At 34.7% G+C, this 57,671-nt stretch carries 45 protein-coding genes and 3 pseudogenes (1 of these 48 only partly in view); 22 read left to right on the top strand and 26 right to left on the bottom strand.

Annotated features, from left to right (window positions below; all coding sequences use genetic code 11):
- The 3 genes in view from EAG08_RS05920 to EAG08_RS05910 are tightly spaced (at most 9 nt apart) and all read right to left on the bottom strand, a layout consistent with a single transcriptional unit that may run on beyond the window.
- Window positions 1-2,931, bottom strand: the 5' portion of a protein-coding gene (locus EAG08_RS05920; RefSeq protein ID WP_129534657.1) for a DUF6443 domain-containing protein. 504 nt of this gene lie to the left of the window's left edge; 2,931 of the gene's 3,435 nt are visible here — the first part of the coding sequence; the start codon lies at window positions 2,929-2,931; its stop codon lies off the left edge, out of view.
- Between the two features lie 9 nt (window positions 2,932-2,940).
- Window positions 2,941-6,411: a hypothetical protein gene (locus tag EAG08_RS05915; protein ID WP_129534656.1), complete on the bottom strand. Its 3,471-nt coding sequence runs from the start codon at window positions 6,409-6,411 to the stop codon at window positions 2,941-2,943.
- On the bottom strand, window positions 6,368-7,969 hold the full coding sequence (locus tag EAG08_RS05910) for a T9SS type A sorting domain-containing protein (RefSeq protein WP_129534655.1): 1,602 nt from the start codon (window positions 7,967-7,969) through the stop codon (window positions 6,368-6,370). The genes EAG08_RS05915 and EAG08_RS05910 overlap by 44 nt, the downstream gene beginning before the upstream one ends.
- A gap of 598 nt (window positions 7,970-8,567) precedes the next feature.
- Here EAG08_RS05910 and sucD point away from each other — a divergent pair.
- Complete coding sequence (gene sucD, locus EAG08_RS05905; protein WP_129534654.1) at window positions 8,568-9,440, top strand: succinate--CoA ligase subunit alpha; 873 nt, start codon at window positions 8,568-8,570, stop codon at window positions 9,438-9,440.
- Between the two features lie 104 nt (window positions 9,441-9,544).
- Window positions 9,545-10,189: a porin family protein gene (locus EAG08_RS05900; RefSeq protein WP_129534653.1), complete on the top strand. Its 645-nt coding sequence runs from the start codon at window positions 9,545-9,547 to the stop codon at window positions 10,187-10,189.
- Window positions 10,190-10,288: 99 nt separating this feature from the next.
- Here the strand turns inward: EAG08_RS05900 and EAG08_RS05895 are convergent, their stop codons facing one another.
- The 4 genes from EAG08_RS05895 to EAG08_RS05880 all read right to left on the bottom strand — a co-directional run bounded on the left by EAG08_RS05895 (window position 10,289) and on the right by EAG08_RS05880 (window position 13,442).
- Window positions 10,289-10,738 (bottom strand): hypothetical protein, encoded by a 450-nt coding sequence (locus EAG08_RS05895; RefSeq protein ID WP_129534652.1) that lies wholly within the window; start codon window positions 10,736-10,738, stop codon window positions 10,289-10,291.
- 26 nt (window positions 10,739-10,764) lie between these two features.
- Window positions 10,765-12,075: an ABC transporter permease gene (locus EAG08_RS05890; protein WP_129534651.1), complete on the bottom strand. Its 1,311-nt coding sequence runs from the start codon at window positions 12,073-12,075 to the stop codon at window positions 10,765-10,767.
- A 4-nt stretch (window positions 12,076-12,079) separates the two neighbouring features.
- Complete coding sequence (locus EAG08_RS05885; RefSeq protein WP_129534650.1) at window positions 12,080-12,991, bottom strand: ABC transporter ATP-binding protein; 912 nt, start codon at window positions 12,989-12,991, stop codon at window positions 12,080-12,082.
- A gap of 100 nt (window positions 12,992-13,091) precedes the next feature.
- Window positions 13,092-13,442: a T9SS type A sorting domain-containing protein gene (locus tag EAG08_RS05880; protein ID WP_129534649.1), complete on the bottom strand. Its 351-nt coding sequence runs from the start codon at window positions 13,440-13,442 to the stop codon at window positions 13,092-13,094.
- 119 nt (window positions 13,443-13,561) lie between these two features.
- Between EAG08_RS05880 and hemB the strand changes: the two genes are divergently transcribed.
- Complete coding sequence (gene hemB, locus EAG08_RS05875; RefSeq protein WP_129534648.1) at window positions 13,562-14,551, top strand: porphobilinogen synthase; 990 nt, start codon at window positions 13,562-13,564, stop codon at window positions 14,549-14,551.
- An 84-nt stretch (window positions 14,552-14,635) separates the two neighbouring features.
- On the opposite strand, the gene EAG08_RS05870 is transcribed toward hemB, so the two are convergent.
- Window positions 14,636-15,364 (bottom strand): hypothetical protein, encoded by a 729-nt coding sequence (locus EAG08_RS05870; protein ID WP_129534647.1) that lies wholly within the window; start codon window positions 15,362-15,364, stop codon window positions 14,636-14,638.
- A gap of 82 nt (window positions 15,365-15,446) precedes the next feature.
- On the bottom strand, window positions 15,447-15,737 hold the full coding sequence (locus EAG08_RS05865) for a TM2 domain-containing protein (protein WP_129534646.1): 291 nt from the start codon (window positions 15,735-15,737) through the stop codon (window positions 15,447-15,449).
- Window positions 15,738-16,057: 320 nt separating this feature from the next.
- On the opposite strand from EAG08_RS05865, the pseudogene lptB reads away from it, so the two are divergent.
- The 4 genes and pseudogenes from lptB to EAG08_RS05845 all read left to right on the top strand — a co-directional run.
- Window positions 16,058-16,783 (top strand): annotated as a pseudogene (gene lptB, locus EAG08_RS05860) (LPS export ABC transporter ATP-binding protein); the annotation flags it as partial.
- Window positions 16,784-17,142: 359 nt separating this feature from the next.
- On the top strand, window positions 17,143-17,730 hold the full coding sequence (locus EAG08_RS05855) for a hypothetical protein (protein WP_129534644.1): 588 nt from the start codon (window positions 17,143-17,145) through the stop codon (window positions 17,728-17,730).
- Window positions 17,731-17,881: 151 nt separating this feature from the next.
- Entirely contained in the window at window positions 17,882-19,606 is a 1,725-nt protein-coding gene (locus EAG08_RS05850; protein ID WP_129537222.1) for an ABC transporter ATP-binding protein, read from the top strand.
- A 244-nt stretch (window positions 19,607-19,850) separates the two neighbouring features.
- Window positions 19,851-20,804, top strand: a complete 954-nt coding sequence (locus EAG08_RS05845) for a helix-turn-helix transcriptional regulator (RefSeq protein WP_129534643.1) — start codon at window positions 19,851-19,853, stop codon at window positions 20,802-20,804.
- Between the two features lie 310 nt (window positions 20,805-21,114).
- Here the strand turns inward: EAG08_RS05845 and EAG08_RS05840 are convergent, their stop codons facing one another.
- Window positions 21,115-21,606 (bottom strand): DinB family protein, encoded by a 492-nt coding sequence (locus tag EAG08_RS05840; protein WP_129534642.1) that lies wholly within the window; start codon window positions 21,604-21,606, stop codon window positions 21,115-21,117.
- Between the two features lie 450 nt (window positions 21,607-22,056).
- On the opposite strand from EAG08_RS05840, the gene EAG08_RS05835 reads away from it, so the two are divergent.
- The 4 genes and pseudogenes from EAG08_RS05835 to EAG08_RS05820 all read left to right on the top strand — a co-directional run bounded on the left by EAG08_RS05835 (window position 22,057) and on the right by EAG08_RS05820 (window position 25,398).
- On the top strand, window positions 22,057-22,626 hold the full coding sequence (locus EAG08_RS05835) for a cob(I)yrinic acid a,c-diamide adenosyltransferase (RefSeq protein ID WP_129534641.1): 570 nt from the start codon (window positions 22,057-22,059) through the stop codon (window positions 22,624-22,626).
- Between the two features lies 1 nt (window position 22,627).
- Complete coding sequence (locus EAG08_RS05830; protein WP_164998530.1) at window positions 22,628-23,266, top strand: tetratricopeptide repeat protein; 639 nt, start codon at window positions 22,628-22,630, stop codon at window positions 23,264-23,266.
- Window positions 23,266-23,888, top strand: a pseudogene (locus tag EAG08_RS05825) (thiamine diphosphokinase). Before EAG08_RS05830 ends, EAG08_RS05825 begins: the two are co-directional and overlap by 1 nt.
- Window positions 23,889-24,006: 118 nt before the next feature.
- Window positions 24,007-25,398 (top strand): decarboxylase, encoded by a 1,392-nt coding sequence (locus EAG08_RS05820; protein ID WP_047442472.1) that lies wholly within the window; start codon window positions 24,007-24,009, stop codon window positions 25,396-25,398.
- Between the two features lie 116 nt (window positions 25,399-25,514).
- Here the strand turns inward: EAG08_RS05820 and EAG08_RS05815 are convergent, their stop codons facing one another.
- From EAG08_RS05815 to EAG08_RS05805, 3 genes are all read right to left on the bottom strand, one after another.
- Entirely contained in the window at window positions 25,515-25,706 is a 192-nt protein-coding gene (locus tag EAG08_RS05815; RefSeq protein ID WP_164998529.1) for a tetratricopeptide repeat protein, read from the bottom strand.
- Window positions 25,697-26,326, bottom strand: a complete 630-nt coding sequence (locus EAG08_RS05810) for a tetratricopeptide repeat protein (protein ID WP_129534638.1) — start codon at window positions 26,324-26,326, stop codon at window positions 25,697-25,699. Before EAG08_RS05810 ends, EAG08_RS05815 begins: the two co-directional genes overlap by 10 nt.
- Before the next feature lie 90 nt (window positions 26,327-26,416).
- Window positions 26,417-27,076 (bottom strand): HAD family hydrolase, encoded by a 660-nt coding sequence (locus tag EAG08_RS05805; RefSeq protein WP_129534637.1) that lies wholly within the window; start codon window positions 27,074-27,076, stop codon window positions 26,417-26,419.
- Window positions 27,077-27,321: 245 nt separating this feature from the next.
- On the opposite strand from EAG08_RS05805, the gene speB reads away from it, so the two are divergent.
- From speB to EAG08_RS05790, 3 genes and pseudogenes are all read left to right on the top strand, one after another.
- On the top strand, window positions 27,322-28,173 hold the full coding sequence (gene speB, locus EAG08_RS05800; protein WP_129534636.1) for an agmatinase: 852 nt from the start codon (window positions 27,322-27,324) through the stop codon (window positions 28,171-28,173).
- A gap of 69 nt (window positions 28,174-28,242) precedes the next feature.
- Window positions 28,243-29,096: pseudogene (locus EAG08_RS05795) on the top strand (bifunctional helix-turn-helix domain-containing protein/methylated-DNA--[protein]-cysteine S-methyltransferase).
- A gap of 154 nt (window positions 29,097-29,250) precedes the next feature.
- Window positions 29,251-29,862 carry an alpha-ketoglutarate-dependent dioxygenase AlkB family protein gene (locus EAG08_RS05790; protein ID WP_129534635.1) on the top strand — a complete coding sequence of 204 codons (612 nt, stop codon included), beginning with the start codon at window positions 29,251-29,253 and terminating at the stop codon, window positions 29,860-29,862.
- Window positions 29,863-29,937: 75 nt separating this feature from the next.
- On the opposite strand, the gene EAG08_RS05785 is transcribed toward EAG08_RS05790, so the two are convergent.
- Window positions 29,938-31,797 (bottom strand): CocE/NonD family hydrolase, encoded by a 1,860-nt coding sequence (locus EAG08_RS05785; RefSeq protein WP_129534634.1) that lies wholly within the window; start codon window positions 31,795-31,797, stop codon window positions 29,938-29,940.
- Between the two features lie 64 nt (window positions 31,798-31,861).
- Between EAG08_RS05785 and EAG08_RS05780 the strand changes: the two genes are divergently transcribed.
- Entirely contained in the window at window positions 31,862-32,365 is a 504-nt protein-coding gene (locus tag EAG08_RS05780; protein WP_129534633.1) for a hypothetical protein, read from the top strand.
- Between the two features lie 71 nt (window positions 32,366-32,436).
- On the opposite strand, the gene EAG08_RS05775 is transcribed toward EAG08_RS05780, so the two are convergent.
- From EAG08_RS05775 to EAG08_RS05765, 3 genes are all read right to left on the bottom strand, one after another.
- On the bottom strand, window positions 32,437-34,923 hold the full coding sequence (locus tag EAG08_RS05775; protein WP_228446787.1) for an outer membrane beta-barrel protein: 2,487 nt from the start codon (window positions 34,921-34,923) through the stop codon (window positions 32,437-32,439).
- 382 nt (window positions 34,924-35,305) lie between these two features.
- Window positions 35,306-35,725: an SH3 domain-containing protein gene (locus EAG08_RS05770; RefSeq protein ID WP_129534632.1), complete on the bottom strand. Its 420-nt coding sequence runs from the start codon at window positions 35,723-35,725 to the stop codon at window positions 35,306-35,308.
- A 6-nt stretch (window positions 35,726-35,731) separates the two neighbouring features.
- Window positions 35,732-36,223: a BON domain-containing protein gene (locus tag EAG08_RS05765; RefSeq protein ID WP_129534631.1), complete on the bottom strand. Its 492-nt coding sequence runs from the start codon at window positions 36,221-36,223 to the stop codon at window positions 35,732-35,734.
- A 210-nt stretch (window positions 36,224-36,433) separates the two neighbouring features.
- Between EAG08_RS05765 and EAG08_RS05760 the strand changes: the two genes are divergently transcribed.
- The 4 genes from EAG08_RS05760 (at window position 36,434) to EAG08_RS05745 (ending at window position 40,163) form a co-directional block, all read left to right on the top strand.
- Window positions 36,434-37,684, top strand: a complete 1,251-nt coding sequence (locus EAG08_RS05760) for a dicarboxylate/amino acid:cation symporter (RefSeq protein ID WP_129534630.1) — start codon at window positions 36,434-36,436, stop codon at window positions 37,682-37,684.
- 71 nt (window positions 37,685-37,755) lie between these two features.
- Complete coding sequence (locus EAG08_RS05755; protein WP_129534629.1) at window positions 37,756-38,472, top strand: phytanoyl-CoA dioxygenase family protein; 717 nt, start codon at window positions 37,756-37,758, stop codon at window positions 38,470-38,472.
- 147 nt (window positions 38,473-38,619) lie between these two features.
- Entirely contained in the window at window positions 38,620-39,159 is a 540-nt protein-coding gene (gene pnuC / locus EAG08_RS05750; RefSeq protein ID WP_262696808.1) for a nicotinamide riboside transporter PnuC, read from the top strand.
- Complete coding sequence (locus EAG08_RS05745; RefSeq protein ID WP_129534628.1) at window positions 39,156-40,163, top strand: AAA family ATPase; 1,008 nt, start codon at window positions 39,156-39,158, stop codon at window positions 40,161-40,163. Before pnuC ends, EAG08_RS05745 begins: the two co-directional genes overlap by 4 nt.
- 69 nt (window positions 40,164-40,232) lie before the next feature.
- On the opposite strand, the gene EAG08_RS05740 is transcribed toward EAG08_RS05745, so the two are convergent.
- A complete protein-coding gene (locus EAG08_RS05740; RefSeq protein ID WP_129534627.1) occupies window positions 40,233-43,043 on the bottom strand; it encodes a GH92 family glycosyl hydrolase in 2,811 nt (936 codons plus the stop codon).
- Between the two features lie 126 nt (window positions 43,044-43,169).
- Here EAG08_RS05740 and EAG08_RS05735 point away from each other — a divergent pair, with 126 nt between their 5' ends.
- Together EAG08_RS05735 and EAG08_RS05730 are read left to right on the top strand one after the other, a co-directional pair.
- Window positions 43,170-44,273, top strand: coding sequence for an Mrp/NBP35 family ATP-binding protein (locus tag EAG08_RS05735; protein WP_129534626.1), 1,104 nt, complete (start codon window positions 43,170-43,172; stop codon window positions 44,271-44,273).
- Window positions 44,274-44,314: 41 nt separating this feature from the next.
- A complete protein-coding gene (locus EAG08_RS05730) occupies window positions 44,315-44,563 on the top strand; it encodes a NifU family protein (RefSeq protein ID WP_129534625.1) in 249 nt (82 codons plus the stop codon).
- Here EAG08_RS05730 and EAG08_RS05725 read toward each other — a convergent pair.
- From EAG08_RS05725 to ppk1, 8 genes are all read right to left on the bottom strand, one after another.
- Complete coding sequence (locus tag EAG08_RS05725; RefSeq protein ID WP_129534624.1) at window positions 44,498-45,325, bottom strand: barstar family protein; 828 nt, start codon at window positions 45,323-45,325, stop codon at window positions 44,498-44,500. The two genes, EAG08_RS05730 and EAG08_RS05725, sit on opposite strands and share 66 nt — an antisense overlap.
- A gap of 94 nt (window positions 45,326-45,419) precedes the next feature.
- The gene (locus EAG08_RS21505) at window positions 45,420-46,010 is read right to left on the bottom strand and encodes a T9SS type A sorting domain-containing protein (protein ID WP_185145179.1); all 591 of its coding nucleotides are present in this window, start codon (window positions 46,008-46,010) and stop codon (window positions 45,420-45,422) included.
- A gap of 401 nt (window positions 46,011-46,411) precedes the next feature.
- The gene (locus tag EAG08_RS05715; protein ID WP_129534623.1) at window positions 46,412-46,798 is read right to left on the bottom strand and encodes a hypothetical protein; all 387 of its coding nucleotides are present in this window, start codon (window positions 46,796-46,798) and stop codon (window positions 46,412-46,414) included.
- Window positions 46,799-47,020: 222 nt separating this feature from the next.
- Complete coding sequence (locus tag EAG08_RS05710; RefSeq protein ID WP_129534622.1) at window positions 47,021-50,074, bottom strand: choice-of-anchor I family protein; 3,054 nt, start codon at window positions 50,072-50,074, stop codon at window positions 47,021-47,023.
- 87 nt (window positions 50,075-50,161) lie between these two features.
- The gene (locus EAG08_RS05705) at window positions 50,162-50,818 is read right to left on the bottom strand and encodes an NAD-dependent epimerase/dehydratase family protein (RefSeq protein WP_129534621.1); all 657 of its coding nucleotides are present in this window, start codon (window positions 50,816-50,818) and stop codon (window positions 50,162-50,164) included.
- Between the two features lie 471 nt (window positions 50,819-51,289).
- Window positions 51,290-51,748 (bottom strand): hypothetical protein, encoded by a 459-nt coding sequence (locus EAG08_RS05700; protein ID WP_129534620.1) that lies wholly within the window; start codon window positions 51,746-51,748, stop codon window positions 51,290-51,292.
- A 59-nt stretch (window positions 51,749-51,807) separates the two neighbouring features.
- Window positions 51,808-52,692, bottom strand: a complete 885-nt coding sequence (locus tag EAG08_RS05695; protein WP_129534619.1) for an exopolyphosphatase — start codon at window positions 52,690-52,692, stop codon at window positions 51,808-51,810.
- Window positions 52,693-52,966: 274 nt separating this feature from the next.
- Window positions 52,967-55,039, bottom strand: coding sequence for a polyphosphate kinase 1 (ppk1, locus tag EAG08_RS05690; RefSeq protein ID WP_129534618.1), 2,073 nt, complete (start codon window positions 55,037-55,039; stop codon window positions 52,967-52,969).
- Window positions 55,040-55,509: 470 nt separating this feature from the next.
- On the opposite strand from ppk1, the gene dnaK reads away from it, so the two are divergent.
- Window positions 55,510-57,396 (top strand): molecular chaperone DnaK, encoded by a 1,887-nt coding sequence (gene dnaK / locus EAG08_RS05685; protein WP_129534617.1) that lies wholly within the window; start codon window positions 55,510-55,512, stop codon window positions 57,394-57,396.
- Window positions 57,397-57,671: the final 275 nt, after the last annotated feature.

Raw genomic sequence — 57,671 nt, 5'->3', positions numbered from 1 at the left:
TTTTACACCTCCCTGTTGATATCCATTAACAACCCTTTCTCCATAACCATATATACTTTTACTTTTATTATAGATTAATACAGTAGGGTTAGAATTTTCTACAAGAGTTGTAGCTGTACTTTGGGCTATTCCCATAGTTGTACTCAAAACTCCTTTTGCATAGCTTTTTAACCAACCACAACATTGTTCCGCTTCTCTACCATCAGGATCAACAAACATAATTGGATTATCTAAAGCATATGTGTATGTAGAAAATCTTGTTGATGTTTCAGCAAGTTCATCCACAACTCCCCATCTTCCAATGTCAGGCATATAAAATCTTGCTCCATAATCATACATCCCTGTTTCCGTTTGCAATTCTTTACCGTTATACTCATATTGATAATTTGGGTTTTTACCAGGATTATACCCGTCATGCTTTAATCCAAAAGGATAATAGATGTTTTCTTCAAGAACTCCTATGCTGCTGCCATTGTGTAGGTAGCTTAATCTTGTATTTCCTAAATGGTCTGTATAATTGTAAATATACTTATTTTTCACAAAATCAAAATACCCTTCTGAAGTGGGGACAAATTGAATTATATTGTCAGTATATTGAAACCCGTCGAGATAATCTGTCTTTTTGATGATTACAGCCTGTGTTTTTCCTGAAAAATAAGTGTGGGTTTTCTTTATTTTTGTGCCGTCTGCACGATAAGTGTAGAGCGTGTTTTTATAAATATCTTCCCAAAACCTTGTGATAAATTGATCGAATTTAATATAATTAGGAAGGTTCAAAAAGTTGTAATCAATCTGTAAGATACCTTTGTCAACATGATCTGTCATATTCCCATTAAAATCGTAGTTTATTAGATTACCAGAAGTATCAGGATAGCCTAAATAATTTGACGATGCATCTGCTACAGAATTAAGTCTGTTTCCTGTATAATTATACGTAAGATCGTCTATAAGCTCTGCTCCTACATAAGCTGCATTCCTGTTTCTTTTCAGTGTTCCAATATTACCATTAGGATCATAGCTCAATTCTTCGCTGAAGTATCCATTTTGGGGAACAGAGGTGTCAGGTTCAGCATATGAACCTTTTTTCAGCCTGTTTAATGCATCATACTGATATGAGTATCTTTTTAAGACACCATCATTCGCAGATTTCCAATCAACTTCTGCAATATTGCCATTATATCTACCTGTAGCATTGTTGGTATATACAGGGTTATGGTATTTTATTTGATATCCAAACAATTTTCCGTTTAGATTTGCAGGATCATTAATCTGCGTCATCCACCCACGGATATTGTAAGCATAATCAACTGTCTGAATTCCGCTTCCCAAACTCGTACCGCCTACTTTTTTGTTTTTCAACTGCGAAAGTTCATTGTAGTCGTTCTGGGCAAGGTATTCAAGAGGATTGCTATCAACCTGGTGGGTGTGGGTAAGCAGTCTGTTCTGATGATCGTAGGTGAAATTCTCAGTAATTACACGCTCTGTATCAGAATCTAATCGTTTATGTTTTGTAATTGCCTGTTTTAGTACTCCTGAAAAATCTAGTAAAGATTCGGTTTTGGTATATCCTCCCAGATGATTGACAGAATGGCTTGCAACAGGCCTTCCTTTGGTGTCGTACCAGCTGTAGTTCTTTGTCCAATTGTCGTCTTCAATGTTTTTCACATAAGAAGCAACGGGTAGTGTTTTTGTACTGATGTTGTATAGTTGTGCATTTTCGTGCAGGATATTCTGTCCCAAAACTTGGGTCGGTATTGCAGGGCTTCCTACAGGATAAATATCATAATAATTGACCGTCAATATAGTTTCTATCTGACTGTACAGATCATTTGTATAATAAATCTGCATACCATTTCTGGTAAATCCTGTATTGTTTCTTGATTCAGTGATGACATACTGATTGGTTATATTCTGTAATCCTGCACGAGTTTGATTTGGAAGTGGCATCAATCCTGTATAAATCACTCTTCCAAATGTATCATATTTTGTAACAAACCATTTTGAGGTTTGCCTTAGATTAGCATCTTGTGTTGCCACCAATCGGTCTGCCTTGTCATAGACCATATATTCCCATCCTTTACCGGGAAGTTTTTTTTCTACCAAACGGTTTCTGCCATCATAGCGATATTGATAAAATAAATTATCGATGGTTGTTTGATCTAAAGTACTCCATGTAGAAATTAATGGCGGAATAACAAATGCGAGTTGATTATATTCGTTATACACATAATAGGTATCTGCATTTTCTGTAGCACTCAAAACTTTTCTCACGAGAAGAGTCTGCCCTTGTCCGTTTTTAAATTCTATGGTTTTATTTCCGTCTTCATCAGTTATTGTGTTCTTGTATAATTGTGAGGAATCGAAATATTGAGGAAGCTCAATAGAAGTTTCTGTTCTGCCATCAACCCATGTCGTAGAGGTTTTATATTTTCTTACATAATCAGCTGTCCCAATATTAGCATCATAATCAAATTTGACGGGTTTATTAGTCCAGTCGTTTCCTACCTGGATCTGTTGTTGGATTCTGTCTAGTGGTGAGTTCTCTAAGATTTTTTCTGCATATATTTTCTCTGATCCGTAGATGTCGGTTTGTGCGGCATTGGCAAGGGGTGTCGGTACAATAGCTCCGTTCATTGTTCCACTCTGAGGTACGGGAAGATAATCTTTGATTTGTCTTCCAAAACCATCATACTCTATATGAGTAACGACATCTCTGCCTAATGGCGAGGCTTTTACATTAACTATCTGTTTAGGTCTTCCTAAACCGTCAAAATATTGTACAGTCTCAACAGTCTTGGGGTTAGCTACTGTAGGATCGGTTATATATGTTTTCGTATAGACATAGTTTTCTGTTGTACTAAGATTCGTCGTCTGTGCATGGGATATGCCCGCTACAAACAAAGTACTGATGGGGATGAGTATTTTTTTCATGGTGTGTTTTTATGGTTTGTAGTTGTATTTGAATTCTTTCAACAGTTTACCTGTCGAATTATCCTGTCTGATTTCTTTTAATCGATTAGCAGAATCGTACAAGTAAACTTCTCTGATTCCTGATGATGGAGTGATGCTGGTGACTCCGATTAATGGATCGTAAGTATATGTAGTAATTTGATAACCTGAAAGATTTGAGTCTTTTCTGAATGAATCTAAGATATTAATAAATGCAGGTTCGTTAGAAGGATTCGAAGCATCAAGATCTGAAGCGGCAATAATTGCTGTTGCTAAGTTGCTCACTTGTGCGTAAGTAGCTCCTGTCACTTTGGCTATCGGCTGGATAGCATTATATCCCCAGATAATGGATACAGGAATGCCGTCTTTCGTTGTGTACTGCAATAGATTTCCTTTGGAATCATATAGATCGTAAGTGACTTCGGTAGAACTATTGTTTTGCAAATCATAAGACAACACTGAACTTTGGAAAAGATTTGAAGGATTGTCGTATTTGGTTTCGGTTTTAGCAATTATTTTCCCTGCGTCTGCAACATTTTGTTTCTCAATCACAGATGTTTCTAATGGAATTCCAAGCATATTGGCAGTAATCAATCGTTGGTTAGCTTTTTCACGAGCATATTTATAAGTCGTTTCCTGAACCCTCATATCAGAGAATTGTGTTGTACTTTTTGAAAGTTGCTTGTCTATATTATCATACAGGTAATTGGTGATGGTCGTAATTTTTTTATAATTAGCATCATTCGGTGTATTGTAAGGAATATCTTCCAGGTATTCTTTAGAGATACTTCTGTCTAAAAAAACAGAATAGGAAGGCAGCATATATCCTGTGATGTACATATTACTGATGTAGGTATTGATATTTGATCCTGTAGGAATAAAGACTAGTGGGAATAGTGTCATTCCAGCAACACTTGATACAATACCCACTTGATCGAAACGGTAATCATTGTGTGTTGCTGTTTTTAAATACAGCTGTCCGTTTTTGTTTCCGAACACTTTGCTTGAAATAAGTTTTCCGCTGAGATTCCCTAAAGGAACATTCCAGAATAATGTATTTTGTGCTGATCCAGAAGCTTCATTTAATGCACTACCTATATTAGTGAACATACCATCATCTGTTGGCTGTCTGAATGTATAGCTATTATAGATGTTACTTATTGTAAATCTTTTTTCTTCACCTCCTTTCTCAAATTCATCTCCTCCGTAGCTGATGTTCACCACAGGATATATCGGATCATAAATATTGTCTAAATATTCATCCAATCCTTCGTCAGGATTGGATACCGAAGGTATTGACCTTGTTACCATATGCATCTGCAGTTCTGAGTGAAGTATGGTTTCAGAAATACTGCCGACATAACTGACACCTGCTCCAGGAAGTTGATTTGGACCAGAGTAACCAGAATATGGCTGCTGGTCAAACCTGTTAGATCTAAACTCCGGTGTGTATTCGAAGTCAAGACTGCCCGTGTTATTGATGCTTTGAAAATCAGAATAGTATATTCTTTTGTAGTTCACAGAACCGTTTTCAGAAACATCATATTGCTTTTTAAGCCTGATATTTCCGTTTGGTGTAAGCTCCCATTCGCCCTTCTTAGAATATTTTATTACACTTGTTGCACTGCATTTACGACAAATATTATTTACTAAGTTGTATTTAAAAAGATAGGTTTTATTGGGCTCTATCATAAAGTCATTGAAAGAGTCTATGTATTGCATGGTTTTAGGAAGAAATATTAATTCGCTAAATATAACCTGCCCAGTAGCACTATCGATGATTTCAAATTTAGCACGTCCTTTATCTGCATAGGTACCGACTTCGTTTGAGTGGAGTTTCAATTCTATCTGAACATTGTTTCCTTCGACTTCTGAAGACTGAAAACTGCCTGTGAGTTCTCCAGATAAAGGAAGATTTGAGGTCACAAGATTGTAATCAATTAATGAACCGTCCGCCCATAGAGCTTCAGTATTTCCTATTACCAGAGATTTTTCGCCCTGTACAGGTGTGCTTTTTCGGGCAAACGTGGGTTCATATTCAAAAACAGTTTTGCCTTTGGTGGGATAAGTGATGGAAGTCAACGTTCCATTTTTGGTAAAATTAAAATCAGGTGTACGGTCTGCATAATATCCTGAATTCTGATTAAAAACATTATACCGACTTCCAAATAAATTCAAATTAGGAAGCAGCGTTTGCAGATTACTTTTACCATTGCTATATCCTAAATAGTCCATGCTGAATGACAGCCTGTCAGGAAGACCTAAAGGATTATCATATTCAAGCTTGTATTCTTGTACAAAGTTTTCCTGTCCGTTTTTAAGTGTATATTCTTTTACCCTTTCAAGAAAAAAACGCTTTTTCTGGGGATCTGTTGCCAAATTATTGATATATTCAAATACAATTTTTTTAACATCAACATTATAGGAACTAATAACAATATTTCCTGCTTTCTGAAAAGTTTCGGAAGGGGTTGTTGCATAGTTAATAATCACCTTTTCATTTCCTGCTGTGATCTGCGTCAGAATTTTAGGATCATTGATGTTAATCTTTTTAATAGACTGACTGTAAGGAGTGGTTGAAGGACTTGCCTGTGTGCCTTCTGCGGGAGCCCCCATGTCAAATAATTTTTTGTCTAGAGACTTCTGCTCGTTCAACCCCAGCAAAGTAACATTTGGATTGACTTGTGTATAGGAAAACTCAATCTTGTTTCCTGCCATATCCTCTATTTTTGTTAAATAGAAACTGGTCACCCCGCTGAGAAAGACATTGGCTCTTACTTTCGTTTTTTCTGTAGCCCCTGCCCCTCCAAAAGTATATTTTGTTCCATCATTGGTGGTAATGATAAAACTATAGGTCTGTTTAAAAATACCTACGGTTTCAATTTTCAGATTATTGTCCTGAGTCAGAAGAACAGGTTTGAAATTATGGTCGAGATAAAAACTTCCACTATATCCTGGAAATGAAAAATTGAAAATATCAGGCTGATGGTCAAAATTAGTAGTAAGTTCTCGGGCATACGTTACCAATGTCGATTCTCCTTGTTGGCTGTACAAATAACTTAGATCATCAAGACTCAACAAAAGTCTGTTGCTTACTGTTTCGTCTGTTTTGTCATATATCGTTCTGTTAATAACTCCTCCTGCTTCCAGTATCCAGTTCATGCCCGCAGTATTAGGGGTGTCATTCACCTTAACACCTGCCTTGGTGTATAGTAAGGATAAAGGATGTTTAAGTTTATTTGATGATAGCGTATGGATCGGGATAACTACATTAGGATTCCCTTTAAATTCATTAAACTGTAAATTTCCATACTGTGTTCTGAAATATGATTCAGGAGAAGGTGGATTTACATTAGGCGACAATTCTTCGTCATTTTGACCGCCCCGCATTAAATTACTTAGTTCTTGTGCTGCAAAACTATTGGCAAGTATAAGACCTGCACAGATTACAATTTTTTTCATTTTTATTAGTGTTTTTTTTATTTTTAATAATTTTTGCGCTGGCGGTTTTCTCGGTATCTGTTTTAATCGTAATGAGATACGCTCCCTGAATCAGATTCTGCGTACTGATCTTAGTCACCTTATTCTTGGTTTTCAAGCTTTGCAGCTGTCTTCCGCCCATATCATACAACGTAATATCCGCTTCCTTGAATTCAAAACCAATCTCCACATAACAGTAATCAGATACAGGATTCGGATAAATCTTGATATCTAATTTCTCAATCAGCTGATCCAATTGCTTGTCACCCAACTTCACGATCTTCCAGTTCTCTTTTCCAAGTTCTTCAGCGCTCGTTCCTGCCAAAATGATCGAGCCATCTCTATTTAATTTAATATCAGATAACCTTTCTTCTTTTTTTCTCGATTCTCCTTTCACATGCTTTCTCCATTGTTCGTTACCATCCTGGTTCAGGTAGAGCATCCAAAATGTTTCATCATCTGCTTCTATTCTGCCTTCCGCCTGAGTATAACCGCCGAGTAAAATTCCTTTCGAGCTTTTATCGTCTCCGGTTTTCACCACATTCATCCCCATCAGAACATCTCTGTTCTTAAAATTGTAAGATTTCTGCCACAGTTCTTCACCTCTGTCATTTAGAGAAATCAACCAAATATCAGTACCTTCTTCAATGCCTATAGATTTATTTCCTGATCTCTCTGATCTCGATTCACCACCCACGATAAATCCTGTGGAAGTCATTGAAAGAGTTCTTAAGTGATCATCTCCTTTACCTCCAAAGTTCTTTTCCCATTCTACTTTTCCGTCTTTGCTCAACTTCACCACCCAAAAATCTCCTTCCCCGAAGTTCTCTGTCTTCTTTGATCCACCGGCATTACTTCTTGAATAAATTCCGAGCAATGCACCTCCATCAATAGTTGGAATCATCTTCTCCACTTCATCTAATCCTTTTCCTCCTAAAATAATCTGAGATAGTTCTTTTCCGTTCTTATCGAGTCTTGAAACCAAAACATCTTTGGAACCATATCCTTTTGAAGCATTCTGAACGTTTCCGGCAACAAAGAATCCGAAATCTGTAGTTTGAATCACCGCTCTGGCTTCCTCATCCTGTGAAGTTCCCAAAGTTTTCTGCCATAGCTCATCACCATATTCATTGATTCTGATCAGCCAGATATCCGATCCGCCTTTAGCATCATCTTTTTTGTCTAAACCTTTTCCTGAATACGATGTTCCAGCCAACAGAAAACCACCTTCCTGAGTAGCGACCGTTGCCGAGAGAAAATCATGGTTCTGTCCTGTGAAATGTTTTTCCCAGACTTCTTCACCTTGTTGATTCAATTTAACGAGATGAAAATCGTAACCGTTATTTTGTTTGTTTTCAGAAGTAAGCTTTTTCGATTGAATAGAACTTCCTGTAATGAGATACTGCTGGTCGATTGTTGTGGTGACTTGTGAGAGAAAATTCTGAGTAGAGGATTTAATGTCTTTCTGCCATACCACATCCTGAGCATACAATACGGCAGTTGTGCATAGTAGAACTGCACTCATGTAGAGTTTTTTCATGATTTGGGTTTTTATTTTATTGGCGCTAATTTAACTTTTTTTAATACATACCACAATAGTTTGATAAAAACTTGATGATGATGTGATGTTTATTTTGACAAAGCTAACTCAGTAAAGCGACAGAACTTGACGTGTTATAATTATCTGAGGGAAATATGGCATATCCATATTGTATTAAGAATTAGAAAGCTCATATTCATCAACTGCCAGACTATATTCAGCAATAAACAGAACACTTTCATACTATATAGATGTAGTTTAAAATCACATCAATCTTATTTCTGTTCATTTAAACAAAAAATCCACTTTCAGAATTGATATTATGAAAAATTCATGAGGTTCTTAACTGCACTCTGTCCTGAAAAAAATAAAATCAGTATGTTTGCAGAGAGATAATTTTACTTAAAAATTAAAATAAAATCACACGCTTAGAACAGATTATTCTATTCTTAATCGCTCAGCAGTGATTTGCCCGATTGTATTTCTTTTAATTTTTTTAATAAAGGTGATAAAGATTAGTCTGATGGTTTTATCTATAATCAAAGAAAAATAAGTAAATTTGTGAGCATTAATAAAAATAAATTAAAACAACAATAAAATGTCAATTTTAGTAAACAAAGATTCTAAAGTAATTGTACAAGGTTTTACAGGTAACGAAGGTACTTTCCACGCTGGTCAGATGATCGAATATGGAACCAACGTAGTAGGTGGTGTTACTCCAGGAAAAGGAGGAAGCGAGCACCTTGGGAAGCCGGTATTTAATACTGTTGCTGACGCTGTTGCAAAGGCTGGAGCTAATGTAAGTATCATTTTTGTACCACCTGCATTTGCTGCAGATGCTATCATGGAAGCTGCTGAAGCGGGTATTAAAGTAATCGTATGTATTACAGAAGGTATTCCTGTTGCAGACATGGTAAAAGTAAAATCTTATATCGCTGACAAAGAGTGCAGATTGATCGGGCCAAACTGTCCGGGAATCATCACTTCTGATGAAGCTAAAATTGGTATTATGCCAGGTTTCGTTTTCAAAAAAGGAAAAGTAGGGATCGTTTCAAAATCAGGAACTCTTACTTATGAAGCTGCTGACCAAGTTGTAAAAGCTGGTTACGGTGTTTCTACAGCAATCGGAATCGGTGGTGACCCAATAATTGGAACTACTACAAGAGAAGCTCTTGAATTGTTCATCAACGACCCAGAAACTGAAGCGGTTGTAATGATCGGTGAAATCGGTGGTGGTCTTGAGGCTGAAGCTGCAAGATGGTATAAAGCTAGTGGTTCTACAAAACCGGTTGTTGGTTTTATCGCTGGACAAACTGCTCCTAAAGGCAGAACAATGGGTCACGCAGGTGCTATTGTTGGAGGTGATGAAGATACAGCTCAGGCTAAAATGGAAATCATGAGAGAAAACGGTATCAATGTAGTAGATTCCCCTGCTGATATTGGTGTTACTGTTGCAAAAGTTTTAGGATAATTAAACAACAAAATGATATGAAATCGCTTTAACTGACTTAGAAAGCTAAACACTGATAAAGATAGGCGATAACATGTGACTATTAAAAACAATACAAACTACATATGAAAAAATTTTTATTAGCATCAGCTTTAGCATTTTCTACTTTATCATTCGCACAGATTGATTTTAGTAGTACAAGATTTGGTGTTACTGCTGGTGGAAACTATTCGAGAGTAAAAAATGCACACAATCCTTCAGGAGCTAGATTTGCTTTTCAGGGTGGTGTTTTAGCATTAATCCCAATGGGAGGTTCTAACCAGTTTTATCTTCAGCCGGAAGTCGTGTACTACGGTGCAGGAGAATCTGGAAAAGATAAGAATGCTAAAGGTGTAAAAGGTTATGATGCTGTTTATGCTAATAACTACATCAGTGTTCCTGTATCTTTCAAAGGATATTTTTCTGAAGCAGAATCAGAATTCTTTGGATTGATTGGTCCGAGATTTAATTTTTTAATTGATCAAAAAGTTAAAAATGAATCTCGTGAAATCTATAGAACAGATCAGTTGGGTAAGGCTAGCTCATTTAACTTCGCAATAGGCGCAGGTCTAGGGTACAGCTACAAAAGACAGCTCGAATTGGCTTTAAAGTATGACTTTGGTTTATCGAATACTTATCCAAATCTGGATGAAAGCAAGTTAGATCCAAATTCAGCTAAAAAGAAGTCTGAGCAGGTTATTAGTTTAAGCTTAAGCTATATCTTCGAATAAAAATTTTTCATTCAAAACATAAAAAATCCCGGGATATTTTATCTCGGGATTTTTATTATTGTATCTGTATTAAAAAAACACCAACTATTTTTGACCACATTACCTTTTAATTTTTGCTTCAATTTCATGTTTGTTAAGATAAGGGCTTGATTCACTCTTTCCATGTTGACTTAAACGTATTGTTTTTCCTATAAACTTACTGTTTTCCCAATCTGTAATATATATTCTTGTCTTTGTGATGTAGTTTGATGTTTCTTCTGTCCCATTTGAAACATAAGCTCGTATGAAGCTGAATTCTATTTGGTCAATAAGTACAGGTTTATTATTATACAAATAGACAATGGTATATTCGTCGATACAATTGTCATAATTTATTAGTTTACAATCTTTAATTATTATAATTTTTGACTGAGTCAACAGTCCTTTAATTTTTTCAATTTGTATATTCTCTTCTTGTGTCAAATTTTTAAAGGAAATATTTTCATTTAACGATTGAGCACTGAAAATATTGACAACACCTATCATCATAATCAGTAATATTCTTTTCATATTAAAAAATTTGAAATTATTCTAAATTAACTTCTAATCCACTTCCAAAGTTCCTTCAAAGTAGCCTTATTTCCATACATCAAAATTCCAACTCTGTAAATCTTTCCGGCTAAGAAAATCATAAAAATAGTCGTTGCTAATAATAAGAAAATTGATAAAGCAATTTCCCAAGCCGGAACGCCGTAAGGAATTCTCGCAATCATCGCAACAGGAGACGTAAAAGGAATTATTGATAACCAAAATCCTAGTGGCCCATCCGGATTATTCATTAAAGAAAAACTTCCGTACATCCCCAAAGTCAAAGGCAAAATGGCAAATAAAGTGAATTGCTGTGTTTCGGTTTCGTTATCAACAGCAGAACCAATTGCTGCGTAAATCGAACTGTAAAAAATGTATCCCAAAAGGAAAAATACAATAAATACGAAGATGATTAAAGGAAAATTAAGTTCCAATAAGCTATGAGAAATCTGTGTGAATATTTGTAAAATATCCAATTTGCTTAAAATACCTTCATCACCTCCCGGCATGTTTTTCTGCATAGAAGAAAATCCGGTGTTCAAAACTAATGCACCAATTACAGACATAGATATCCAGACGAGAAATTGTGTTAAAGCAACCATTGTAACCCCGAGAATTTTTCCCATCATCAGTTCAAAAGGTTTTACCGATGAAATGATAATTTCCACAACACGGTTGTTTTTTTCCTCAAGAACGCTTCTCATGACACGTACTCCATAAATGATGATAAACATAAAGGTAACATACATCAATCCTAAGCTTAGTGCCGTTTTTACGCCAAAAGCCAAGTCAGAATCCTCTTTATTATCTTCTGATACGTTGATTGTTTTCAGTTCAAAATTTTTATCAAGATTATCAAGCTGCGATTCTGCAATGCCTAATTGTTTGATTTTCTCTTTCTTAATTACATTGCTAATATCAGAGATGATGCGCTGTTTGGTATCAAGACCGATTTTAGTATTAACAACTAATCTTGTGTTTTTTTCCAAATCATCAAAATTCTGACTTGCTATTTGAGGTAAAATCAAAATACCATCTAAAGACTCGTTGCCTTTAAGGTTTTTAAGTTTAGATTTTTCATCTGCTACTGGAACAAAAATATATTCCAGCTTATCATTAGATTTTAGCTGACCTTTAAAAAGTCCGCTGTTGTCAACAACTTCAATCACATTGTGAGATTCGTTGGCTTTAAACATCAACCCAATCACAGCACCAAATCCTATGATCATTAATGGAGCTAATAAAGTCAGTAAAATGAAAGATTTTTTCTTAACCTGCGTAAGAAATTCTCTTTTTGTAATTAAATATATATTGTTCATAAATTTAAGAATGATTACCTACGGCATTAATAAAGACTTCATTCATGCTCGGAATTTTTTCGTCAAATGATCTTACTTTTCCTGCCTGTACAAGATCCAGTAAAATATCATTTTGATTCACCGTATTTTTCAGGTCAAACGAAATCAGATTATTTTGCTCAGACAAGTTGAAAATTTCATACTTATTCTGGAAGTTCTGAAGCTTCTCATTGTTGACATCAGAAAGCGTAATCCCAAAAATATTTTTCTTGAACTTTTCTCGTACATCAAAAACTCTTCCGTCGATTATTTTCTTAGAATTATCGATTAGTGCAACATAGTCACACATTTCTTCCACACTTTCCATTCTGTGGGTAGAAAGAATAATTGTAGTTCCGTTATTTTTAAGTTCAATGATTTGATCTTTAATTAAATTGGCATTCACAGGGTCAAAACCTGAGAACGGTTCGTCAAGAATCAACAAATGTGGTCTGTGAAGAACGGTCACTACGAACTGTATTTTCTGCGCCATTCCTTTGGATAGTTCAGAAAGTTTCTTCTTCCACCATTGATCGATATGCAGTTTTTCAAACCATTTTTTGGCTTCATTCAGCGCATCATTTTTTTTCATTCCCTTCAGTTCTCCGAAGTAAAGAATCTGATCTCCGACGCTCATGTTTTTATATAAACCTCGCTCTTCAGGCATATATCCGATGTCTTTGATGTGATTAGGATTGAGCTTTTCTCCATTGATGAAAACATCTCCGGAATCTGCTTGTGTAATTTGATTGATGATACGGATAAAAGAGGTTTTTCCTGCTCCGTTAGGTCCTAGAAGACCGTAGATACTTCCTTTCGGCACATGTATGCTAAAATCATCCAATGCTATTTTTTTTCCTGCATTGTAGGTTTTAGTAATATGTTCAGCTTTTAGCATTCAGTTGTTTTTTATAATGAGTATAAAAATAATCCGAAAGTTACGGAATTAAAAGAATTTTGCTAAAAGAAAAAATCCTGATGTTGATCAGGATTTAATATTATTGTTTTACTATTTGAGTAACCTTTTGCGTATTGTCGCTGAGAATGTAGCGAATCAGATACTTTCCGGGCTTTAATTTTTCAATATTAATTTCAGCTTTGTTTGTATTGACATTATAGTTGGCAACCTGTGTTCCCAATATCGAATAAAATATCACTGATTTAATTTTTAAAGAAGAATCTTTGGCTTTTACTACCAAAAAGTCTTTCGCAGGGTTTGGGTATGCAGTAAGAACACCATCATCAGACTTTTGTGAAGTAGAAGAAGGCTCTTTGATTTGTGCTTTAACATTGTCGGAAAAACCAACAAAAGCGCCCATAAATATAATTAAAAGTAAAAGTTTTTTCATCTAACGTATAATTTGCATAATTATTACTAACAAAAGTAATAAATTCTATAATCATCTGCAATAGTTTTTTATAGAACTTATATTAAATTTGCAATAAATTATTCAAAAAGTATTCCAAAATGATATATTCAAGAAACAGAAGATTGAGAGTAAATGAATCTATGAGAGGTTTGGTAAGAGAATGTAGCCTTTCTACAGACGATTTTGTAATGCCGATCTTCGTAATGGAAGGTGAAAATAAAGAAGAAGCAATCTCATCAATGCCCGGAATTTTCAGAAGAAGTATTGATTTAACGGTTAAAGAATGTAAAGAATTATTTTCTTTAGGCGTAAAAGCGGTCAATCTGTACATGAAAGTTTCGGAACATTTGAAAGACAACACGGGAAAAGAAGCCTGGAACAAAGATGGGTTGATGCAAAATACCATCAAGGCCATAAAAGATGCTGTTCCTGAAATGGTGATTATGCCTGATGTTGCTTTAGATCCATATTCAATCTACGGTCACGACGGAATTATAGAAAACGGTAAAGTCTTAAATGACGCAACCAACGATGCTTTGGCAAGAATGTCAGTTTCTCATGCAGAAGCAGGAGCAGATATTGTAGCACCGAGTGACATGATGGATGGAAGAGTTTTGGCGATTCGTGAAGCGTTGGAAGAAAGTGGTTTTCATGATGTTGGAATTTTAAGTTACGCAGCAAAATATGCAAGTTCGTTCTATGGACCTTTCAGAAGTGCTTTAGATAGTGCACCGAAAGACAATATGGAAATTCCGAAAGATAAAAAAACATATCAGATGGATTTTCATAATTCTCGTGAAGCTTTAAATGAAGTTTTTAAAGATGTGGAAGAAGGTGCAGATATTATTATGATCAAACCGGGTTTGCCGTATTTGGATATCGTTTCAAAAGTGCGTGAAGCCATCGATCTACCAATCGCAGTTTATAACGTAAGTGGAGAATACGCAATGTTGAAAGCCGCTGCACAAAACGGTTGGCTCGATAATGATAAAGCCATTATTGAAAGTTTAACGTGTTTTAAAAGAGCAGGAGCAGATATGATTTTCACGTATGCTGCGAAAGAAGCTGCGATTCTTTTAAACAGATAATTAGTTTTAAGTTATTAGTTATAAATTATGAGTTAAGAACGTTTTCTTGCAACTTATAATTTATAACTAATAACTTTCAAAAAATTATTTAAAATCAAAATCTTTCCCTTTGGTAAATTTTGCTGCAAAAGGAGCCTGATTTCCGGAATATTTTAAAACAAAATGTTTTTTGGTATCCGTATCAACTTTGGCTTCCACTTCTACATCCTGTGTCTGAAAACTGACATCTAAGCCAACACCGGATTCTTTTTCCAGGAAAATTTCTACACTTTCGGCATAGAATAATGAAGTGCTTAAATAATTAAATTTAATATTCTTCCGATACGTTTTCGATTCAGAATCTGTGAATTCAGAATATTTTCTCAGAATTTCAATTCCTGGAGAATCGATATTGGTAATTCTAGATTTTGTCACTCCGTTGACACGCACAGAAAAACTTTTCGCACTGTTGATATTTCCATTGATTCCGATATTAAAAAGAGAAGGCAACGCAAGACTATATTCAACCATGCTTTCTTTGGTAAATTCAAAATCAGGAATCAAAGCTGGATGTTTGGGAATACTTAAAAGTTGATCTTTGACAGCTTTCAATTGTTGGTCGGAGAAGAGAAAACCAATCAGATTATTATTGGTCGTTCTCCAGTTTCTGCCGTTCCATTCGTAAATTTCACAAAGCAATGTATCTACGGAGGAATGGGGAAGAAGGTCGATATCCTGCCATTTGAAAACTTCTTTTGCGTAAGGTCTGCGGTTGATGAGATTAATTCCTAAATCTAATGCGAGTAAATCGGTTAATTGTTGATTATTTTCCATAAAATTTAAACTGTGATTGGTGATTTAAATTTAAGAAAAATATCAATTAATCAGATTCGTAAAAGGAAAATTTGTATTAAAATTACAACCAGCCTTTTTTGTTGTGAACATACGTGTTGTCAAATTGCTCATCGCTCATAAACAGATAAATAATTCCCTCGATAAATGGGATGATTGAAGCTGCTCCGAAAGTAACAACATTTAGAACCAACTGAATTATTCCTTCTTTGGTATATCCTAAATAGAATTTGTTTAAAGCAAGCCAACCGACAAGAAGACCTAAAAGTGCAGCCGGAATTTTCTTTTCAGATTTGTAGGGCGCATTATTTTGCTGTTGAGTATTGCCGTCTTTTGTGTAACCGTAATTTTCCATAATAAATTTTGTTTTTTTGATAAGTAGCAGTAATAAAGCCATCGTTACAGAAGATTTCAGGATTAATGAAAAATTAATATTGATTTATACGATTGTTCGCAATTTGTCGTCATCAAGAATACATTGTATTTCATGGTTAAGTTTACGCCTTTGTTTAACTTAACAACGGTCAAGAGTTAAAATTCTTTGTTTGGCTTTGCGTTAAATTAAATGTTATGACAAATTGCGGATGTTCAATTTGATTTATTAAAATATCATAAAACTGATGCAACCAGTTTTTAATCTGAAATTTAAATTCAAAAAAACTTTATCTTTGCCTTATGATTTTACGAGGAGAAAACTTAATCAAAGAATACGGTCCCAAAAAAGTTGTAAAAGGCGTTTCTGTACAGGTTCAGCAGGGAGAAATTGTAGGTTTGCTGGGTCCAAATGGAGCCGGAAAAACCACTTCATTTTATATGATCGTAGGTTTGGTAAAGCCGACTTCGGGAAGGATTTTTCTTGACAAACAGGAAATTACCACTGATGCGATGTACCGACGAGCCCAAAAAGGAATCGGTTATCTGGCACAGGAAGCTTCTGTTTTCAGAAAATTGTCTGTAGAAGATAACATTATGGGAGTTTTGCAATTGACGAAACTTTCGAAACGTGAACAGCAGATTAAATGTGATGAGCTGATTGAAGAGTTTTCATTGCAGCATGTAAGAAAAAATCGTGGAGACTTACTGTCCGGAGGTGAAAGACGTAGAACTGAGATTGCAAGATGTCTGGCAACAAGTCCTAGCTTTATTTTATTGGATGAGCCTTTTGCCGGAGTTGACCCGATTGCCGTAGAAGATATTCAGAAAATTGTAAGAAGTCTGACCGATAAAAATATCGGAATTCTGATTACCGATCACAATGTACAACAGACGCTGGCGATTACCAACAAAACGTACATTATGTTTGAAGGTAAAATATTAAAAGAAGGTTTGCCGGAAGAGCTGGCAAATGATCCGCAGGTAAGAGAAGCATATCTGGGAGAAAATTTTGTTTACCAAAGTATTTTCGACAAGCCGAGCAAGAAAACTTACGCCTACAATATTTGGGCAGGAAATTTTGAATCTAAATCTCAGCTACAGGGTTTTGTGAATGAGAACTTTGTTCAATATGATGATTTAAGACTGATGTATGGTTTTGAAGATATCAGCTTTGCATCTTTAGCCAACTCTGAAATCGAGCATATTTTTGCTGATGTTGTAGATAAAAACGCCAATAATTCTTTTGTGTTCCAGCGTAAAGAAATCAATTCACAATATTCTATGGAACAGGCTGAAGCGGAATCGAAAGCAGCAAGTAAGTCTGAACTTCATTATCTGACGACTTATGTTTATGAAGGATAAAATTAATTAAGTATTTTAAGAAAATGTTTTTTAAAAATATCTTCAATAAACATAAAACCACTTATTCTAAAACAAGTGGTCTTTCTAAAATTGAATATCTAGAAAAATATCAGATCAAAAAACTATTTACTTTATTGCATCAAGCTGAAGAATTACTTGAAGAGTTTAGTCTAACAAATTCTGATGTACAATTCTTAAATTTTAAAAATGTTTTTATAGAGGAAATTTACGAACTAGAAGGTGATAATGTTGCAGATTTTACAAACATTTGGAATTGGTTTAAACCGAATAGAGAATGGAGCCAGTTTACCGAATATAATGGGATTGAAATAGGTTCTCAGATTTTTACGATAACAAATATTTGGAAATTAGACGATGACTTTATTTTAGGAACCAAGATTTGGCTTGAAAATGAATTTGGAGTTATTCTTGATAAAAAAAGGAATGAAAATTTTGGAATAATCAGATGGGACACACCGAAAGAAATAGATGAGGAAGATTGGATTGGAATGTTTTGTACATTCAAAGAAATGGGCGGAGAAATTTTAGATCAAGGGCATCAATTCAAATATATCAATGATGATGGAACGCTAAAGAAGAATGCAAGTTAGTAATTCCAAATAAATAATAATTCGTACCTTTTCTCTCAGAAACGGTACGTTTTTCTTTTAAAACCAATTCATGGCAAAACCTTTTACAAGAGCACTGAGTATTTTCGGGATTTATAGGCAACTGAAACCTTTCATTAAGCCGTATCGTTTGATGATTTACGGAACCTTGTTTCTCACTTTTTTAGGCGCCATTACGGCTCAGGTCAATGCAGTGGTTTTAAAATACACGGTTGACGAAGTTGAAAAATTAACTAAGCTTCCTAGTCCGATGTCGCAGGGAATTCATGTGCTTTTGGTGATTTCTGCAATACTTTTAGGAAAAGAAATAGCGAATATTTTCATTAGTTTCGGGCAGAAATTTTATGGTGAGAAAATAAGAATTAACGTAAGCTCGGTTTTAGCGCAATCAGCAATCGATAAAATTTTAACGTACAAAGTTGCTTACTTCAGTGACGAAAACCATGCTTCAGGAAAATTGCAGACCAGAATTGATCGGGGAATAGAGAGCTTAACAAAGCTTGTTCAGAACTTTTTCATCGATATTCTTCCTATGTTTTCGAATGCAATTATTGCTTTGGTTATCATGTACATGCAGAACGTTTATGTGGGGTTGGTTTCTACGATCATTGTCCCGATCTACTTTTACGTTACTTCAATGCAGGCGAAAAAATTGGGTGGTGTAAGAAGGCAGCTTCGAAATCAACGCGAGCAAAAGACTTCAGGTTTATTAAATTTAATCAATTCTATTTTAGTAATTAAAAGTTTCGTGCGTGAAAAATTTGAAGGTAAAAAGCAATTTGATTTGCAAATGCAACTGATGGAAAGCCAGATGTACACCCGGAAAACAAGTTTTATTTATGAAGGTTTAAAAACATTCATCGAGCAGATCGGGGTTGTTCTTATTATTTTACTGACGGTTTATTTAGTGCTGAATCAGCAAATGACAATTGGTGCTATCATGCTTCACATTATGTTGTTCAACAACGTCTCTTCGCCTATCAGACAGCTTCACAGGATTTATGATGACATGAATGATGCGATGATTTATGCCGAAGGTTATTTTGAAATTTTAAATGCAGACGAAGAAGCTGAACCCAACGGAACTTTAAAGGAAACCAAAACTTCTGAAAATTTTGAACTGAAAAACGTCAATTTTACCTATCCAAACGGAACGCAAGCTTTACATAAGGTCTCAATGACCATCGAAAATGGGAAAACCACGGCGCTGGTTGGCTTAAGTGGTGCCGGAAAATCTACAATCATTAACCTTTTATGCAAATTTTACCTTCCGGATGATGGCGAGATTTTATTAGATGGAATTAATCTCAATCGGTACGACAACGCTTATCTAAGAGACGATATTGGTCTGGTTTTACAGAAAAACCACATCTTCCAAGGAAGTATCGAAGATAATATTCGCTACGGAAATATGAATGCCAGTTTTGAAGAAATTGAAGAAGCCGCCAAAAAAGCATATCTTCACGAACAAATTTTAGATCTTCCTGAAAAATATCAACATGATGCAACCCAACTTTCTGGTGGGCAGCAACAGAGAATTGCCATCGCAAGATTATTTTTAAAAAATCCACCGATTATTTTCCTAGACGAACCTACTGCAAGTTTGGATGCGATTGCAACTGAACAGATTAAAAATTCTTTGGATGCCATCAAAGAAGGAAGAACAGTGGTGATTATTTCACACTCGCTTTCACAGATTTTAGATTCAGATAAAATTTATGTAATGAAAAAAGGTGAGGTTGTAGAAAATGGAACGCATGATGAACTAGTACAAATGAATGGAATTTACAGAGAAATTTTTGATGCTTCTGCGAGAAGTTTGAATCTAGATAAACTGGTTAATTCTTTCAAGAATTAATGTAGCGATGTAACTATTTAACAATGTAGCAATGACTTAAACCATTAAGGAGTTTTAGTTGGTAAGATTTTTTAAGGTTCAGATTTATCTGAATTAAGCGGTCCGCTTAATGAATATCTTCAGATATTTCCTTAACCACACTTAACAACTTATACATCTTAATGGTTAAAAATTTTAAGCATTTCAAAATTTCAAAGTTGATGAAGATTAAAGTAAATTTGTATCATTTGAACAGATTTTCTACATGAACGACCATTACCTCAAAAAACTCGACCGCGTCACTGCCATTCTCACCCAATTACAGTCAAAACCGATTGTAAGAGCTCAGGATTTGGCCGAAAAATTTGAAGTGAGTGTAAGAACGATTTACCGTGACATTAAAACACTGGAAAACGCAGGAATTCCGATTATTGGTGAGACGGGAAGCGGTTATTCTTTGATGGATGGTTACAAACTTCCGCCCGTGATGTTTACCAAAGAAGAAGTTTTAAGTTTTATCACTGCCGAAAAACTGATGCAGAAATTTTCACATGAAAGTTTGGGAAACCATTATAAAACGGCAATGGAAAAACTGCGTTCAGTGCTGAGAAATTCAGATAAAAATTTAATTCAGAATATTGAAAATCAGATTGATATTTTTGATTACAGTCCCAAATCAGATGATTCTATAAAAAACGTTATCCCGATTATTCTGGAAAGTATCGCCGATAAAAAACAGCTTTCTATTGAATATCAAAGTGTTGGTGCAAAGGTTTCAAATCGTACCATTGAAGCTGTTGGAATTTTTTATGAATTTACCTACTGGTACATCATGGCTTTTTGTACACTTAGAAAAGATTTCAGACAGTTCAGAGTAGACCGGATTTTGAAAATTTCAAAAACAGAAACTTCTTTTTCACAGGAATACGGAAAAATCAATGATCACAGAAGAGTTGCCTCAAAAACGACTACAAAAGTAAAATTATTGGTCGATAAGAAAATCATGGGATATTTAATTAATTCTAAAAGCTACTACGGATTGATTGAAGAAATGGAAACCGAAAAGGGAATCGAAATGACCTTTGAAACAGAATGGATTGATGAAGGATTTCCGCGCTGGCTGATTACTTTCGCAGACTATGCCACGATATTGGAACCGGATCTATTAAAGGTAAAAATGAAAGATTTAGTTCAAAAACTTTTAGAAAAGTTATCGTAAAAATCTCCCACAGATTGCACAGATCATCACAGATTTTTTGAAGTTAATCTGCTTCATCTGCAAAATCTGCGGGAGAAAATTGATTCACAAAGAAATTATTCTCAATCATCTGTGGAAATCCTTGTGATCTGTGGGAAACCAAAATCATTCGTGCCAATCAGTGCATTCGTGGCAAAAAAAATCTCCCACAGATTCTACAGATTCTCACAAATTTTAAAAATTAATCTGCTACATCTGCAAAATCTGCGAGAGAAATGAGAAAAACTATTCTCAATCATCCGTGCAAATCTGTTTGATCAGTGGGAAATAATTAAAATCTTTCCCAGAAGAAAGGCGGCTCAATTCCCAAAGCTCTCAGATAAACAAACCCCTGTCCACGGTGATGTACTTCATTATCCACAAAATAAAGAATATTCTGATACACCGGAAATTCGTACTGACCAAATAAGTTGAACGTTTCCTGAAATCTTTCCTCTGAAATCTGATTAAAATAATGATTAATCACTTCCGTTTCAGAATCCCATTTAGCTAAAATTTCTTCTTTCGTTTTCGGTTGAAAAGCTTTTTCAGAAAATTCCTCAGTTTGGCCTTCAACGATTCCTTTCAAAGCCGGACCTGCAATGCTGATTAATTCAACGGCTAATTTCGCAAACGGTCTCATTCCGCCAATCGAAAACTCGAATAATTCTTTTTCAGGGAACATTTCAATCACTCTTCTTGTCAGGTTTCTGTGTCCTTGCCAATGCTCTAATAGTTGTGCTGAAGAGATAAACTGTGTCGTTGCTGTTGCTGTAGTTGTCATAATTTTTGTTTTAAGTTGTTAATCTTATGACAAAGATAATTCAGGTTAATGACAACAGTTTGTCAGTAGGATTTTTGATGTTTAAAAAATATTTTATTTTTTTTCAAATAATTAAATATTTCTCACGTTAGATGGATATCCGATACACAAATGTTTCAATAGTAAATATGTAGAGGTAGATAAATAATTTTGAATGAGGCCAATCTTTCGGGGTTGGTCTTTTATTATAGGTAATGAATAATGTTTAATGAGTAGTTTTTTCAGAAGCTATTCCGGCTATCCGCTGTATCTTTTTTTGAAAAAAAAGGATGCCGCTTCTATCCGGGCTAGGAATTCAGTTTTTTTCAGAACATTTGGGTTTTCATTTTTTCCTCTTTGTAAAAAAAACTAATTTAGTAACATGAAAAAGCCTTGATTAATTGGGCATTCAGAAACAATGATAATTTACCTATGAAAATATATACCAAGACAGGAGATAAAGGGCAAACCGCTTTATACGGCGGTACGAGAGTTTCAAAAGCCAGCGCAAGAGTGGAAAGCTACGGAAATATTGATGAACTCAATTCTTTTATCGGAATTTCAAAAAGTCATATTACGGATGATGAGGTTTTAAAACAATTAAAAAAAATTCAGTTTGACTTATTTACAGTTGGTTCTGAAGCTGCAACTCCGGTGGATAAACTGATGTTGGCCAACGGAAAATCCCGTCTTCCTTTAATTATTTCCGATACAGAAATTGAAGAATTGGAAAACTGGATGGATGCTTTTGAAGAAAAATTGGAGCCACTTCAATTTTTTATCCTTCCAGGCGGCGGAAAGTCAGCCACTTTTTTACATGCAGCAAGAACGATTTGCAGAAGAGCAGAACGCTCATTGGTTTTCTTAAATGAATCTGAGGAAGTACGCCCTGAATTGATTAAATACTTAAACAGACTTTCAGATTATCTTTTTGTCTTGGCAAGATATATCTCAAAAATCAACAACGAACCGGAAGAATACTGGAATCCGAATGAAAGATAATATGAAGAAAATATTTCTATTATTCTTTTGTCTAATTTTTTACTCTGTTTTTTCTCAGGATATTACGATGTACCTTGATGAGGGAGATGAATTGATTTCAAAAAATAAATTTTCTGATGCCGAAAATACTTTTAGAAAAGGTTTGAAGGAAAGTCCCGGCAACCCGATTTTAAAATCACAATTGGCTTTGACGCTGATCAATCAGGATAAGAATGATGAGGCTGAAAAGGTGATTGGCGAAATTTTAGCTTTGCAACCTGAATTTACTGCTGCACTTTGGTATGGTGGAATCAATAATTTTAATAAAAAAGTATCAGATTTTAGAAAAGCAATTTCTTATTTTGAGAAAGCATATCCTCTGATTGATGTGAGTTCTCCGCAATACTTCGCAGTTAATTATTATATAGGAAGATCTTACAGAAAGCTTTTGTACAGAGAAGGTTTAAACTACAATGAAGTTGACAGAATGCTTGAAACCTACAAAAAATATATTGAATTGCAGCCCAATGCTGAAGATCTCATTGACGCAAAAAGTTTTGTGAAAAAAGTGGAAGAAAAAAGACCTGGCAAAAATGTAGGAAAATGGATCATCACAACAGAGCAAAATGTTGAAGAATTAATCAATAAAAAGATAGATTAATGAAGGTTTTACTATTCATCAACGGCGACGCTCCAAAATCATTTCCTGATCCTGAAAAATATGATCTGATTGCTTGTACTGACGGTGCATTTCATTATCTGAAACAGTTGGATTTTCCTTTAGAAAAATTAGATTTTATCTCCGGTGATTTTGATTCACATTCGGGTGCTGATGAAAATGTATATGAAGATAAATTTATCTACACTCCGGATCAGGAAAAAACAGATTTTCATAAAGCTTTAGAGATTATTGCAGAAAAAGGCTTTAAAAACATCGATGTTTTTGGCGGAAGTGGAGGAGAACAAGATCATTTTTTAGGAAATCTCACCGTTGCTTACACCTTTAAAGAAAATTTAAACATAAAATTTTATGACGAGTTTTCTGAATATTTTTTATTCCTAAAACTTTTGTCTTGAAAGATGTGAAAAATAAACTCGTTTCACTGTATCCTTTTCCGAATGTTGAAGGTGTGACAACGAAAGGTTTGAATTGGGCATTAAGCAATGAAAATCTGAGTATTACCACAAGAATCGGTACGAGAAATTTTGCTGTAGAAGATGATGTTTCTATTGCATATCAAAAAGGAGATTTGTTGGTATTTGTCGGTCGAAATTATCTCTGATTTTCACATAGAAAATAACGATTTCAGTAATTTCAAATCTGTGAAAACTTTAAGAAAATTTAAACTAAAAAAATCAAACTTTTTAGCAATTTTGCATTCTTAATTCACTTGTCAAAAAATGAAAATAAAATACTCGGAACTTATTGATCAGACATTGTATTTTCCAACGGAAGAATTCAATGTTTCTGAGAACAATTTGTCTTTTCACGATATCCCTTTGATGGAAGTTGTTGAGAAGTTTGGAACGCCTCTTAAGGTAAGTTACCTCCCGAAGATTTCTCAAAATATTCAGAAAGCAAAAGGCTGGTTTAAGGAAGCTTTTGAGAAAATCGATTACAAAAAAAACTACAGATACTGCTACTGTACAAAATCCAGCCATTTCAAATTTGTGATTGAAGAAGCTTTGAAGAACGATATTTCTATCGAGACGTCTTCAGCTTACGACATGGATATTGTAAAATCTCTTTATAATGAAGGGAAAGTCACGAAAGATATTGAAGTGATCTGCAACGGTTTCAAAACAGATGATTATCTGGCGAAAATTTCAGATATGATCAACAGTGGTTTTGAAAACATCACTCCAATCCTGGATAATTACCGTGAGCTTGATAAATTAACGGAAAGCATTGATACGACTTTCGACATCGGAATCAGAATCGCTTCTGAAGAAGAGCCAAAGTTTGAATTTTATACGTCAAGATTAGGAATCGGATATAAAGATATTATCCCATATTATAGTCAGAAAATTGCAGAACATCCGAATGCAAGGCTGAAAATGCTTCACTTTTTCATCAATACCGGAATCAAAGACACGGCGTATTACTGGAATGAATTGTATAAATGTCTTCGTGTGTACGCACGTTTGAAGAAAATTGCTCCTGAAGTAAATTCATTGAACATCGGTGGTGGTTTTCCAATCAAAACTTCATTAAATTTCGATTACGATTATCAATATATGGTTGAAGAAATCGTTTCTCAAATCAAAAAATTCTGTGAAGAAGAAGGAGTAGAAGAACCAAATATTTATACAGAATTCGGAAGCTTTACCGTTGGAGAGAGTGGTGCGAATTTATATAAAATCATTTCTCAGAAACGTCAGAATGATAGAGAAAAGTGGAATATGATCGATTCATCTTTCATGACTACTTTGCCTGATACTTGGGCAATTTCAAGACACTTTATCATGCTTCCTCTGAATCGTTGGGAAGATTCTTACGAAAGAGTTTTCTTAGGCGGTTTGACTTGTGATTCTGATGACTATTACAACTCTGAACAACATACGAATGCTATTTATTTACCTGTTTTCAGTGATACAAAACCTTTATATATCGGTTTCTTCCACACCGGAGCGTATCAGGAAACGATTGGCGGTTATGGCGGAGTTCATCACTGTCTGATGCCTCAGCCGAGACATATTCTGATTCAGAAAGATGAAAATGGAGAATTCCAATATGAGATCTTTAGAGAAAGACAGGAACCTGAAGATATTTTGAAGATATTGGGTTACTAAAGTGTAAATACGTTGCTCTGAGGGAAGTCGAAGAGTAACCATAACATATAACAACAGCTCTCAAATTTTGAGAGCTGTTGTTATATGTTATACATTTTTAAATGAAAGTTTAATTTTTATAAGTTTTTACATTTTGCCTTTTCAATAACATCATCAATTTCATTATTGCCTAATTTTTTCACTTTTAAGAAATGTTCGCACGCTTTTTCTTTTTGACCTAATGATAATAAAACTTCACCTTTTTGGTACAATACAAGTACATCATCAGGATTATAAGTTAAAGCTTTATCAAAATCACTTATTGCCAAATCATATTTTTTGATAATGCGTATGCGGTTCCTCTATTACCGAAACCTTTGTGGCTGGCTTTTATTTTTAGGGAAGCAGAAAGATCATTAATGGCTTTTTCATAGTTTCCCATTCTAAGGTAGACATATCCTCTGTTCAGATACGCAGAATAATCATTAGGAAGATGTTTTATGGAGAAATCTGCATCAGCAATAGCTTCATTGTACATTTCCATTGCTGCTTTTATACCTGCTCTTTCGTTGTACAATTTATAATTGTTAGATTTTTTTTCGATTGAACTGTTGTAAAATTCTAATGCTTTGGGAAATTGTCCTGTTGAGGCATAAAAACGTGCAAAACTAGTGTGTATCTTATCATCAGAAGGATTTAACTTAAATGAAGATTCTAAATCTGCTTTTGCTTCCTGCACTTTTTCCAGATACAAATAAGAAAGCCCCCGATAATTATACGCCGTTGATAATTCTTCTTTTTTATTAATAGATTCTGTATAATAAAGAATGGCTTTTTCATAATTACCTTTATCAAATTCTTTATCCGCAAGTTTAAAACTCTGCTGAGCTTTTAATAAAAGTAGATTGCAAAGCAAAAAAACCAGTGAAAACAATATCTTTTTCGTCATTCTTTTTTGATTTAATTAATAATAATTGAATTTCTATTTTAAATCTACAATTTATATCCGAATTAAAACACCTCTAAATTTACATTACAGCTAAAAATATTTCGAAATCTTATCAATCTCCAATTCAGAATAATCTGAAACCACCATATTCGCCAAACTGTAATCCTGATTGTGCGTATGCTCACTTTTATAGGCTGCACAGAAAATATTGGCTCTGTGAGCTGCCAAAATTCCGTTGGTAGAATCTTCAATGACCATGCAGTTTTCAATAGGTTCGTTTGCCATTCCAGTAGCCTTAATGAAAATCTCAGGATGAGGTTTTGATTCTTTTAAATCGGCACCGCTGATCTTTCCATTGAAGTATTTTTCTAATTCAAATTTCTCAAAAACCATATTAATGGTGGTCATCGTTGCGGAAGATGCGAGAATCAAGGTAATTCCGTTTTCGTAATAATGTTGAATTAATGCTCTTACTCCAGGAATCAAATCAAATTCTTCATCGTTGTAAAAGTAATCTTTAAAATGAGCTCTTTTGATTAAGGCAATATCTTCAAAGGTTTCAGAAAGATTGAAGCGATCAATTAAAGTGTCACAAACTTTCTTTGTGGAAGCACCGGTGAAGGAGGTATAAAGTTCTTCTGAAACTTCAATTCCTAATTGATTAAATGTTTTGAAATACGCTTTTCTGTGCAAAGGTTCTGTATCTACAATAACGCCATCCATATCGAACAGCACAGCTTTTAAGGACATATTTTTGAATTTTTACAAAGGTAGGGAATTTGGCTGGATGCTAGAAGTTGGATAATGGATGTGACGTCTCGTAGTGATGAAATAAAGAATTTGTTTGTATTATTAAGGATGTGTTTTTTTGTTTAATTGGGGAGAATTTTAAAATCTAACCAAATTTATTTTTTCACTGTAAAAACTTTCTTCTTCAATCTCCCAGCTTCCATCTTTTACTATCTTTGCAAAAATCATTTAACTTTAAAAACATTATGAAAACATACGCAGGAATTCCTGAAGAAAATGCTTCATTAGAAAATTCAAAAGTAGTATTGGTAACGGTTCCTTATGACGGAACGTCAACTTGGGGAAAAGGCGCTGATAAAGGTCCGGAGTTGTTCTTGGATGCTTCTGAAAACATGGAGCTTTATGACATCGAAACAGGAACTGAGCCTTATCTGGAAGGTGTTTATTTAGCTGGAGAAGTTTCAGAAAATTCAACACCTGAAGCAATGACAGAAGCAGTTTATCAGAAAACAAAAGAACTTTTGGCAACAGATAAATTGTTCACGCTTTTTGGTGGGGAACATTCTGTTTCTATTGGTTCGATTCGTGCAGTTGGAGAAAAATTTGAAAATCTGACGGTTCTTCAGTTAGACGCTCATACAGATTTGCGTCCGGAATTCCACGGTTCTACTTCTAATCATGCTTGTGCGGTTTTTGAAGCAAATAAGAAACATAATTTAGTGCAAGTCGGAATTCGTTCTATGGATGTTGAGGAAGTTGAATATTTACCTGAAGGAAGGGTGTTTTTCGCTCATGAAATTGCTCACAATGAAAACTGGGTGAATGATGTTTTAGAAAAAGTTTCAGGAAATGTGTACATTACCATCGATTTAGATGCTTTTGACCCATCAATTGCTCCATCAACAGGAACTCCTGAGCCAGGTGGTTTGCAGTGGTACCCAACTTTAGAATTATTAAGAAAAGTTTTCGAAAAATGTAATGTGGTAGCATTTGATATTGTTGAATTGATGGATTCGACGTATTCAAAGCCAAGCGCATTTTTAGCGGCAAAACTGTATTATAAAATGCTGGCATACTATCACATCAACAGAGATTAAAATTCCGCACGAAACGGATTTTTTCTTTCAGTTTTTCTTTTGAAATTTGTGATATAAAACAAAATGAAAATGTCCACACAAGAAGAAATAGATTATCAGAGAATTGCCAAAGCGATTGAGTTTATTCAAAGCAATTTTAAACTGCAACCGAATTTGGATGAAGTTGCTGAAAAAGTAAATCTAAGTCCGGCACATTTTCAGAAGATATTTACAGATTGGGCAGGAACAAGTCCGAAGAAATTTTTGCAGTTCATCAGCCTTGAACACGCAAAAAGTTTACTGAAAGAAGAAAAAGCTACGTTGTTTGATGCAGCTTTAGAGACCGGACTTTCAAGTACGAGCAGATTACATGATTTGTTTGTGAAGATTGAAGGAATGTCACCTGCAGAATATAAAAACGGCGGTAAAAATTTAAAGATCAATTACAGTTTTTCCGAAAGTCCATTTGGAAAAATCATCACAGCTTCCACTGAAAAAGGAATCTGTTATATGGCTTTCGAAGAAGATAAAGAAAATGCATTGAGAGATTTACAAAATAAATTTCCCAATGCATCTTTTTTGAAAAACAAGATGAGTTTCAGCAAAATGCATTATCCATTTTTAACAAAGACTGGACAAAACTGAATACCATAAAACTTCATTTAAAAGGAACCGATTTTCAGTTGAAAGTCTGGGAAAGTTTACTGAAAATTCCACTTGGGAAATTATCAACTTATGGAAATTTAGCTGGTGAAATTGGAAATCCTAAAGCTTCAAGAGCAGTTGGAACGGCAATTGGAAGTAATCCTGTAGCATTTTTAATTCCTTGTCATAGAGTGATACAATCTTCGGGGAAAATTGGAGGTTATATGTGGGGAAGTGACAGAAAACAATTGATAATTGGTTGGGAAAGTGCGAAAATTTATTCTGATGACTCTATCTGAAATTTGAACCATTAAGATTTGTTTTAAAAAGTTAAGTTTAATTAAGAAAAAATCAAATAGATTTTAGTAAATAAGCTGCTTAAAGCGAAGCTCAACTTAATATTCTTAATTCCTTAATAGAATCTTAATGGTTCAGAATTAAATAATTAAACCAATGAATAGTTTATTTGATAGCACACAAGATTTTCCCATTAATATTCTTCCCAAAGACGGAATCACAGAATATTACGGAAAGGTTTTTTCTGATGAAGAATGCGAAAAATATTATCAGTATTTGTTTAATCAAATTCCTTGGGAAAATGACGAGGCTGTGATTTTTGGAAAACTGATTATCACCAAAAGAAAAGTTGCATGGTTTGGCGAAAAACAATTTGAATACACCTATTCCAACCGAACAAAATATGCCAAGCTCTGGACTCCCGAATTGTTAGTCTTAAAACAAAAATGTGAAGGAGTTTCTGGTGAAAAATACAATTCATGCCTTCTGAATTTATACCACGACGGAAGCGAAGGAATGGCTTACCATAGTGACGGAGAAAAAGATTTAAAGAAACATGGAGCAATTGCCTCTCTGACTTTCGGATCAGAACGTAAATTTTCTTTTAAACATAAAACATCCAAAGAAAGAATTGACATCATGCTCGAAAATGGAAGTTTACTCGTGATGAAAGGAATAACCCAGGAAAATTGGTTTCACAGGCTTCCACAAACGACAAAAGTGAAAACTCCAAGAGTAAATTTGACTTTCAGAACGATTGAGGAATAAAAAAAGCAGTGTAAATCACACCGCTATTCTTTATAAGCTTAATTTCGTTCTAACTTCTAACTTCTAACTTCTAACTTATTTCAAAACCTCAACTTCAATTGCAGAATCTTCAAAGACTTTAATAAAAGCTTTTGTATAATCTTCCTTAGTCGCCATATTCGGGTTTTCTAAGAATTTCTGCGGATTCACTGAGAAAAGTGGAAACCAGGTAGAAGAAATTTGTATCTGAATTTTGTGACCTTTTTTGAATGTATGTACCACATCCTGCAATCTGAAATTAACGGCAGTTTTCTGGTTCGCAACCAAAGCTTCTGGTTTCTCTTTTGAATTTCTGAACCTTGCAGGCATAATTTCGCTTCTGACCATTTGATGATAATTTCCGTAAATCACACTTTCTTTCTTTTCTTGAGGTTTGAAATCCTCAGGATAAACATCAATTAATTTCACTGCAAAATCTGCATCGGTAGAGGTGGATGCGATATTTAATTTAGCTAAAATTTCTCCTGCAAACGTCATATCTTCTGTCAGAACATCCGTCGTGAAAGTTAATACATCGGGTCTTCCGACAGCAAATCTTTGGTCTTCTGACATATAATTTCGTGGGGTAAATCCGTTAAAATCTTTCAGATTATCAGAACTCAAAACGGGATTGTTCGGATCACTGTAGTATTCTGAAGAACCTTGTCCTAAAGTATTTTTTAAAGTTCCGTTGGCTAAATAAAAATTGATTTTCTGAGCATTTTTTGGCGGATATTGAGCAAATTCTTTCCATTCTTTGGCTCCGGTGTCGTACATCACCGCTTCGGGTAAACCTGCGTCTTCTTTTGTATTTCCTTTTAAATAATGATTAAAAAATTTGGTCTCCAAATTTTTCTGATAATAGGTTGCAATGCTGTCACCGAAATAGATTTGATTATGGAAATGTTTTCCTTCTTCACGTCCCCAACCACCATGAGAAAATGGTCCCATTACGATCGTGTTTTTAGCTTTCGGACTTGTTTTTTCAATAGTTTTATAGATATTTAATGGGCCAAAAAGATCTTCCGCATCATACCAACCCCCAACGGTCATTACTGCATGATTGATGTTTTTAAGATGGGGTAGAAGACTTCTTTTCTGCCAGAATTCATCATAATTCGGATGATTCATAATCTCGGTCATGAAGAAGTTGTTTTTGTAGTATTTTTCATAACCATCCTTCAAAGTTCCCATTTCTCTGTAGAATTTCAAACCGTCTTCTGAGGTAGGTTTAATCATAGAATCAGAATACCAGGCTTTTTGTTCAGGTTTTGTTTTCTGAACTCCAAAAACCGGAAATGTTTTAAAATAACCTAACATAAATTTTCCGTTGTGAAGAAAATCATCGTTCCAGAAGTCAGAAATCGGAGCTTGTGGTGAAGAAGCTACCAAAGCCGGATGTTGCGCCAAAGTCCCTACAGCTGTGTAAAATCCGGGATATGAAGTTCCGTATTGTCCTACTTTTCCGTTGTTATCTTTTATATTTTTAACTAACCAATCAATGGTGTCATAAGTATCAGTGCTTTCGTCGACGTCTTTTTTTGTTTTGCGTTCAACCTGTGGTGTCATATTGGTGAATGTTCCCTCACTCATGTATCTTCCTCGCACATCCTGGAATACAAAAATGTATTTGTCTTTCATTAAATATTGATTCGGACCAATCTTAGCTTTGTATTCGTTTTCACCATAAGGTGCAATGCTGTAGCAGGTTCTCTGCATAAGAAAAGGATATTTTTGCTTCTTCGAAATATCTTTTGGAATATAAACAGCAGTGAAAAGTTTTACGCCGTCACGCATCGTAATGTAAAATTCTTTTTTAGTAAAATTATCTTTGACGAAAGAGTCAGATGGAGTGTTGCTCTGTGCTTGTCCGAAAATAAAAACTAGAATGAATAAAAAAGAAAATGGAATCTTCATAATTGAAATTTGTCGCTAATTTAGAGAAAATTGTTCTTTATATTTGGTATAAATTTTAAATAAAATGGCTATTTGGCAGTACACCGTAATATTAATTCCGACTGATAATTTTGAAGAAAATTATAAAGAGTTTATAAATCAGATAGAAACAGATTACAGAAAAGAAACTTATTTCTTTTGGAAAAATTATTATTTAAATAAAAAATTGATTGCTAAAAAAATAGATTCTTATATTTCTGAATATAAGAGTGAAACAAAAAATTCAATTTATTGGAAGGGCAATGTAGAAAAATTTCAAGACAATGATTGCAGTTTGTTTTTTGAAGGAGATAACATCAAAGAATTTGATATTAGGTTTGATATTAGAAATAAAGAAAATGTCAAGACATTTGTTGAATTAATTTTGCAATTAGCTACTGGGCATAAACTTAAATTTATGAATTTGAAATATCACTTTTTTGAAGCGCACAAGGATCTGCTTATAAAAGATATAATGGAATCTAATGCAACGAAATTTTTGACTAATCCAGAAGAATTTTTAAAATCACTTACTGACAATGCGCAGTAAAAAACAAATTCAAAAAGAAAATGACCAGAATTACTCCTGATCACTTCAAATATATAAAAGGTTGGTTTGGTCTATTTTACGTTGGTCTTTTTTCCTGCAAACTTATTCAGCTTCATTGAGAGAGAAAACATGACATATCTTTTTAAAATAAGGTCTTCTTGATCTTCAAAATAAGCTGGCATGATCGTTCTTCTTACACTTTGATTTTGGTTCAGAACATCATACACTTTCACTTTTGCCGTGAGTTGTTTATTGAAAAAAGAATATCCTAAACTCGTGTTCCAGAAGTAAAAATCTCTTTTGAAACCTGGTGCGATGTTAGACGTCGTGTTGTATTCAAAATCGTTGCCAAAGACCAGTTTTGTTTTAAAAATATAGTTGGTAAGCTCCAATTTTGCAACCTGATTGGCGGTTTTTACTCTTCCAATATCATAGTTTGTATAATCTGAGAAACTGTAACCAATTCTGTATGATGGTTTTATTGTGATTTTATCTTTGATTTCATACGTAAGATTAAATCCGGGATTAAAGTTGTAAGAATTGCTGGTATATTGTACAGCATTGATGAATCCTCGGCTGTAATTATAGCTCACGCTGAATCTTGGGTTTAAGGTCAATTTATTTTCTTTCCATTTAAAAGTTTTCGAAAAGCCACCGCCAAGGTAGAGATTTTTGTTTCCGCTCACATTGGCGTAGGTGATAAACTGTTTCCCAGAGTCGTCGAAGTAGGAGTAATTCACTACATCATTATTTTTATAAGTGAAATTTAAACTCATATAATAATTGATGTTTTTTACGATATTAAAATTATTAAAGTATAAATAAGAAGTGTTACTCCAAGAATTTTTAAGATCCGGATTTCCCTGATAAGCAATTAGTGGATTCACAAAATCTACGTAAGGTGTCAATTGATTTGCTGAGGGTATCGTGTACTGTGCACTGTTGTAAAAACTAAGTCTTTTGTTTTGCGAAAACTGATATTGCACATTCATGCTGTAATTAGGAAGTGCAAAATTTTTCTGGAGATTATACTGCTGTTCGTCAAAAACCGAACTTACCTTCATATCTGTGATTTTAAAATCGAGATTTGCCCAGATATTAAGTTTACTTTTATTTAATTCAAAAGATAATTCCGGAGAAATTTCGTTGATCTTCTGATTCATAATATTCGACAAATCTGAATTATAGTTAGAATATTTTCCTGTATTCTGATCAAAATCGCTTACATCTCTGAGATTGCTGTCTAACTTGTTTTCGTAATTTAAACTTAAACTAACAGTTGCAGAATCAGAAATCGGCTCAGTATATCCAGTACCAAATTTATAATTGTTCGTCTGATTTTTGGTCTTAGAAAGCTGATTTCTTATATCGGCAGGATCTGTCGTTTGATAAAAAATCGTCTGAGATTTATTCAGTTGATCTCTCTTTGCTTCAGAAATCGAACTGCTTAAATTGGCATACACAGATCTACCTTTTTTCTTAAATCTTTTGGTGACATAAATATTTGGGTTGAATGAATTATTCTCAGAATCTGTACTTGTAAAAGACTCATTTTCGTTCAGCAGAAGGTCATTTCGTAAAGTATTAGATTTCGAATTATTAAAATTAAAACTTTTTGTTTTTGAGAACGAAGGTGAAAAGTAGATACTCGTAAGTGAATCTAGTTTGATGGTAGCTGAAGTATCGAAGCTATATTGTCTGTTGTCGTTTTCACCATTACTTTCAGAGTTGGTTTTCAGTGTATATTCGGGAAGAAATGTAGTACGAGAAACTTTAGATCTCATCTCAAGATTGCTATCAGCCATCATTACGCTGAATCTATCTAGTTCGGCATTCTTAGACAATTTATCGCTGTAACTAAAACCTATCGTCGTCGATCTTTGAATTCCTTTGTTATTTCCGCTGCTTCCATCGGTGTAATAGGTATTTCCGCCTGAAGTTACGACGCTTCCTCCCTGCATCAACCAAGAATTTCTGCCGTGTCCCATACTGTCGAAAACCTCATCGTTAGAGAACCCCTGAGAGTTGATGTTGTTTGATGACGCGAGTAGGCTGATCTTAGTTTCATTTTTAAAATAACTTAAAAGTCCGCTTCCTTCATATCTTTTATCCGAACCGTAGCCCAATGTAAGACGAGATAGCAATCCTTTATTTTTCTTTTCATCGATATTAAAATTGATGGTCGTATTATTAGATTTTGCTGCTTTTCCGCTGAGTTCTTCTTCTTTGGTTTTTGTGGTTGTAAACTGTATGTTTTTAATAATATCAGCCGGAAGATTCTGAAGGGCAATTTTTCCGTCTTTGTCGAAGAAAGGTTTTCCGTTGATCATAATTTGGTCAACTTCTTTTCCGTTAACGGTAATTTTTCCGTCATTATTGATTTCTACACCTGGAATTTGCTTTAAAAGTTCCTCAATTTTGCTGTCGGGTCTTACTTTTATAGCCGAGGCATTGAATTCTATCGTGTCTTTTTTAATTTTAACAGGCGATGCAGTGAGCGTGACTTCCTCAATGTTAAATACCGAATTTTTTTCAAGTTCAATATCTCCCAGCGACATTGACTTCGTGATGCTTTCAAAATTCTTGGAGTAGGAGATGAGTTTTTCTGCGTCAATTTTAAGAACGGTTGGTTCGTTCAGTTCGTCATATTTTAATGAAAATTTACCTTCACGATTGGTTGCGGTATAATTGATGATGGATGAATCTTTCTGTTTAAGAAGGTAGACGGTGGCATTTTCTACAGGTTTTTTTCAAAATTGGAAACCTTACCATCGATGCTGAGTTTTTGTGCATTGAGTAAAACTGCGCTGAATGCAATAAACAACAGCAATAGAATTTTTTTCATCTAAATATTTTTGATGCGCAAAAGTATAAAAAAAACATCCCCAAATGGAGATGTTAAATGTTAAATATTTCTGAAAAGCGTGAGTTTTTATAAACTTATGCTTTCAAATATCTTGAGTATGCGTAACCTTCTTGTCCGTCAGCAGTTTTTACTTTCCACCAATCGTCAGAAGTTTGTTCTACTAAAGTAACTGAAGAACCTTTTGCTGCTTTACCAACAATAGCAGCTTCTGTAGAAGGCTCTTGTCTGATGTTTAGGTTAGAGTCTTCTGTTGCAATCGTAAGCGCTGCACCAGCTGCAAGACCTGCAACCTGTACATCGATATTGATATCTGAAGCAGAATAGGTAGAGTCAATTGCTCCTAACGCGTTCCAAACTGCATCTTTTGCTGCAGTATTAGAAGCGTTTCCTGTAACATAAAGGATACCGTCTTGCTCCTGAACCTGAAGATTTGAAACTCCCGCAGACTGAGCTGCAGAAACCACACTTGAATATTTATCTTGTAATGTGCTCATCTCTAATTATTTTACAGTATAGTTAAAGTTTACTTTTCCAACTTTCAAAGCATCTACAGATTCTTTGATTTTTCTAGCTTGTACAGAAGATGCAGTTCCTGTAAGAGTCAGTTCTCCATTCACTACTTCTACTTTTACAGATGGGAAATCTTTCAAAGCATCTTTCACTTTTTGCTGAACCATAGGATCTACAGCAGCCGTAGTTGCTACCGGCGGTGGAGGTGGAGCCACCTCAGCGATAGTTGCCATATCGTGTACGTCTTTTACACCTTTGATTTCTTTTAGAGATTTGATAGCTGCATCTTTTTCAGCTTGTGAAGCGAATGTTCCTCCTAAATGAGCAACACCTTCTTTTACTTCTACTGTTGCAGTAGGATTAGCAGCAACAATTGTAGTAGCTGAGGTCTGAAGATCAGCATCAGACACTTTCTTTTTACACGAAATAGATCCAAACGATACTGCCAAAGCTAAGGCAGACATTGCGATTGTTTTTTTCATAATTGATTTAATTTAATGTTTTAATTAGACTCAAATGTAATAATAAAATCTATACCATTTATCTAAAAAATAAATAAATATATCAATGTTTTAATTTAATTGTTTCATTATCTGTATATTATTTTTTTCTCATTGAATTTTAAGTAATTTTAACATAAGTTTAGGCTTCATCAATAAAACCATTATATTTGTGGCTATTGAACTCTATATATGAAAGGACAGAATAAATTATTTATAGCAATTATCATTGCATTGGTAGTGGGTGTTGCAATTGGTGGATTTGTACATATTCAGTATCCTGAAAGTGCGAAACCATTTTCTCAAAACATCAAACTTTTGGGAACCATTTTTATCAGATTGGTACAGATGATCATTGCGCCATTGGTTTTTACAACTTTGGTGGTGGGAATTGCCAAAATGAGTGACATCAAAATGATCGGAAGAGTAGGGTCAAAAGCAATGCTTTGGTTCATTTCAGCTTCTCTCGTTTCACTATTTATAGGTTTGATTTTGGTGAATTGGCTTGAACCAGGCCACGTAACGAAACTTCCTATTCAGGATGCAGCGTCTGCTGACGAACTTTTAAAATCGAGCAAAGGTTTCTCAATGGAAGATTTTGTGAAACATGTTATCCCTAAAAGTATTTTTGAAGCTTTTGCAACCAATGAAGTTCTACAGATTGTAGTTTTTTCTATTATGTTCGGAGTTGCTTTAGCTAATTTGGGTGACGAATATGCTCAACCTGTCATCAAATTATTTGATGTCATTGCTCATGCAATCCTGAAAATGGTAGGTTATATCATGTGGTTTGCGCCGCTTGGAGTTTTAGGAGCAATTGCAGCAGTTGTTGCGACCAATGGTTTTGAAATTTTTAAAGTCTACGCAATTTATCTCAGAGACTTTTTCTTTGCGATAGCCGTTTTGTGGGCTGTACTTTTATTGGTTGGATATCTGATTTTAGGCAAACGTCTTTTTGAATTATTAAGAAGAATAAAATCTCCATTATTGATTGCTTTCTCCACAACAAGTTCGGAAGCTGTTTTTCCTAAATTGGTTGAAGAATTAGAAAGATTTGGGTGTAACAATAGAGTAGTATCATTTATTTTACCTTTAGGATATTCATTTAATTTGGATGGAAGTATGATGTACATGACGTTTGCATCAATTTTCATTGCTCAGATCTACGGAATCGAAATGTCTATCGGACAACAAATCACCATGCTTTTGGTTTTAATGTTAACTTCAAAAGGGATTGCCGGAGTTCCGAGAGCTTCTTTAGTTATTATCGTGGCAACATGCTCAATGTTCGGAATTCCGCCTGAGGGAATTGCTTTAATTTTACCAATCGATCACTTCTGTGATATGGCGAGAAGTATGACGAATGTTTTAGGAAATGCTTTGGCAACTTCTGCGGTTTCTAAATGGGAAGGGCAGCTTGATAACCATGGAGGAGATCTATAAATATGAATGATGTGCAATTGGTAATGAGTAATATGAGCCGAGAACTTTAACTCAAAAAAATTAAACTTACAATGTTGAATTTACAACAACATAAAAATACAATTGCTGATAAAGGTTTTTCCGTTATCAGCAATATTTTTTCTACGGAAGAAATTGAAAAAATAAGTGAAGTCATTCAAAATATTGACACTTCAAAAGAAACCTTCAGGAAATCAGAAGACCTTTTTGCGATACGTCAATTTTTAAAGGAGATTCCTGAAGTGAAAGATTTGATTTTTAATGAAAATTTTAAAACAATCATCAGAGAAATTTTTGGCGAAAATTATTTTGTAGTTAAAAGTATTTACTTTGATAAACCTGAAAAATCAAACTGGTACGTTGCGTATCATCAGGATTTAACTATTTCTGTAGATAAAAAAGTTGAGCTGGAGAATTTCGGGCCGTGGACAACGAAACAGAATCAGTTTGCGGTACAGCCACCTTTGGACATTTTGGAAAATATTTTCACGATAAGAATTCATCTTGATGATACAGATGAAAATAACGGAGCCTTAAAAGTCGTTCCAAAATCTCATGCAAAAGGAATCTACAGACCCGAAACCATCAATTGGGATGTTGAAACAGAAAATATCTGCAATGTAGAAAAGGGCGGAGTAATGATTATGAAACCTTTGCTTCTTCACGGTTCAAACCGTACTACAAATGGAAAGAAGAGAAGAGTCATTCATATTGAGTTTTCGGATAGAGAATTGCCGGATGAGTTGCAGTGGTCGGAGAGAATGAATTAAGGAAAACCAATGAAAAATATTTTTAAATCGTGGAAGCCATTTGAGATTATCTGGCTTTTTTCATTTTCGGTACTGGGGATTATCATTGCAATAATAAGTGAAGATAATTAGCTGAATTTTTTGGTGTTTATTTCTGGGATTTTATGTGTGGTTCTTGCCGCCAAAGGAAGTATTTGGAATTATGTTATTGGAACAGTAAACACAGTTACATATGCCTATGTAGCTTATAATAATGGCTTGTTTGGCGAATTGGGGCTGTATATATTATTTTTTCTTCCCATGAATATTGTAGGATATTTTATGTGGAAAAACCATATAAAAGATGATATAGTGGAAATGAAAACACTCAATCTAAAATCTATTTTATTCGTGTTTTTGACAACATTTTTGGGATGTGCCTTCTTAGGATATTTTTTATCAAAAATTCATACTCAAAATAGTCCCTATTTAGATGGAATGTCTACGATTATTTCAATTGTAGCAACGATTCTTATGATTCTTCGCTACAAAGAACAATGGCTATTATATATTATTTTAAATATTACCACGATTATTATTTGGATTATCAGAACGTTAGATGGTAGTGAAAGCGGAATTATGATGATTGTAATGTGGTCGGCTTTTTTAATTAATGCCACCTATGGATATTATAATTGGAGTAGAGGGAGTAAAGCAATAGAAAAATGAAAAAAACAGGTCTTACATTAGGGAAGTTTGCCCCTTTTCATAAAGGTCATCAATTTGTTTTTGATACGGCTTTGAGCGACGTTGATGAGTTGGTTGTTTTGATTTATGAAACAGATGTTACCAAAATTCCTCTGCATATTCGTGCAAATTGGATCAGGAATCTTTACCCAACAGTTAAAGTGATTGAATGTTGGGATGGTCCAGACGGTTACTCCAACGAAAGATGGTTTGAAATCATTCAGGAAGAATATATTTTAAAGATGCTTAATGGAAAGAAAATTACACATTTTTATTCAAGCGAATTTTATGGTGATCATGTGAGTAAAGCTTTAAACGCAATTGACAGAAGAATTGATGAAGCAAGAAATATTGTTCCGATTTCTGCGACCAAAATCAGGCAAAATTCTTTTATGACGAAAGAATATGTATGTGATATTGTATACAGAGATTTGATTACGAAAATTGTTTTTGTTGGAGCTATGTCTTCTGGGAAATCTACTATTGTAGAAGCCTTAGCAAAGAAATTTAATACAACTTTTGCTCCGGAATATGGACGTGAATATTGGACAAAGCATCAGGTTGAGAGAAGAATCGGTTTTGAAGCTTTTAACGAAATTGCAAAAGGGCATATTGAGATTGAAAACAAAAAAATTTTGAATGCAAATAAATATTTTTTTGTTGATACCAATGCAATTACGACTTATATGTTTGCACTTGATTATCATGGAAAAGCTCCTGATTTTTTAACGAAAATGGCAGATTTAAATTACAAAAGGTATGATCTCTTCTTCCTTTGTGATATTGACATTCCGTATGATGATACTTGGGACAGAAGTGGAAATCAAAAAAGAGAAGTTTTTCAAAAACAGATTATTGCAGATCTCAGAGAAAGAAATATACCTTATATTTTACTTTCTGGTAATTTGGAAGAAAGAATTCATAAAGTTGAAAGTGTTCTTTCTAAGTTTGAAAAATATTCAAACTATTATGGTTCTAAAATCTAAACTCATCATTAAAAAACAAAAAAACGCATCATAATTTACGATGCGTTTTTGTTTTATGTACAATTATTCTTATTTCACGGCAATCTCATCCACGAAAATATATGCATCACCACCTGCACCTTGATGCCATTCCGGAAGTTTTCCGAAGTGATACGCTTTCACTTTTAGGTAACGAGCTTCGGTCGGAAGAACTTCAGTTGAGAAATCTTTCACCTGAACTGTTTCATCCTTCGCATCAATGTTATTTTCCAAAGTTTTCAGAAGAATAAATGTTTTTCCATCCATCGAAGCGTAGTATTCCACTTTTTTCGGCATCAAAATCCATGCTCTGCTGTCTTGCAAATAGGTGGATGAAATATACTTGATTTGTTGAGGTGATTTAAAATCAATAATTGCTTCAACCGTTTGTCCCTGATAACCTTGCCATTCTCCTTTTCTCCAGTTTACGTCACCGTTGATTCCGTCAATTAAGGCAAATTTTCCACCTGCTGTATATTGCGGATTAACGTTAGCATTAATGGTAATATCCCAATGATTTGGTCTTCTGTTGAAATTGGCAGTTGTGATTCCGCTTTTCTCGCCATTTCTTTCGGCGTACGTTGAAACCTGTGTCGTTTTACTGATCGTGAAAGGTTCTTTATAGACTTTAAAAGTTTTTCTAACGTTAGCATCATTTTCATCCATTGTCATGTAATAGACTTTATCTTTTTCGTTCAAAGGTGTGATTTTCACCTGAGTCGTAAAATCAAACAATCTGTCAGCAGCAATGACCGGAGAAGCGGTTTGTTCTGTATATTTTAAATCTTTAACAGCTTTTATATTTTCAAAACCTAAATGTTTAAGTTCACTTTTTGGAGTGCTTTTCGTAATAACTCTTGTCGTTCCATCTTCCAAATGAAGTTTAATTTCATCAAAATAAGGCGTTACGGTTTCCCATTCAGATTTCCCTGGAGTAACTGAATAAATTCCCATTGAGCTTAAAATAAACCATGCGCTCATCTGTCCGCAATCTTCATTTCCAATCAAACCATCCGGAGCATTTTTATAAAAATTGTCAAGAATATATTTGATTTTTTCTTCCGTTTTCTGTGGTTTATCAACGAAATTATAAAGGTAAGCGATGTGATGGCTCGGCTCATTTCCTTGAGCGTATTGTCCCATCAATCCAGTGATGTCCACCTGTTCTCTTCCTGTCGTTTTATCGGGAGCTGCGAAAATAGCATCAATAAATTGTTCAAATTTTTCCTTTCCGCCATGTGCCTGAATCAATCCCGGAATATCCTGCGGAACGAAGTAAGAATAATGCCACGAATTTCCTTCTGTGTAATTGTTATTCACTTCTCTCGGATCAAACGGTTCGTACCAGTTTCCGTTCTTTCTTGCCTGCATAAAACCGTTGTTTGGATTGTAAAGGTTTTTCCAGTTTTGAGAACGTTTCATGAAGTATTCGTAATCGTCTTTTTTGTTTAAAATTTTCGCCATTTGAGCGATGCACCAGTCGTCGTAGGCGTATTCCAAAGTTTTAGAAACACTTTCGTGCTCATCATCAATACTGATATAGTTGTTCTGCTTGTAAGCATTTAAACCAAAAATATCCTGCATCGCTGAATTTTTTGAAGCTTCAAACGCTTTTTCATAATCAAAACCTGTAATTCCTTTTGCCATCGCATCTGCAATTACAGAAACACCGTGATATCCAATCATACACTCAGTTTCATTCGAAGCTAATTCCCAAACCGGAATTCTTCCGCCTTGTTCACGTTGTTTAATGAAAGTATTGACGAAATCTGCCGTTCTTTTTCTGTCAATTAAAGTCATTAAAGGATGCGCCCCTCTGAAGGTATCCCAAAGCGAGAAAACAGAGTAGTATCCGAAATCTTTCGCCATGTAAAATTTATTATCTCTGCCACGATATTTTCCGTCAACATCCATATTGATGTTCGGTTGCGTGAAAACGTGATACATTGCGGTGTAGAAAACGGCCATTTTGTCTTTATCGGCAGACTTAACTTCAATTTTTGAAAGTTCTTTATTCCAATCTGCTACCGCCTGATTCTGAATTTCATTGAAATCATTCGATTTTCCTTCAGCCAGCATATTTTTTCCTGCACCTTCGTAGCCTGTGGGAGAAATTGAAACTTTAACAAGAATTTTTTCACCTTTTTTAACCTTTGTCGAAAATGCCATCTTTAGTTCAGTCAATTTTTCAGTTATAAAACCTATTTGTGGATTTTCTGTTCCTTTCGAACTCATACTCCAAGGCATTGGTTTAGAAAACTCAATTCTTGCGTAAATTTGTTGATTGGTTGCCCAGGCTTCACTTCTACGGAAAACTTCAATGGTTTTTTCATCAATGATTTTCACTTCACCTTCGAGCAATTTATCACGGTGATTGAGATCTAAAATAATATTAGCATTTCCGGCTTTGTTGAATGTATATTCATGATAACCAACTCTTTTTGTCGTGGTTAAACGAACGTCGATGTTGTGTTTGTCCAATTTAACCGAATAAAATCCGGCAGTCGCTTTCTCGTTTTTATGAGAAAATTTTGATGAATATTCTTTTGGTGTCAAACCTGGATTTCCCATCGTAGGCATCAGCATAATATCTCCATAATCCGAAACTCCCGTTCCGTTGAGGTGCGTATGAGAAAATCCGTAGATCACCGAATCGGAGTAGTGATAACCACTACAACCGTCCCAACTTCCGTCGATTCTGGTGTCGGGTGAAAGCTGAACCATCCCAAAAGGCACGATAGCACCGGGAAAAGTATGACCATGACCACCCGTTCCGATGAAGGGATTCACATATTGTGAATAATTTTGTGAAAATAAATTATGGCTAATCAATCCTAAAAGGATGAATAAAAATTTTTGCATGAGTTTAAAATTAAAGTCGCCCTAAAATACACAAATTTTAGGTCTACAAAAGAATTTATCAATCAGTCTCTTTATTGATTCTAAATAGCTAAAATTTCCGTAAATTTGTACCCAATTTATATTTTTATGTTGACTAAAGAAAAGGTTCAGGATTTCCTTAAAGAAATAGAAGTAGATGATTTGGTGAGTAACTTTCAGGTAATGGGCAGCGATGTATATATCGACATGACCGCTCATTCACCGGCAATGCACGAAAAAAAGAAGCTTGAGGCAGCCATGAAGCAGGCTTTTGCAAGCGAATTTGGAGAAGAAATTAATTTAAAACTAAAAATAGTTTCTCCCGAGCCAAGCGAAGTTCAGCTAAGTCAGATCAAAGGAAAACAAATCCCTGGAATTCAAAATATTATCGCCATCGCATCCGGAAAAGGAGGGGTTGGTAAGTCTACTGTTGCTGCGAATCTTGCAGTAACTTTAGCAAAAATGGGTTTTAAAGTTGGAATTTTAGATGCCGATATTTACGGGCCGTCTGTTCCTACAATGTTTGATACAGAAGGGCAGAAGCCGATTTCTGTTGACGTGAATGGAAAAAGCTTAATGAAACCTATCGAAAATTACGGTGTGAAAATGCTTTCCATCGGATATTTCTCAGGAGCAAATCAAGCAGTTGTCTGGAGAGGTCCAATGGCTTCAAAAGCTTTAAACCAAATGATCAGAGATGCAGCTTGGGGAGAATTAGATTTCTTGTTGATCGATCTTCCTCCGGGAACAGGTGATATTCATTTATCCATCATTCAGGAAGTTCCGGTAACGGGAGCAGTGATTGTAAGTACACCTCAACATGTTGCTTTGGCGGATGTGAGAAAGGGTATTGCGATGTTCAATATGGAAAGTATCAACATTCCGGTTCTTGGATTGATAGAAAATATGGCGTATTTTACACCGGAAGAATTACCTGACAATAAATATTATATCTTTGGAAACCAGGGAGCACAATATTTGGCGGATGATTTAAACATTCCTGTTCTGGGTGAAATTCCGTTGATTCAGAGCATCAGAGAAGCAGGAGATGTGGGAAGACCTGCAGCGCTTCAGGAAGGTTCTAAAATTGCAGAAATTTATACAGAAACTGCAAGAAAAATGGTAGAGAGTTTAGTAGAAAGAAATAAGTTTCTACCGCCTACAGAAGCTGTGAAAATCACGACAATGGCAGGTTGCTCGCCAAAAAAATAAATAATGATTTCAAATTAATTTTTGAAAAACCAAATTCGAATATGGAGACAAATATAGCACACGAACAAACTGTAACCAAGGTATTGGAAGCTCTTGAAAGCATTCGTCCGTTTTTAAACAAAGATGGCGGCGATATCGAGCTTTTGGATGTAAAAGATAATACCGTTTTTGTAAAACTTCTGGGAAACTGTTCGGCTTGTTCTCTTAATTTCTCAACATTGAAATTAGGGGTAGAAAATACCATCAAACAACACGCTCCCGAAATTGAAAAGGTAGTCAATGTAGAATAAAAAATACGACGATATATTTTTTGAAGACAGATCTTGAAGGTCTGTCTTTTTTTGTAAGTTTATTTTAACATTAAATTCTTCAAATATTTGCAGAATTTCAGTAAATTTTGTTTTAAAAAGCTTCTTACTCTTCTGATGATTTTTCCATGTTAATTCTTTAATTGATTCGACTCCAAAATCTCCTCTCATACAATCGTATAGAGCGGGAATATTTCTTCCGAAATAACCAGGTAATCCATTGATTTCTTCTCCGAGAGTACAAAAGAATTCATCAAGATTATGAAAATCATCTCCGTCGATTTCAATTTTTAGATTTTCCTTTGAGATACCAGAATGCATATTGTTTAATGCAAAGACCAACCAACCTTGTAATTCATCCTTTTCAAAACTTTTCCAAATATTTTTCCCAGTGATTTGGTTATTCATCTTCATTATCCATGCTTTATAATAACCTTTTGGTTGATGCCACACATATCCCGTCAAAGTGATATCATTCTTTTTAAACTTTAAAATTTTGATATTACTAATGAATGTTCCCGTAAGAATTGAATTATTGTGATTTAAAAGATAAATACAACCTTGATTATCAAAATTGGCAGTGGCTTTTTCTATTTCTAATTTTAGCTGTTCAGGATTTTCAACATTAATTAGCCTCAGTTTGCGAAAACCAAAATTGGTTTTATTGCTTTCGAGATTTTTAACATCTTCAATCAGGGAAATGATTCGAGGTTCTTCAAGTGTATCAAGCGCAAATGCAAACATAATGTAAAGTTAAAAATTAAAAGTAACGATTTTTTTCAACAAAGAAGCCCCGGAAAAAATTACCGAGGCTTCATTAAAATCAAATATGAAAATTTTACTTTACAATTACTCTTTTCACTTCACCTTCTGAAGTTTTAATTAAATAAACTCCGGTGTTTAGTTTTGAAGTGTCGATGGTTAAGGCAGATTTTTCTTTTCCAAGAATTTTTCCGCTCATATCGTATAACTCGTAGCCCTGGGTTTTGTTGAAATGTAAGTTTTTTCCTTTGTTTACAGGATTCGGGAAGATATTGAAGCTTGATTTCTCGGGCTTCACTTCGTTAGCTGACAGGTTTGCATTTGAAATATTATATTTAGCAACAATGTAGTATGACGTATTGCCGGTGTATTTGTCTCCTGCCGCGTAGATAGAATTGTTTTTTACAATTAGAGAGGTGTAAGACCCATCAATGCCTGTTTCTTTGTATGAATTTTGATTATTGATTTGCACCAAATTCCCCGAATTATTATAATGAGAAATAAATGGATGCTCAGAGGTTGATCCTCCTACAAAATAAAATTCGTTTCCATGATTAACAAAATTACTGTAGAAATCAAGAGTATTATTATCATTGGTCAGATTAATAGTATTCGATAGACTTCCCGCCGTGTTGATGTTATAAAATAGGTTGTTGTCTAGATCCAAAGAATTAATATTTCCATTGACGTCAATTTTTGAAAAATAATAACTTGATGCCGGATAAGTAAAGTTTCCATTAGAGCCAAAACTGTTTACAATTGTTCCTGTTAATGTCGTTTTACTTATTTTATCATTATGAAAATTTAGTATTTCTGAACCAGAGCTTAATATATAACCGTTATTGTTTTGTACAATAATTCCATTATTTCCGTAGCTGTTATCCGTTGTGCCGTTTGATAAAAGTTTAATAAATCTTGTACCTGTAGATAATAAGATTGAACTATCCGATAAAACTACGGTGTTGTTGTTTCGGAAACCGTTCGCTCCATTAAAAGTAGTGGTAAATTCTCCAGCAGTACCAAATGTAGTGTCTAGTGATCCGTCATTTAGATTATATCTTCTGATACTTATTTGTGCTGATGAATCTTCCGACGTTTTTGAAATGAAACTAAAATTTTATCCGATCCTTGAGGTATTATTGTGAAATCGCTCACATAATTTGGTAGCGTTAAAGTACCACCAATCCCGAAAGAAGTATCATAGCTTCCATCTAAATTAAGTTTGTAAATTTTATTTGGAGTTAATGAAACAGATGAAGGAACGTCTTTTCCGTAAACAAAAAGTTTATTGTCGGCACTTTCTATAATCTGCAAATCATCAGCTTCACCAGTTAATGGTATTGAAACTATTCCATTATTTCCAAAATTAGTATCTAAATTGATGGTTTGTGCATTCAAATTTAAATAAAAAGTGGAAATCATTGCGATAGCCGTAATAGTAATTTTTGTAGTCATAAAGTCTATTAATTTTTTGCGCGAATTTAGTTGTTTTTTAATTTTTTTATATGTTGTACATCTAGAACTTTGTTGTACTAAAGTAAGTAAAATTGCTGATTAGATATGATTAAACCGCTGTATTTATCTTAAAAAAAGAGTACCATATTCAAAAAATAGTTGTTTGAAAAAAGCCCCGGAAAAAATTACCGAGGCTTCATTAAAATCAAATATTTATAAAAATTACTTCACAATTACTCTTTTCACTTCGCCTTCTGAAGTTTTAATTAAATAAACTCCGGTGTTTAGTTTTGAGGTGTCGATGGTTAAGGCAGATTTTTCTTTTCCAAGAATTTTTCCGCTCATATCGTACAATTCGTAACCTTGTGCTCTGTTGAAGTATAAAGTGTTTCCTTTGTTCACAGGATTTGGGAAGATGTTGAAAGTTGCTTTCTCGGTTTTAACTTCACCCGTAGATAACGTTGGCGAAAGGGCAACTTCGTACATCGATAATGTTCCACTGATTTCGTTGGCAACGATGACGTAACCTTTTCCATTATTCATATTTGCAGCAGGAATGTAAGTGATTCCTTCCGGTCCGTTGTCTCCTCCAAATGCAGAAGTTGATCTTGAATGTTTGTAATCTACAAAAGTCACGTTGTTCGGATCTGTAACGTTATAAACCATCACGCCTCCGGTTCTTTCCAAAGTGATAAATGCGAAAGTTTGTCCATTAATAGTTCCTAAAGTTACACCTTCAGGTTCAGGACCTTTTGCACGACTTCGGGTTTTGGCTCCGTTGGCTTCGTTATCGGCATTGAAAATCAATGGATGGTAGGCTGCAACATGTCTTTCAAACTGATCTCCGCTATCGAAAACCAACTGTTTGGTGTCTGTATTGAAAATTGAGAATGATCTTGCTCCCAAAGCGTGAATTTCTTCGTATTCAGCATCACCATCTGTGTTTCCATTTACACTTGTCGTTCTGAATCTTCCTAAATTATGAGAAGCTTTTAAAATCGAAGCATTCGGGAAAACCGTTGAATCTAAAGCATATCCACTGGCTCCAACCGTTGTTCTTTCGCTGAATCCGCCTAAATCTTTTTCGTCTCCTTCGTTTGCAGTAACAAGATAGTTGGTGTTTCCGATTTTATAAGATGCCATCGCATCCGGATTGTAATAAGCTTTCACAGGCCAGTTGGCAATCAAAACTTCGCCATTATTGTCTGAAGCGTCGAAGCCGTTTCCTGGAAGACTCATATCTTTTTTACCTAATCCCCAAATTCCAGTCAATGCTTTTGTAGTTAAATTAACCTCAATAATCGCATTGTTTTCCTGACAAGAAACCCATGCTTTCTGGCTGTCCGGACTGATCGCAATATATTCAGGTTCTAAATCCTGAGCCAAAGTGCTGGTTGATTTTACTTTTCTTCCTCCGGTAGTTGCTAAAGTAGCTTCCATTCCGTTAAACTGAGTGAATCCAAGGGTTGTAACACTCGTTTGCGTTAAAGCCTGAATTCCTGCTACTGTTAAAGTTGGTACATCAATAATACTGATTGAACCTTCCGGATCTACTGTGTATGCATCGTTTGGTTCGCCCTCATTTGCGGTCATTACTTTGGTTCCGTCTGGTGTGAAAGTAATCATGTCAGGTAAAACGCCAACGTTTAGTTGTTTCAGGAAAACTCCATTAATGTCAAAAAATACCACCGAACCATTTCCTTGAGGATTTGTTCCGTTGGGAGAAGCCACTGCGATAATTCCGTTCTTTACTGCGATGCTTGTAATTCCACCATAAGGGGTCATGTTGACAGTTTGGATAACTGTTGGTGTAGTCGGATTTGAGAAATTAATGATATCAAAAACATCTGTTAACGAACTAATCGTGAACAATCTTTGTGTGGCAGCATCATGAACTACAATTTCTGTCGAGCTCGTACTGTTTCCTGAAGGATCAAAACTTCCGATATAATTTAATGAAATTTGGTTGGATGGAACCGGAGCCGCTTTATCATTATCAATAATATAAACAGTAGAATTAGCATCGCCTGTAATCGTTGCTCCGACCGGATTTTCAAGACCAACCACAAAATATTCAGCCTGCTGTTCTTCCAAAGTATCATCGATGATCGGAATATTTACCGTAACGCTTGTCGTTGATGGCGTAATGTTAATGGTTTGATTAGCTAAAGTAAAATCACTGCTGTTGGCGGTGTTGAAAGAAGCCGGTTTTACCACCAAATTCACAGTCGCATTCGAAGGGTTGGTTACATTGATTTTAAATGCTAAAGTTCCTGCATTTTCATTGATTTTAATTAAGTTTTTCTCTAAAGCAATGCTTGTCGCTGCCGTTGTGAAAGTACTTGAAGTAGTCGCCGTTACCGTATTGTCGCTCGTATCTTCAACTAAATTTGGTTTTAAAGCTAAATAATAAGCCTGATTCGGAACCAAACCAGCGGTAGGAATGACTGTAATTGCATTGTTCGCGAAAGTTGTTGTAAAAGGAACCACAGTTCCGGTTGCGTTAGTTAATCTTAATTCAACCAAACTCTGAGCGTTGGCAGAAGTAATCGCAGAATTGTCAATTAATCTTACATTTTCGTTAAACGTAATTGTAGGATTTGCCGTTGTAGAAGCGTTGTTCACGTTATTTGAAGGCAAATACGCAACAGTTGGTGGAGTCGTATCAACACCTCCTGTTGGAGTAGCATCAACGGTAAAGTTATCAAATCTGTTGTTTCCGACAGCACCTCCTGACCCTGAAGCAAATTCAACTTTCAGCTTGAAATTCGGATTGTTTGAAGCTCCTGCAATTGCAGAAAAATCTAAAGTTGTCAATGTAGGTGCACCGTCTACCGGAGAAACAGTCTGGAAAGTCTGATAAGTTGTTCCGTTTGTAGAATACGACCACGTTTGAGTTCCTGCTCCAGATCCTGATCTTCTGGTAATGAATTTTACAACGACATTATTATAGCCCGTTGTAGGAATATTGAATTGTAAATTTCCGAAAGTTGGATAGTTATATCTTAAATGCGTTCCGATTGGATCACTGTTTCTAGCATTTTCTGCAGTGAAGTTTTGCCCTGTTCCGTTAGCAAAATCTACATAAGTATTGGGTAAACTAGTTGATGCAGTGATTGATCCGGATAATAGGGTCGAAGTGGGAGTCAACATAGCTGCTTCAGAAGTACTGTTGTTAAAGTTCCAGTAATGAACTAATGTGGTCTGTGCAGTAAGTGCTCCGTGAAATAATGCGGCGATAGGCAGTAAACCTCTCAATAGGTATTTATTCTTCATTTTACTTAATTATAGATTTGTGCAAAAATGAAGATTTATCTTTGTGAAGGTTTTAATTAAACTTTAACAAATGATTAATTGTGTGTATTATATTTTAGATTTATTTGCTAAATTTTTAATGTCTTTGATCTCAAGTACAGATTTTTGATACCCTCTTTTTACGACATTAATCATTGCTTGTCCAACCTGATGTAGCGATAATGTTTTTGAAGGAAAAATAAGAGGGTAAAGCCAGATTAACGGTTTGAAAAGTGTTTTGACATTTTTCTGACCTTTTACAGGCTTCATAAAACCAGGACGGATATTGTAAACACCTTTAAACCCGAGTTTCTGTAAATCATTTTCGGTTTTTCCTTTTACTCTTGCCCACATGACTCTTCCTTTTTCGGAGCTGTCTGTATGAACTCCTGAGACAAAATTGAAAGTGCTTTCAGGATTTTGATTTAAAACTGCATTCGCAAAATGGAGTGTTGTGTCATAAGTAATTTTGGTGTAATCTTCTTTGCTCATTCCCACGCTGCTGATTCCTGCGCAGAAGAAACATGCATCGTAACCCTTAAAATTTTCATCGTTAAGATTTATTTTTAAAAAATCGGGAACGAGATATTCTTTTAGCTTTGCGTGTTTTTTTCCGGATGGTTTTCTGCTGACACTTAAAATTTCAGAGACATTTGGATTTTCTAAACATTCCATTAAAATGCCTTCGCCCACCATTCCTGTTGCACCTGTAAGAATTATTTTCATTTAAAGTTTTTCATTTGTTTTAAATGACGTTTGTTTCTTCGAAATTACTTTAAAATGAAATAGTAATGATGGAAAATATAATGTAAGATTAATTTTAAAAATACTAAGTTAACCTCATCTGTTAATCAGTTCTAATGAAAACACGGCATCGCTTCGAGTAGATTTTAAAAAAATCGTATCGAGAAGTTTTTGATTTATGGCCTGTCTGCCGTTCACGGGTTCTCGATACAAAATTCTTCCAGAATTTTACTCGAACTGACGAAATTGAAGGTCAGGTTTTTAGCCCCGATTGAAACGGCATCCTTTTTTTTTGCGTTGGGAAAAAGGCGGCTGAAAAAAAAGATATAGTGGAAAGCGGGAATTAGCTTCAAAAAAATCCGGCCACTTGCGCAACAGGATTGTATTAAAAGTAGATTTTTTCTGATGATTTTTTTGCCAATTTGTCTTCTGAAAATATGGATTTAAAATGATTTACCATTCTCTCCATTCTTCAGTAATATCTTCTTCCGGTTTATTGTAACCTTTTTTGCTGCTTTCTAAAATTATTATTTCAGCAATTTGTTCACGTTCGGATGTTTCGATAAGTTCAAAATCGCATTTTTCATTGAGTTTATTGAGCTTTTCAATGGTAATTTTTACAATTTCCATTCCTTCATTTTTCGATTTGGAATTTGATATTTCTGAAAAATAATTATTTAGAATCTTTGCACATTCTTCAACATCGATTTTAGTGTAGGAAGCATGTGCATTTTCCATATATTCTAGCATTGACTTTTCTAGAATGGAAATTTTATTTTCTTCTTTTGGCATCGCAGGGGGTTTTTCAGTTTCTATTTTACTTTCTGATAAGTTAGCATTTTTCTTCTGTTCGTCACAAGAATTTGCAACAAATAGGAATGCTAAAATAGAAGTAAGAAATTTGATTTTCATAAAGTGAAATTTAGCTATAAGCAATCTTTAAATATTTATAGTATTGTAGAAATACCTATTTACTTTTCCCCCGAAACCCTCTCATAAATATTATGAATCAATCCATCCGCAACAGAAATTTTCGGAACAAAAATCTTATTAATTTCTGCCCAATGCATCACGAAATTGTAGATTTTCAAAGCGTGAGCCAAAACATCGGCTCTATCTTCTCTAAAGCCGTATTTGGTCATTCTTTCCTCAACAGTCAAACTATTGAATTCCTTATAAGCATTTTTTAAATAAGCAATTGACATGGGTTTGCCGTCTTTGGTTTTGCTCATCGAGAATACTTTATTGATGTTTCCGCCGGAACCTATGGCTACAATTTGTTTTTTGCTGCTGATGTTGGCTTTTATTTCTTCTTTCATTTCTTTCCAATTGTCTTCTGTCACGAGATTGTTGAGAAGACGAATCGTTCCAATGTTGAAAGATTTTTCGTAAACCATTTGATCGTTTTCGTAGAAGGTAAGCTCTGTAGAACCACCGCCAACATCTACATAAAGATAGGCGAAATCTTTGTCAAGACCTTCTGCAACGTGATTCTCATAAACCAAAGTCGCTTCTTCATCCCCAGAAATAATTTCGATGGAAAGATCAGCAAGATTTTTTACTTTTTCAATAATTTCCTTTCCATTTTCAGCATCACGCATTGCGCTCGTGGCGCAGGCTCTGTAATGTTCAACTTTATAAATTTTCATTAAATCACTGAAAATTTTCATTGAATCTAAGACCATTTTTTCTCTTTCAACCCCGATTTTTCCCAGAGTGAAAACATCCATTCCTAATCGCAAAGGTATACGCAGGAGATTTAATTTAATAAATTCGGGTTTTCCGTTTTGAATTTTCACCTCGTTGATTAAAAGCCGGGCTGCATTACTTCCTATGTCTATCGCTGCAATGATCATTTTTAGATTGTATTTTATTGAATTTCAGTTGTTTAATTTAAAATCGAATATTTTTAAAAATCGAATGTACAAAAATTAATTCTTTATGTTAATTTCAGACAGTATTTAATGCTTCTTCTAGAAAATTTAAACCATTAAGAATATTGAAGAATTAAGATTGATTAAGAATCAATAATTGATTTAAGAATTCTGCTTAATGGATTTACCGAGGTAAATCTTAAAAAATCTAAAGCTTATTTGTCCTTAAAAATTTAACTCTTTTAATGTTTCAAATCTATTTTCCAGTAGTTTTTGCTTTCAGATATTTATACGTTTCAATTTGCGAGCGGCATTCTTTCTGATCGTTGCTGATGTATTCGTTGCTCAGTTTTTTATCTAAAATTCTCGCTTTCACGTTATCTCTTAATTGAATATCAAGAATATCTTTCAGTTCTTTTTTTAGATTTTTGTCGGTGATTTTTGCGGCGGCTTCAATTCTGTAGTCTAAGTTTCTGTTCATCCAGTCGGCAGATGAAATATAGATGTCTTCAGCACCTTTGTTGTAGAAATACATGACTCTTGCATGCTCAAGATATTCGTCTACAATACTGATTGCTTTTATTTTTTCTTTGAAATCTTTCTGATTAATGGCACAATAAATTCCACGTACAATTATTTTAATCACGACACCGGCCTCTGCAGCTTCATACATTTTTAAAATCAATCCACGATCACTTATAGAATTGGCTTTTACGATCATTTGTGCTTTTCTTCCTGCTTTTGCTTCTTCAATTTCTTTATCGATATGCTGCACAATTTTCTCACGCATAAACTGCGGGCAAACCATTAGGTTTTTGCAAGTTTTCAAAACCGAAAGATAATCTTCTTTAGGTTTTTTAAGCACCGTGAAAACTTTATTAATATCTGCCATAATGCCTCTGTCAGAAGTCATTATCAAATGGTCACCGTAGATTCTAGCTGTTTTTTCGTTGAAATTACCTGTGCTTACAAAACCATATTGCAACGTTTTGTTATGTATACGTTTTTTGATGATACACAGTTTAGCATGAACTTTTTTGTCAGGAATTCCTATTAAAACAGTGATTCCTTCAGGTTCAAACATTTCCTTCCACATCAAATTTGATTCTTCGTCAAATCTTGCCTGAAGCTCAAGCATTACCGTCACTTCTTTGCCATTTCGGGCAGCATAAATTAAAGCGTTGCTTATTTTTGAATTGCTGGCTAAACGATAAGCGGTGATCTGAATAGATTTTACATCGGGATCCATTGCTGCTTCACGCAGAAGATCAATTACCGGCGTGTAAGTATGATAGGGGAAGCTCAATAAAACATCCTGCTTCATGATGACATCAGTTACTCTTTCTCCATGTTCAAAAGCCTGATGCGTAAATGACGTTCGTTCAATCGGTTTTTTATAGTATTCAAAGACATCCGGAAAATCCATAAAATGTTTGAAATTATGGATCTTTCCACCGGGGATGATGCTGTCTTTCTTACTTAAATTTAATTTTCGGATGAGCAATTCGAGCAAAGCCTTATCCATATCTTTATCGAAAACAAAACGGGTAGGTTTTCCTTTTCGTCTGTTTTTAAGACCTTTTTCTATTTTCTCGGCAAAATTGGTTTTGATGTCGTTATCGATGTCCATTTCTGCATCTTTTGTAACTTTAAAAGAGTTGGCAGAAAACTCGTCATACCCGAAATAGGAAAAAATGTGTGGCAAGTTAAATGTAATGACATCTTCTAAAAGCATGACATTTTTTTCTTCTAAATCTTCTGTAGGCAAAAGGACAAATCTTCCCACAAAACGTGATGGAATCTCAATAATTGCATAATTGCTGTGATATTGCCAGTCTTTTTTCCTCATCGCTACACCTAGATACAAACTTTTGTCTCTATAGTAAGGCATCGGCGTATTTTCGTGAAGAAGAATAGGAATGACATTCGATTCTACCACCTCATCAAAATATTGTCTTACGAACTCCTTTTGTCTCGCAGTCAGATTTTTTGAAGTTTTAATGAAAACTTTCTGCTCTGCCATTTCAACCTGAATTTTTTTCCAGGTTTTGTCGAAATCTGCCTGTTGGGTGATGACAATTTCATTAATCCTCTGAAGAATTTTTGATGGCGGCTGATAGAAAGATTCGGCAATTACTTTTTCCTTAAAATCCATGGCACGCTTAAGACCTGCCACACGCACTCTGAAAAATTCATCTAAATTGTTTGAGAAAATCCCAAGAAACCTGATTCTAAGATGCAAAGGTACATTTTCGTCCATTGCCTCTTGTAAAACTCTTTCATTAAACGCCAACCAGGTAATATCTCTGGGATTAAAATGTACTGACATAAGGTATTAGTAAAATTTATCAAAAATAATAATAAAACTAATGCTTTATCTGATTCTAAAGTTAATTCTTAATTAAATTTTTAGTTGAAGGAAAAGTCAGTAAAACAGTGAAATTATTTTTTAAACACATAAGTCACATTAGATTTACAGAAAAATGTTTGAAAGCAACAGAACGCTTCGACAGGCTCAGCCTGACACCGTCGATGATTAAAAAAATCTAAATAATGTCATCTGAGCTTGTTGAAGGATTTTTTAAACTTTTGAATAATAAACATTTTAAAAATCTTTGTCACTTTTGCTGTAATAAAACAAAATTATTACTGTCATCTTAGAATATATTGTGTTTAAAATTTGTCTCGGTTTTATTTAAAAATAATCGAAACTGTCAATTTGTCACAAAAATTCTAATGGTACAGATATTGAGAAAGTGAGAGTGTAATTAAACTTAAAATTAGAAAAATATAAATATTATGAGTAAAATAATTGGAATTGACTTAGGTACTACCAACTCTTGCGTTGCAGTAATGGAAGGTAAAGATGCTGTAGTTATCCCTAATGCAGAAGGTAAAAGAACAACTCCTTCTATTGTAGCGTTTACAGAAGATGGTGAAAGAAAAGTAGGAGATCCTGCAAAAAGACAGGCTGTAACAAACCCTACAAAGACAGTATATTCTATCAAAAGATTCATCGGAACACATTTCAAAGATGATGCTTCTGAAGTTTCAAGAGTACCTTACGCAGTTGTAAGCGGACCAAATGATACTGTAAAAGTAAAAATCGACGACAGAGAATATACACCACAGGAAATTTCTGCAATGATTCTTCAGAAAATGAAGAAAACTGCTGAAGATTATCTTGGACAAGAAGTAACAAGAGCGGTAATTACTGTTCCGGCTTACTTTAATGATGCTCAAAGACAAGCTACTAAAGAAGCAGGAGAAATCGCTGGTCTTAAAGTAGAAAGAATCATCAATGAGCCTACAGCAGCAGCTTTGGCTTATGGTATGGATAAAGCTCACAAAGATCAAAAAATTGCAGTTTACGATTTAGGAGGTGGTACTTTTGACGTTTCTATCCTTGATTTAGGAGACGGCGTTTTCGAAGTATTGTCTACAAATGGTGATACGCACTTAGGTGGTGATGACTTTGATGATGTAATTATCAACTGGATGGCAGACGAATTCAAAGCTGAAGAAGGTGTTGACTTAAAATCTGATGCAATCGCATTACAAAGATTGAAAGAAGCAGCTGAAAAAGCAAAAATCGAATTGTCTTCTTCTCCTCAAACTGAAATCAACCTTCCATATATTACAGCTACAGCTACAGGTCCTAAACACTTAGTGAAGCCTTTGACTAAAGCTAAATTTGAGCAATTATCTGCTGATTTGGTAAGAAGATCTATGGAGCCTTGTAAAAAAGCTCTTTCTGACGCAGGTCTTTCTATTTCAGATATCGACGAAGTAATCTTGGTAGGTGGTTCTACAAGAATCCCAATCATTCAAGAGGAAGTTGAGAAATTCTTCGGTAAAAAACCTTCAAAAGGTGTTAACCCGGATGAGGTTGTAGCAATTGGTGCAGCAATCCAAGGTGGAGTTTTAACTGGAGATGTGACAGACGTACTTTTATTAGACGTGACGCCACTTTCTTTAGGTATCGAAACGATGGGTTCTGTTTTCACTAAATTAATTGACGCAAACACAACAATTCCAACTAAAAAATCTGAAGTATTTTCTACAGCTTCTGACAACCAGCCGGCTGTAAGCATCAGAGTAGGACAAGGTGAAAGACCAATGTTCAACGATAACAAAGAGATTGGTAGATTTGACTTAACAGATATTCCACCAGCACAAAGAGGAGTTCCTCAAATCGAAGTAACTTTCGATATCGATGCAAACGGAATCTTGAGCGTTTCAGCTAAAGATAAAGGAACTGGTAAAGAGCAGTCTATCAAAATTCAGGCATCTTCTGGACTTTCTGACGAAGAAATCGAAAGAATGAAAAAAGAAGCTCAGGAAAATTCTGCAGCTGATAACAAGAGAAAAGAAGAAGTTGAAATCTTCAACAAAGCTGACGGATTGATCTTCCAAACTGAAAAGCAATTGAAAGAATTTGGTGATAAATTGTCTGCTGACAAAAAAGCAGCTATCGAAACTGCTCACACAGAATTGAAAACCGCTTTCGAAGCTAAAAACGGAGAAGAAGTGAAAGTTAAAACTGAAGCTTTAGATGCGGCTTGGATGGCAGCTTCAGAAGAAATGTATGCACAAGGTCAAGGTGCTGAAGCAGGAGCGCAAAATCAAGGTCAGGCAAACGGAGCGGAGGACGTTCAAGATGCGGATTTTGAAGAGGTAAAATAATTTACTGAAACACCTTTCAAGGTTTTTGATGCTTTGAAAGTTTAAATATAGGATCCCCGAGTAAAATCTCGGGGATTTTTTTGTTTACAAATGAAGCATTCCATACTTCTTTTGCGATTTATATATATTAATGAATTGTTAAGTGTTTTATAATGAGGTGATTATTGTTTATTCTTTCCAATGAAATCTGAGCAGGTAACTGCAGGATAGCAGAAATTTATGATAACTATACTTTTAAGAAAATTAAAACATGAGAAATATCATGTCTTTAGAAT

It is taken from the genome of Chryseobacterium sp. 3008163 (assembly GCF_003669035.1).
Taxonomy (GTDB): domain Bacteria; phylum Bacteroidota; class Bacteroidia; order Flavobacteriales; family Weeksellaceae; genus Chryseobacterium.
This window is presented reverse-complemented; position numbering and strand designations above follow the sequence as displayed.

Excerpts from the sequence above, each read along its gene's own strand:
- dnaK (WP_129534617.1), top strand. The coding sequence starts at position 55,510 with ATGAGTAAAATAATTGGAATTGACTTAGGTACTACCAACTCTTGCGTT.
- EAG08_RS05780 (WP_129534633.1), top strand. The coding sequence starts at position 31,862 with ATGGCTATTTGGCAGTACACCGTAATATTAATTCCGACTGATAATTTT.
- EAG08_RS05835 (WP_129534641.1), top strand. The coding sequence starts at position 22,057 with ATGAAAATATATACCAAGACAGGAGATAAAGGGCAAACCGCTTTATAC.
- ppk1 (WP_129534618.1), bottom strand. The coding sequence starts at position 55,039 with ATGTCAGTACATTTTAATCCCAGAGATATTACCTGGTTGGCGTTTAAT.
- EAG08_RS05770 (WP_129534632.1), bottom strand. The coding sequence starts at position 35,725 with ATGAGCACATTACAAGATAAATATTCAAGTGTGGTTTCTGCAGCTCAG.
- EAG08_RS05900 (WP_129534653.1), top strand. The coding sequence starts at position 9,545 with ATGAAAAAATTTTTATTAGCATCAGCTTTAGCATTTTCTACTTTATCA.
- EAG08_RS05745 (WP_129534628.1), top strand. The coding sequence starts at position 39,156 with ATGAAAAAAACAGGTCTTACATTAGGGAAGTTTGCCCCTTTTCATAAA.
- EAG08_RS05880 (WP_129534649.1), bottom strand. The coding sequence starts at position 13,442 with ATGAAAAAACTTTTACTTTTAATTATATTTATGGGCGCTTTTGTTGGT.
- EAG08_RS05855 (WP_129534644.1), top strand. The coding sequence starts at position 17,143 with ATGTTTTTTAAAAATATCTTCAATAAACATAAAACCACTTATTCTAAA.
- EAG08_RS05820 (WP_047442472.1), top strand. The coding sequence starts at position 24,007 with ATGAAAATAAAATACTCGGAACTTATTGATCAGACATTGTATTTTCCA.
- EAG08_RS05845 (WP_129534643.1), top strand. The coding sequence starts at position 19,851 with ATGAACGACCATTACCTCAAAAAACTCGACCGCGTCACTGCCATTCTC.
- EAG08_RS05810 (WP_129534638.1), bottom strand. The coding sequence starts at position 26,326 with ATGACGAAAAAGATATTGTTTTCACTGGTTTTTTTGCTTTGCAATCTA.
- EAG08_RS05890 (WP_129534651.1), bottom strand. The coding sequence starts at position 12,075 with ATGAACAATATATATTTAATTACAAAAAGAGAATTTCTTACGCAGGTT.
- EAG08_RS05840 (WP_129534642.1), bottom strand. The coding sequence starts at position 21,606 with ATGACAACTACAGCAACAGCAACGACACAGTTTATCTCTTCAGCACAA.
- EAG08_RS05805 (WP_129534637.1), bottom strand. The coding sequence starts at position 27,076 with ATGTCCTTAAAAGCTGTGCTGTTCGATATGGATGGCGTTATTGTAGAT.
- EAG08_RS05775 (WP_228446787.1), bottom strand. The coding sequence starts at position 34,923 with ATGTCGCTGGGAGATATTGAACTTGAAAAAAATTCGGTATTTAACATT.
- EAG08_RS05865 (WP_129534646.1), bottom strand. The coding sequence starts at position 15,737 with ATGGAAAATTACGGTTACACAAAAGACGGCAATACTCAACAGCAAAAT.
- hemB (WP_129534648.1), top strand. The coding sequence starts at position 13,562 with ATGATATATTCAAGAAACAGAAGATTGAGAGTAAATGAATCTATGAGA.
- EAG08_RS05765 (WP_129534631.1), bottom strand. The coding sequence starts at position 36,223 with ATGAAAAAAACAATCGCAATGTCTGCCTTAGCTTTGGCAGTATCGTTT.
- EAG08_RS05850 (WP_129537222.1), top strand. The coding sequence starts at position 17,882 with ATGATTTACGGAACCTTGTTTCTCACTTTTTTAGGCGCCATTACGGCT.
- EAG08_RS05885 (WP_129534650.1), bottom strand. The coding sequence starts at position 12,991 with ATGCTAAAAGCTGAACATATTACTAAAACCTACAATGCAGGAAAAAAA.
- EAG08_RS05715 (WP_129534623.1), bottom strand. The coding sequence starts at position 46,798 with ATGACTACAAAAATTACTATTACGGCTATCGCAATGATTTCCACTTTT.
- EAG08_RS05705 (WP_129534621.1), bottom strand. The coding sequence starts at position 50,818 with ATGAAAATAATTCTTACAGGTGCAACAGGAATGGTGGGCGAAGGCATT.
- EAG08_RS05760 (WP_129534630.1), top strand. The coding sequence starts at position 36,434 with ATGAAAGGACAGAATAAATTATTTATAGCAATTATCATTGCATTGGTA.
- EAG08_RS05785 (WP_129534634.1), bottom strand. The coding sequence starts at position 31,797 with ATGAAGATTCCATTTTCTTTTTTATTCATTCTAGTTTTTATTTTCGGA.
- EAG08_RS05710 (WP_129534622.1), bottom strand. The coding sequence starts at position 50,074 with ATGAAGAATAAATACCTATTGAGAGGTTTACTGCCTATCGCCGCATTA.
- EAG08_RS05870 (WP_129534647.1), bottom strand. The coding sequence starts at position 15,364 with ATGGAAAATAATCAACAATTAACCGATTTACTCGCATTAGATTTAGGA.
- EAG08_RS05915 (WP_129534656.1), bottom strand. The coding sequence starts at position 6,411 with ATGAAAAAAATTGTAATCTGTGCAGGTCTTATACTTGCCAATAGTTTT.
- EAG08_RS05755 (WP_129534629.1), top strand. The coding sequence starts at position 37,756 with ATGTTGAATTTACAACAACATAAAAATACAATTGCTGATAAAGGTTTT.
- EAG08_RS05725 (WP_129534624.1), bottom strand. The coding sequence starts at position 45,325 with ATGTTTGCATTTGCGCTTGATACACTTGAAGAACCTCGAATCATTTCC.
- EAG08_RS05730 (WP_129534625.1), top strand. The coding sequence starts at position 44,315 with ATGGAGACAAATATAGCACACGAACAAACTGTAACCAAGGTATTGGAA.
- EAG08_RS05700 (WP_129534620.1), bottom strand. The coding sequence starts at position 51,748 with ATGAAAATCAAATTTCTTACTTCTATTTTAGCATTCCTATTTGTTGCA.
- EAG08_RS05735 (WP_129534626.1), top strand. The coding sequence starts at position 43,170 with ATGTTGACTAAAGAAAAGGTTCAGGATTTCCTTAAAGAAATAGAAGTA.
- EAG08_RS05895 (WP_129534652.1), bottom strand. The coding sequence starts at position 10,738 with ATGAAAAGAATATTACTGATTATGATGATAGGTGTTGTCAATATTTTC.
- sucD (WP_129534654.1), top strand. The coding sequence starts at position 8,568 with ATGTCAATTTTAGTAAACAAAGATTCTAAAGTAATTGTACAAGGTTTT.
- EAG08_RS05910 (WP_129534655.1), bottom strand. The coding sequence starts at position 7,969 with ATGAAAAAACTCTACATGAGTGCAGTTCTACTATGCACAACTGCCGTA.
- EAG08_RS05830 (WP_164998530.1), top strand. The coding sequence starts at position 22,628 with ATGAAGAAAATATTTCTATTATTCTTTTGTCTAATTTTTTACTCTGTT.
- speB (WP_129534636.1), top strand. The coding sequence starts at position 27,322 with ATGAAAACATACGCAGGAATTCCTGAAGAAAATGCTTCATTAGAAAAT.
- EAG08_RS05695 (WP_129534619.1), bottom strand. The coding sequence starts at position 52,692 with ATGATCATTGCAGCGATAGACATAGGAAGTAATGCAGCCCGGCTTTTA.
- EAG08_RS05790 (WP_129534635.1), top strand. The coding sequence starts at position 29,251 with ATGAATAGTTTATTTGATAGCACACAAGATTTTCCCATTAATATTCTT.
- EAG08_RS05740 (WP_129534627.1), bottom strand. The coding sequence starts at position 43,043 with ATGCAAAAATTTTTATTCATCCTTTTAGGATTGATTAGCCATAATTTA.